The 57,671-nt window shown below is 41.0% G+C and carries 42 protein-coding genes (1 of these 42 running past the window's edge); 23 read left to right on the top strand and 19 right to left on the bottom strand.

Going from position 1 to position 57,671, the window contains the following annotated elements:
* Positions 1 to 13 carry the 5' end (the start) of a nitrate ABC transporter permease gene (ntrB, locus tag AC504W_RS25320; RefSeq protein ID WP_096581038.1) on the bottom strand. Its footprint begins 827 nt before the window's first position, so the window shows 13 of its 840 coding nt (coding positions 1-13); the start codon lies at positions 11 to 13; its stop codon lies off the left edge, out of view.
* Positions 14 to 85: 72 nt separating this feature from the next.
* The gene (locus AC504W_RS25315) at positions 86 to 1,465 is read right to left on the bottom strand and encodes a CmpA/NrtA family ABC transporter substrate-binding protein (protein ID WP_494874986.1); all 1,380 of its coding nucleotides are present in this window, start codon (positions 1,463 to 1,465) and stop codon (positions 86 to 88) included.
* A 639-nt stretch (positions 1,466 to 2,104) separates the two neighbouring features.
* On the opposite strand from AC504W_RS25315, the gene AC504W_RS25310 reads away from it, so the two are divergent.
* The 4 genes from AC504W_RS25310 (at position 2,105) to AC504W_RS25295 (ending at position 10,936) form a co-directional block, all read left to right on the top strand.
* Positions 2,105 to 3,562 carry a protein adenylyltransferase SelO gene (locus AC504W_RS25310; RefSeq protein ID WP_494874985.1) on the top strand — a complete coding sequence of 486 codons (1,458 nt, stop codon included), beginning with the start codon at positions 2,105 to 2,107 and terminating at the stop codon, positions 3,560 to 3,562.
* Positions 3,563 to 4,502: 940 nt separating this feature from the next.
* The gene (locus tag AC504W_RS25305) at positions 4,503 to 9,206 is read left to right on the top strand and encodes a PAS domain S-box protein (protein WP_494874984.1); all 4,704 of its coding nucleotides are present in this window, start codon (positions 4,503 to 4,505) and stop codon (positions 9,204 to 9,206) included.
* Complete coding sequence (locus AC504W_RS25300; RefSeq protein WP_494874983.1) at positions 9,203 to 10,186, top strand: diguanylate cyclase domain-containing protein; 984 nt, start codon at positions 9,203 to 9,205, stop codon at positions 10,184 to 10,186. The genes AC504W_RS25305 and AC504W_RS25300 overlap by 4 nt, the downstream gene beginning before the upstream one ends.
* 36 nt (positions 10,187 to 10,222) lie before the next feature.
* Positions 10,223 to 10,936 carry a Uma2 family endonuclease gene (locus tag AC504W_RS25295; RefSeq protein WP_494874982.1) on the top strand — a complete coding sequence of 238 codons (714 nt, stop codon included), beginning with the start codon at positions 10,223 to 10,225 and terminating at the stop codon, positions 10,934 to 10,936.
* Here the strand turns inward: AC504W_RS25295 and AC504W_RS25290 are convergent.
* Together AC504W_RS25290 and AC504W_RS25285 are read right to left on the bottom strand one after the other, a co-directional pair.
* Positions 10,931 to 11,968 (bottom strand): glycerate kinase, encoded by a 1,038-nt coding sequence (locus AC504W_RS25290; RefSeq protein ID WP_494874981.1) that lies wholly within the window; start codon positions 11,966 to 11,968, stop codon positions 10,931 to 10,933. The two genes, AC504W_RS25295 and AC504W_RS25290, sit on opposite strands and share 6 nt — an antisense overlap.
* A gap of 37 nt (positions 11,969 to 12,005) precedes the next feature.
* Complete coding sequence (locus AC504W_RS25285; protein WP_096581026.1) at positions 12,006 to 12,338, bottom strand: DUF565 domain-containing protein; 333 nt, start codon at positions 12,336 to 12,338, stop codon at positions 12,006 to 12,008.
* A 703-nt stretch (positions 12,339 to 13,041) separates the two neighbouring features.
* Between AC504W_RS25285 and AC504W_RS25280 the strand changes: the two genes are divergently transcribed.
* Positions 13,042 to 13,674 carry a hypothetical protein gene (locus AC504W_RS25280; RefSeq protein WP_494874980.1) on the top strand — a complete coding sequence of 211 codons (633 nt, stop codon included), beginning with the start codon at positions 13,042 to 13,044 and terminating at the stop codon, positions 13,672 to 13,674.
* Positions 13,675 to 13,832: 158 nt separating this feature from the next.
* Positions 13,833 to 15,746 (top strand): ArnT family glycosyltransferase, encoded by a 1,914-nt coding sequence (locus tag AC504W_RS25275; protein WP_494878759.1) that lies wholly within the window; start codon positions 13,833 to 13,835, stop codon positions 15,744 to 15,746.
* A gap of 39 nt (positions 15,747 to 15,785) precedes the next feature.
* Here AC504W_RS25275 and AC504W_RS25270 read toward each other — a convergent pair whose 3' ends face one another.
* Entirely contained in the window at positions 15,786 to 19,124 is a 3,339-nt protein-coding gene (locus tag AC504W_RS25270) for an ATP-binding response regulator (RefSeq protein WP_494874979.1), read from the bottom strand.
* A gap of 676 nt (positions 19,125 to 19,800) precedes the next feature.
* Here AC504W_RS25270 and AC504W_RS25265 point away from each other — a divergent pair.
* From AC504W_RS25265 to AC504W_RS25235, 7 genes are all read left to right on the top strand, one after another.
* Positions 19,801 to 20,382, top strand: coding sequence for a KaiA family protein (locus tag AC504W_RS25265; RefSeq protein ID WP_494874978.1), 582 nt, complete (start codon positions 19,801 to 19,803; stop codon positions 20,380 to 20,382).
* A gap of 120 nt (positions 20,383 to 20,502) precedes the next feature.
* Positions 20,503 to 20,829: a circadian clock protein KaiB gene (gene kaiB, locus AC504W_RS25260; RefSeq protein WP_096581018.1), complete on the top strand. Its 327-nt coding sequence runs from the start codon at positions 20,503 to 20,505 to the stop codon at positions 20,827 to 20,829.
* A gap of 76 nt (positions 20,830 to 20,905) precedes the next feature.
* The gene (gene kaiC / locus AC504W_RS25255; RefSeq protein ID WP_096581016.1) at positions 20,906 to 22,465 is read left to right on the top strand and encodes a circadian clock protein KaiC; all 1,560 of its coding nucleotides are present in this window, start codon (positions 20,906 to 20,908) and stop codon (positions 22,463 to 22,465) included.
* A gap of 104 nt (positions 22,466 to 22,569) precedes the next feature.
* The gene (locus AC504W_RS25250; RefSeq protein WP_494874977.1) at positions 22,570 to 24,813 is read left to right on the top strand and encodes a TolC family protein; all 2,244 of its coding nucleotides are present in this window, start codon (positions 22,570 to 22,572) and stop codon (positions 24,811 to 24,813) included.
* A 128-nt stretch (positions 24,814 to 24,941) separates the two neighbouring features.
* The gene (locus tag AC504W_RS25245) at positions 24,942 to 25,340 is read left to right on the top strand and encodes a hypothetical protein (RefSeq protein ID WP_103124017.1); all 399 of its coding nucleotides are present in this window, start codon (positions 24,942 to 24,944) and stop codon (positions 25,338 to 25,340) included.
* Positions 25,341 to 25,489: 149 nt separating this feature from the next.
* Positions 25,490 to 25,990 (top strand): hypothetical protein, encoded by a 501-nt coding sequence (locus tag AC504W_RS25240; RefSeq protein ID WP_494874976.1) that lies wholly within the window; start codon positions 25,490 to 25,492, stop codon positions 25,988 to 25,990.
* Positions 25,991 to 26,027: 37 nt separating this feature from the next.
* Positions 26,028 to 26,807: a photosystem II electron transport protein, Sll1252 family gene (locus AC504W_RS25235; RefSeq protein ID WP_494874975.1), complete on the top strand. Its 780-nt coding sequence runs from the start codon at positions 26,028 to 26,030 to the stop codon at positions 26,805 to 26,807.
* A gap of 29 nt (positions 26,808 to 26,836) precedes the next feature.
* Here AC504W_RS25235 and AC504W_RS25230 read toward each other — a convergent pair whose 3' ends face one another.
* From AC504W_RS25230 to AC504W_RS25220, 3 genes are all read right to left on the bottom strand, one after another.
* On the bottom strand, positions 26,837 to 27,040 hold the full coding sequence (locus AC504W_RS25230; protein WP_494874974.1) for a hypothetical protein: 204 nt from the start codon (positions 27,038 to 27,040) through the stop codon (positions 26,837 to 26,839).
* Positions 27,037 to 27,237 carry a hypothetical protein gene (locus tag AC504W_RS25225; RefSeq protein ID WP_494874973.1) on the bottom strand — a complete coding sequence of 67 codons (201 nt, stop codon included), beginning with the start codon at positions 27,235 to 27,237 and terminating at the stop codon, positions 27,037 to 27,039. Before AC504W_RS25225 ends, AC504W_RS25230 begins: the two co-directional genes overlap by 4 nt.
* Before the next feature lie 143 nt (positions 27,238 to 27,380).
* Positions 27,381 to 27,977: a glyoxalase-like domain protein gene (locus tag AC504W_RS25220; protein WP_494874972.1), complete on the bottom strand. Its 597-nt coding sequence runs from the start codon at positions 27,975 to 27,977 to the stop codon at positions 27,381 to 27,383.
* Positions 27,978 to 28,201: 224 nt separating this feature from the next.
* Between AC504W_RS25220 and AC504W_RS25215 the strand changes: the two genes are divergently transcribed.
* From AC504W_RS25215 to AC504W_RS25195, 5 genes are all read left to right on the top strand, one after another.
* Positions 28,202 to 28,840: a hypothetical protein gene (locus AC504W_RS25215; protein WP_015112924.1), complete on the top strand. Its 639-nt coding sequence runs from the start codon at positions 28,202 to 28,204 to the stop codon at positions 28,838 to 28,840.
* Positions 28,841 to 28,930: 90 nt separating this feature from the next.
* Complete coding sequence (locus AC504W_RS25210) at positions 28,931 to 30,070, top strand: tetratricopeptide repeat protein (RefSeq protein WP_494874971.1); 1,140 nt, start codon at positions 28,931 to 28,933, stop codon at positions 30,068 to 30,070.
* A 368-nt stretch (positions 30,071 to 30,438) separates the two neighbouring features.
* Positions 30,439 to 31,773, top strand: a complete 1,335-nt coding sequence (locus tag AC504W_RS25205) for a P-loop NTPase fold protein (protein ID WP_494874970.1) — start codon at positions 30,439 to 30,441, stop codon at positions 31,771 to 31,773.
* Positions 31,746 to 36,830 carry a WD40 domain-containing protein gene (locus AC504W_RS25200; RefSeq protein WP_494874969.1) on the top strand — a complete coding sequence of 1,695 codons (5,085 nt, stop codon included), beginning with the start codon at positions 31,746 to 31,748 and terminating at the stop codon, positions 36,828 to 36,830. The genes AC504W_RS25205 and AC504W_RS25200 overlap by 28 nt, the downstream gene beginning before the upstream one ends.
* A 159-nt stretch (positions 36,831 to 36,989) precedes the next feature.
* Positions 36,990 to 37,619, top strand: a complete 630-nt coding sequence (locus tag AC504W_RS25195) for a PEP-CTERM sorting domain-containing protein (protein ID WP_494874968.1) — start codon at positions 36,990 to 36,992, stop codon at positions 37,617 to 37,619.
* A 98-nt stretch (positions 37,620 to 37,717) separates the two neighbouring features.
* Here AC504W_RS25195 and AC504W_RS25190 read toward each other — a convergent pair whose 3' ends face one another.
* A complete protein-coding gene (locus AC504W_RS25190) occupies positions 37,718 to 39,919 on the bottom strand; it encodes a lytic transglycosylase domain-containing protein (protein WP_494879469.1) in 2,202 nt (733 codons plus the stop codon).
* 795 nt (positions 39,920 to 40,714) lie between these two features.
* On the opposite strand from AC504W_RS25190, the gene AC504W_RS25185 reads away from it, so the two are divergent.
* From AC504W_RS25185 to AC504W_RS25175, 3 genes are all read left to right on the top strand, one after another.
* Entirely contained in the window at positions 40,715 to 42,358 is a 1,644-nt protein-coding gene (locus AC504W_RS25185) for a B12-binding domain-containing radical SAM protein (protein WP_494874966.1), read from the top strand.
* Positions 42,359 to 42,911: 553 nt separating this feature from the next.
* A complete protein-coding gene (locus AC504W_RS25180) occupies positions 42,912 to 43,316 on the top strand; it encodes a four-helix bundle copper-binding protein (RefSeq protein WP_494874965.1) in 405 nt (134 codons plus the stop codon).
* 101 nt (positions 43,317 to 43,417) lie between these two features.
* Positions 43,418 to 44,295, top strand: a protein-coding gene (locus tag AC504W_RS25175) for an IS630 family transposase (RefSeq protein WP_494873200.1) whose coding sequence is annotated in 2 segments (ribosomal slippage) — positions 43,418 to 43,747 and positions 43,750 to 44,295 — 876 coding nt in all. Because the reading frame shifts where the segments join, the coding sequence is not laid out codon by codon here.
* 84 nt (positions 44,296 to 44,379) lie between these two features.
* On the opposite strand, the gene AC504W_RS25170 is transcribed toward AC504W_RS25175, so the two are convergent.
* A complete protein-coding gene (locus tag AC504W_RS25170) occupies positions 44,380 to 44,997 on the bottom strand; it encodes a hypothetical protein (RefSeq protein WP_494874964.1) in 618 nt (205 codons plus the stop codon).
* Positions 44,998 to 45,202: 205 nt separating this feature from the next.
* A complete protein-coding gene (locus AC504W_RS25165) occupies positions 45,203 to 46,807 on the bottom strand; it encodes an ArnT family glycosyltransferase (RefSeq protein ID WP_494874963.1) in 1,605 nt (534 codons plus the stop codon).
* A 147-nt stretch (positions 46,808 to 46,954) separates the two neighbouring features.
* On the opposite strand from AC504W_RS25165, the gene AC504W_RS25160 reads away from it, so the two are divergent.
* Positions 46,955 to 47,608 (top strand): class I SAM-dependent methyltransferase, encoded by a 654-nt coding sequence (locus AC504W_RS25160; RefSeq protein ID WP_494874962.1) that lies wholly within the window; start codon positions 46,955 to 46,957, stop codon positions 47,606 to 47,608.
* 321 nt (positions 47,609 to 47,929) lie between these two features.
* Here the strand turns inward: AC504W_RS25160 and AC504W_RS25155 are convergent, their stop codons facing one another.
* Positions 47,930 to 48,145 (bottom strand): high light inducible protein, encoded by a 216-nt coding sequence (locus tag AC504W_RS25155; protein WP_494874961.1) that lies wholly within the window; start codon positions 48,143 to 48,145, stop codon positions 47,930 to 47,932.
* A 163-nt stretch (positions 48,146 to 48,308) separates the two neighbouring features.
* On the opposite strand from AC504W_RS25155, the gene thyX reads away from it, so the two are divergent.
* On the top strand, positions 48,309 to 49,031 hold the full coding sequence (thyX, locus tag AC504W_RS25150; RefSeq protein ID WP_494874960.1) for an FAD-dependent thymidylate synthase: 723 nt from the start codon (positions 48,309 to 48,311) through the stop codon (positions 49,029 to 49,031).
* A 91-nt stretch (positions 49,032 to 49,122) separates the two neighbouring features.
* Here the strand turns inward: thyX and AC504W_RS25145 are convergent, their stop codons facing one another.
* The 7 genes from AC504W_RS25145 to AC504W_RS25115 form a co-directional block, all read right to left on the bottom strand.
* The gene (locus tag AC504W_RS25145; RefSeq protein ID WP_494874959.1) at positions 49,123 to 51,795 is read right to left on the bottom strand and encodes a DEAD/DEAH box helicase; all 2,673 of its coding nucleotides are present in this window, start codon (positions 51,793 to 51,795) and stop codon (positions 49,123 to 49,125) included.
* 210 nt (positions 51,796 to 52,005) lie between these two features.
* Complete coding sequence (proC, locus tag AC504W_RS25140) at positions 52,006 to 52,818, bottom strand: pyrroline-5-carboxylate reductase (protein ID WP_494879466.1); 813 nt, start codon at positions 52,816 to 52,818, stop codon at positions 52,006 to 52,008.
* Positions 52,819 to 52,909: 91 nt separating this feature from the next.
* Complete coding sequence (locus AC504W_RS25135; RefSeq protein ID WP_096580981.1) at positions 52,910 to 53,506, bottom strand: cell division protein SepF; 597 nt, start codon at positions 53,504 to 53,506, stop codon at positions 52,910 to 52,912.
* Between the two features lie 362 nt (positions 53,507 to 53,868).
* Positions 53,869 to 54,537 carry a YggS family pyridoxal phosphate-dependent enzyme gene (locus AC504W_RS25130; protein WP_494874957.1) on the bottom strand — a complete coding sequence of 223 codons (669 nt, stop codon included), beginning with the start codon at positions 54,535 to 54,537 and terminating at the stop codon, positions 53,869 to 53,871.
* A complete protein-coding gene (gene pipX / locus AC504W_RS25125) occupies positions 54,534 to 54,812 on the bottom strand; it encodes a transcriptional coactivator PipX (protein WP_096580977.1) in 279 nt (92 codons plus the stop codon). Before pipX ends, AC504W_RS25130 begins: the two co-directional genes overlap by 4 nt.
* A gap of 408 nt (positions 54,813 to 55,220) precedes the next feature.
* Positions 55,221 to 56,723 carry an anthranilate synthase component I gene (locus AC504W_RS25120; RefSeq protein ID WP_494878758.1) on the bottom strand — a complete coding sequence of 501 codons (1,503 nt, stop codon included), beginning with the start codon at positions 56,721 to 56,723 and terminating at the stop codon, positions 55,221 to 55,223.
* 14 nt (positions 56,724 to 56,737) lie between these two features.
* Entirely contained in the window at positions 56,738 to 57,670 is a 933-nt protein-coding gene (locus tag AC504W_RS25115) for an energy-coupling factor transporter transmembrane component T family protein (protein WP_494879465.1), read from the bottom strand.
* Position 57,671 lies beyond the last annotated feature (1 nt).

Here is a 57,671-nt window from a genome sequence, read left to right as displayed (position 1 = left end):
GGGCTAAAGTCATAAATTCCGTTTCCCTTGAATGAATAATAAACTGCTGATTAATATCTATTGACCATTGACTAATGACCAATGACTAAACACTCATTTTCTTAATCTTCAGACTCTTGAGATATGCTTCTGGTTTTTCGGGATCAAATTTAACTCCATCAAAAAATTCTTCTACACCGCGAGATGTACTTGTGGGAATATCCGCCGTAGCAATTCCCGCTTCTTTTGCAGCTTCTTTCCAAATATCTTCGCGGTTAACTTTATTAATGAGTTCTTTCGCTTTAGCTGCATTATTGGTGATGTAATCTTTTGGCAAGAAACCCCAGCGAACACTCTCAGTTATGAACCACAAATCATGACTCTTATAGGGATAAGACACGCTACCTTTTCCATCTTTCCAGTAATAAGCAGCCATTGATTTATCGTCTATTTTGCGACCATCACCCATGTCATATTTACCTTGGAAGGGATCTGCCAGAATTTCTGCTGAAGGTAAGTTGAAATAATTTCTAGCAGCGAGAATTTGGGCGGCTTCTTTGCGGTTGTCAAAGTTATCCAACCATTGCTGCGCTTCCATAATGCCTTTTAACAATGCTTTGGTGGCTTTGGGATTTTTATCAACCCAGTCAGCCCGCATCGCCAAGTATTCTTCAGGGTGATTCTTCCAAATCTCTGCGGTTAATGCAGCTACAAAGCCGATTTTATCTGTGACAATTCTGTAAGGCCAAGGATCTCCGGTGCTGAACGCATCCATTGTCCCGGTTTTCATGTTGGCGACAGTTTGCGCCGAAGGTACAGTCAGTAGTTTGACATCTGCATCTGGGTCTAAACCACCAGCTGCTAACCAGTAGCGAATCCAAAAATCTTGGTTAACGTGGGGGAAAGTGAATGCAGCAGTAAAAGGTGTGGAGGATTTGAGTTCTTTGAATAAAGCCTTAGCATTAGCAACTTCCAGGCTAATTTTACCGTTATGTTTATTGGCGATCGCAATTCCGTTACCATGTGTCACTAACTGCGCCAACACATACATCGGGATTTTTTGATTCCCTTTAGTAATTAAACCTTCTGTAATTAAATGTGGCATTGGCATTTGCCATTGTCCGCCATCAATACCACCACCAGCCGAACCAATTTCTACGTTATCTCGCGCTGAACCCCAAGAAGCTTGTTTTGCCAAATCTACCTTGGTCATACCATATTTAGCAAAAAAGCCTTTTTCTTGAGCAATAATTAACGGTGCAGCTTCAACAATCGGAATATATCCCAATTTGACTGTATTAGTTTCTGGCGCTTGTTCTGGACTGATATTGGCAACAGTTTGAGCAGTTGGCGCAGCTGAGGAATTACCACCAGTCAGATTTTCTGGAGGGTTGCCTAAACAGCCTTTGAGAAACACCGCACTTGCCGATGCTCCAGCTGTTAAGATAAATTTACGGCGAGAAAATTGGTTAAACAAATCTGACACAATATATCTCCTCAAAGGTGAATTTAAATTTTTTTAGGCATGAAAATTAACGCAAGTCGAATATAATTTCGCTTGTGCAATCACAAAATAATTTCGAGCTATATTCAAACAAGTCAAGCCGAGCCGATTACATAGAGCAAAAGGCTAAAATGACGTACTGGAGAGACAATTAATTAAAGCTGATAGATTTGTTTGGGGATCACTTAATTCGTTGAAACTTAGTTTACAGGTTTTAACGTCAAATTGGTTAAGTCCTAACCCATAATTATTAAAAAAATATTAGATTGATCATATAAGTAAAAATTTATTGTGGGCGGCAAAAAGAACGAAGATTCGTAATATATCGGCAGTTATTGATGATAACAATCAATCTTTCATAATGATTAAGCCTGAAAAATGCCCTTTATCCTAAAATCTATCAATAATTACCTATGCAAACTATTACTGAAATCATATATTTTGCTTCTACAATAAAATGTACTTAAAATAATAGGTAATTATTGATGCTAATTATTGCTCTTAGCCTATATATAACTTTTTAATACACACTTTGAGTCAGTGTGATCAACTTTGTAATTGACGCGCTCTGCTGATGTCAGAGGTACGATGAAGGGAATAATCCTTTGAGCTTTGCGCGTAATGACTCTGGCTGAAACTCCCAACCACGACAACTCTCTTAATCCTTTGCTCACCCTCAACTACGAACCAGCCTTAGAATCTTTGGGTGATGATTACTACGACGAAGTAGCCGCAGAGGAATTTCCCCAACATATTTTGCGCTGGCGTAATGACGCACTGTTATCTGATTTAGGACTCAATGCTCAAGCCGTTACAGATGAGCATTTCATCAACGCTTTTGGCAAATTTCAAGGACGCAAGCCTTTATTAGCACTGCGCTATCACGGTTATCAATTTGGTAACTATAACCCTTACTTAGGTGATGGTAGAGGTTTTCTCTACGGTCAAGTCCGCGCTACTAATGGCGAATTATACGATTTCGGGACTAAAGGTTCTGGTAGAACACCTTACTCCCGTGGTGGCGATGGGATGCTGACACTCAAAGGTGGGGTGCGGGAAGTTTTGGCCGCTGAAGCACTACACCAAATGGGAGTCCGCACCTCTCGCTGTTTCAGCATGATTGAAACTGGTTTATCTCTGTGGCGCGGTGATGAACCTTCTCCTACTCGTTCATCAGTCATGGTGAGAATGAGCAGTTCTCATATTCGTTTTGGCAATTTTGAGCGTTTTCATTATTTACAGCGTCCAGATCTAACTAAAAAGCTGTTAGACCATGTAATTGCATATTATTACCGTCATTTAGTCAGCCAAAAAGATAAATATGCCTTATTCTATGCAGAGTTAGTCCAGCGAGTTGCCGAACTAGTTGCACAGTGGATGGCGGCCGGTTTTTGTCATGGTGTTTTGAACACTGACAATATGTCAATTACTGGGGAAAGCTTTGATTATGGCCCCTACGCGTTTATCCCCACCTATGACCCATATTTTACAGCCGCATATTTTGACTATTACAAACGCTATTGTTATGGTCATCAACCCAATATTTGCCAATGGAATTTAGAAATGCTGCAAGAACCATTAAAGGCAATTATTGAGCCAACTGACATGGAAGCGGGACTCGCCAGCTTTAATGAATATTATGGGACAGAATATCGCCGCTTAATGTTGAGAAAGTTAGGTTTTGAGCAGTTGAACCATCCAGAAGCCGATGAGCTTTTAGAGCTAACCATAACATTTTTAAAAGATAGCCAAGTTGGTTATCATCTTTTTTTCTCAGAAATGGCTCGAACTTTTTCTTCTAAATGGCGTGATGACCCAGCTTGTGTACTACACAATTCAGAGATTGTACCAGCCGCGGATACTTCGGCAACTTTTGATAATTGGTGCATAATTTACCATAAAATCTTAAATCATTTTGATTTAGATGCGATAGAAGTTATTGCCCAAACCTTAGCTCAACATAATCCTAAAACCGTACTGCTTAGACCTGTAATTGAATCAATTTGGCAACCAATTGCTGAGGTAAATGATTGGCAATATTTTACAGATTTAATTCATCAAATTCAGTCTAAACAGTAAATCTAAGAATTCAGAAGTCATATCAAGTCTGACTAAATACTTGTCATTACGAGCGTTAACCTTCGCGTCTCGCCCAGAAGCGAAGTAATTGCCAAGTCTAGGCGATTGCGTCGTTCCACTTCGTTAAACTCGCAATGACATATTATGAGTAATTTGTCAGACATGATATCAAAATTAAAAAACTAGAATCAATTAGTGGTGTGTCGAAATTGTCCTGAATTCTTTTGATAAAACAGCGATATTTATAAAAATATTGCTGTTTATTTTTTAGTTGAGAGTTCAACATTTAGAGTTTATAAGTCTTGGCTTCTGCGTTTTATCTCAAAACTTTAAGTAAATTATGTATATTGTTATTAAAGTTACAGTATTTTGCTGATCAATGAGGTAAAAGCTAAGAATTCACAACAGTAATTATACTTCTGCTACCTACCTCACTAGCCATAAATTTAGGTATTATAAAAACAAACACTTTGATAAATGTTCTTGGGAATCAATGCTGGGCATCAAGACCCTTTTATTTGGAGATTTTGATTCTTTATTTGAGAATTTACTGCTCGTAGCTTTTGCTTAAATCGATAGCAAATATCAGGTTAACAATTTCCAATTTATCAATTTAATTTTGAAACATCATCAAACATTAGGTTAATAACAGGACAGATTTAATAGATGAAAAGCTAAATTTAACAAATATAAAAAATCTCCGTTGACAAAAATAAACTTTTATTAATATTTCTTTTAAAAAGATTAATTACTTTCTTTGAAATACAAGTAATAGATACTAAAAAAATAAAAATTATAAGGAAAATTTAACTATTTTCTTAAAAAAGATACAATAAAAAATAATTTCTGAAAATGTGGATATTGTAAAATAAATATTCATAATTTTAATTAATAGTAATAATCATTCAGACACATGCTGAAAGTGCTAGAGGATGAATAAGTGGTTAGGCGGCACAGATATCATCAGTTTCAAGCAAGAGAAGTTTTCAGCAAACGAGAGTTGCTGCCCTTAGTGGTGGGTATTGTTGTTGCAATAGCAGTATTTCTGGTTTGGCAGAAGCTAGTAATTGAAGAGCAACACGATATTAAACAACTGATTCAACAACAAGCGATCGCCATTAAAACCGAATTAACAGCCCAAGTAAATATGCGGATTCTAGCACTAGAGCGTATGGGCAAAAACTGGCAACTGCATGATAATTTGGATCAGAAAAAATTGCGAACTGAAGCAGCCGCCTACATCCAAGATTTTGGAGGATATCAAACTCTGGGATGGATTGACCCATCATTGCGGGTGAGATGGACTGTACCCGAAGTTAACTATCAAATCACCCAGACTTTAGAACTAACTCAAAAACCTCAACTACGCACAGCACTAGAAGCAGCACGTAACCGCCGTCAAACCAATTTTACGCCCACATTTGAGCTTCTTCAAGGCAAGAAAGGATTGTTCGCATATCTGCCACTATGGATTGGCGAACAGTTTGATGGCTTTATTTTAGGAGTTTTTCAAGTTAAATCCTTATTAGATTCTCTGGTGCATTTGCCACCAGGTTATCAAATTAGAGTCTTTGAGAATGGAAAATTAATTTATGGACAGAACTCATTACCAACGCAGCTATTAAATTGGCAACAACAAGTCAGCCTTAACTTATATGGAAGCAACTGGCAAATTGCAGTCTATCCTTCTCTAGAATTATTAACCGACTTGCGATCACCTCTGCCATTAATTGTTTTAATCTCTGGGTTACTCATCGCCAGCACCTTGGCATTTTCTATTTATTTTGCTCAAAGTAGTGAACTGCAAAACAAACGTATAGCCGCCATTAATCAAGAACTAACAGACCGAATTTGGGAGCAGCAAAAAACTGAAATTGCTTTACGTGCCAGTGAAACTCACCTGCGAGAATTATTAGAAACGGTAAAAGTAATTCCTTGGGAATTCGATGTCAAAACTTGGCGCTTTACATATATTGGGCCACAAGCAGAAGCTTTATTGAACTATCCCCTAGCAGAATGGTATCAGGAAAATTTTTGGATGAATCGTCTGCATCCCCATGATCGGGAACAGGCGATGCAGGTTTACCAAGACGCAATGGCGAAAGGCGAAAACCAGGAATTTGCATACCGAATGCTAACCGCAAGCGGGCGAGTTGTGTGGTTACGAGATATTGTCAATGTTGTCAAAAATGCTGGAACCCCCATAATGCTCAGGGGGTTTATGTTTGAGATTACAGATTTGAAACTAGTAGAAGAAACTCTCCGATTGCGGGAACGCGCCCTAGCAGCTGCTAGTGATGGAATTATAATTGCTGATGCTAGACTCCCTAATCAACCAATTATTTACGTTAATCCTGCCTTTGAACTAATTACAGGCTATAGTGCCGCGGAGATTATTGGCTATAACTGTGCTTTTTTGCCGGGTACAGATCCTCTACAACCAGCAATTCAACAACTGCAAGCATCTATGAAAGTTGGGAAGAGTTGCCAAGTATTGTTGCGTAACTACCGCAAAGATGGCAGTTTATTTTGGAATGAATTGAGCATTTCTCCTATTCATGATGACACTGGTCGGTTAAGCCATTTTATTGGTATTCATACCGATATTAGCGATCGCAAACAAGCAGAATTAACTTTGCAACGCCAAGCCCTAATCTTTGAAAACATGTACGATGGCGTAATCATCACTGATTTAAGCGGAAAAATTATTGACTGGAATGGTGCGGCTGAGTGGATGTTTGGCTATAGCAAAGCCGAAATCTTGGGCAGAAGCACAAGTATTTTATATAAACCGGAAGTAACTAATCAACTCATACCCCAAATTTTGCCAGATATTCAGCAGCAGGGACGTTGGTCTGGGGAACTTGAATTTATTCGCAAAGATGGCAGTCAAGGAATTTGTGAAACTACAGTCATTCTCTTACAAGATGAACAAGGACAAGCGATCGCCAGTGTCAGTTTTAATCATGACATTACAGAAAGAGTATTAGCACAACAAGCATTGCAACGACAATTACATCAAACACTGCTGTTAAAACAAATTACCCAACAAATTCGCCAAAGTCTCGATAGCAAAGAAATCTTTGCCACCGCCGCCGTCCAAATTGGTCAAGCATTTCAAGCCGAACGCTGCCTCATTCATTCTTATATTAATGACCCCATACCACGAATTCCCTTAGTAGCAGAGTATAATAATTTTCCCACCTACACTTGTCAGGAAACAGTGGAAATTCCGGTAATCGGTAATCCTCATGCCGAGCAAATGATGACCGAGGATAAAGCGATCACTTCTGATGATGTATATGCTGACCCGTTACTCCAAAAAGCGCAAACAATTTGTCAAAACATTGGCTTGAAGTCCATGTTAGCAGTCCGTACATCTTATCAAGGAGAACCTAACGGTGCGATCGGCTTACATCAGTGCAGCTATTTTCGCCAATGGACAACAGAAGAAATTGAATTATTAGAAGCAGTAGCCGCACAAGTCGGCATTGCCCTCGCCCAAGCCAATTTATTAGAACAAGAAACCCGCCAACGCGAAGAACTTACCTTAAAAAACTTTGCCCTAGAACAAGCAAAACGCCAAGCAGAAGCAGCCAACCGCGCCAAAAGTGAATTCTTGGCTATGATGAGCCATGAAATTCGCACCCCAATGAATGCTGTAATTGGGATGACAGAACTGTTATTAGATACAGATTTAACTCCCCAACAGCGCGACTTTGTAGAAACCGTCCATACCAGCGGCAATGCCTTACTTACCATCATTAATGACATTCTCGACTTCTCTAAAATTGAGTCTGGCAAATTGGAACTAGAAGAAAAACCCTTTGATTTAAAAGCTTGTGTAGAACAAGTAATCGACCTTTTAGCCCCAAAAGCTGCCCAAAAACAGATTGAACTAATCTACCTGATCCATCCCCAAGTACCAACCCAAATAATTGGCGACATCACACGCTTGCGCCAAATTTTAATGAACTTGCTCAACAATGCCATTAAATTCACCCAACAAGGAGAAGTTGTCCTTTCTGTATACGCCAACCAACTAGAAACTCAAAATCTCGACACTACCTGCAAAATTCTGTTTAGCATCCAAGATACAGGTATTGGCATCACCCCAGAGAAAATGGCACGGTTATTTCAACCCTTCGCCCAAGCAGATGCCTCCATGACCAGACTCTACGGTGGTACGGGACTAGGACTAGTGATTAGCCAACGCCTGAGTGAGATGATGAATGGTAGTTTATGGGTTGAAAGTCGTGGCTGTATTGGTGGTAATCCTGATCCTGGATGGCAAAATAGCAAGCCTGTTTTAGCCACTGTCTCCCATCATGGTACTACTTTCTACTTCACAATTACCAGCGCAATCCTGACTAATCCCCCATCAAGTGAAGTGACTACTTCTGTGAGTCAGTTGGCTGGTAAGCGGTTATTAATCGTGGATGATAATCCTACCAACAGCAAAATTCTCAGTTTGCAAGTGCAGTTCTGGCAAATGCAAACATACATTGCTGAATCAAGTGAAGCAGCTTTAGCTTTGCTGGCTCAAGGAATGGAATTTGATATTGCCATCCTCGATCTGCCAAGTCCAAAAATTGATGGACTGGAACTAGCGCAGGCCATTCGTCAACAGCCTGGTGGTCAAAATCTCCCCTTAGTACTGTTAACTGCTTTGGGTACTCCAGAAATATGTAGAGACTTTAATGATGTGGGGTTAGTTGTCTGTTTAAATAAACCAATCAAACAATCTCAACTTCACTACGTCCTCACCCATACCTGCGGACATCATTTGCTATCAGTCAACATTTCTCGTGCATATATTTCTCCCTTTGATGTTCATTTAGCTGAGAAAATGCCCCTACGCATTCTTGTGGCAGAAGACAGCTTGGTGAACCAGAAAGTAGCACTACTAATGTTGCAAAAAATTGGCTACCAAGCAGATGTGGTAGCTGATGGGCAAGAAGTGATTCAAGCATTGCAGCGTCAACCCTATGATGTAGTGTTGATGGATATTCACATGCCCGAAATGGATGGACTAGAAACGAGTCAAATCATCTCTCAGCAATGGGAAGCTAGTACTCGCCCTTATATCATTGCCATCACAGCCAACGCTATGCGGGGCGATCGCGAAGCTTGTTTAGCCGCGGGGATGGATGATTATATTAGCAAACCCATCCAAATGGCAGAGTTAGTTAAAGCACTACGTAAATGTCAGCCTTTTATCTCCACAAAAGATCCACCAATACAAACATTTTTGCCAATCCAAAACCAAACCAACACGCCAAATTTAGTAATATCTGCAATTGATCACAAAGTTTTGCAATCTTTGCGTCAGATGTTAGCAGGGGATCAGGTAGCATTTACAGAACTACTGCACTGTTATTTTTTAGAAGCACCTAAACTCATCCAAGAAATTCAGTCATCTGTGGTAAGAGAAGATGCCGAAACTTTATGGAAGACTGCTCACAAACTCAAGTCCAGTAGTGCTTCTGTTGGGGCAACCAGCCTGGCTCAAATTTGTAAGCAGTTAGAAGCTAAAGGCAGAAGTAATGATCCTTTGGGATGTGCAGACATCTTGTCACAACTTCAACAAGAGTATGAGCAAGTCAAAACAGGATTGCAATTAGAACTGGAGGCGGGATCATGAAAACCAACTTTTACAAAAATCAATCTCTAGTTTTGATTGTTGACGATGAACCTTTTATTCGTACCCAACTGCGACTTGCTTTAGAGCGAGACGGATATCAAATAGCAGAAGCAAGAGACGGTATAGAAGCGTTAATTTTATTTCAGCAACTGCATCCCCAGATTGTCCTCATGGATGCCATCATGCCGGGGATGGATGGATTTGAATGTTGTATAAAGTTGCAATCTTTAGATCAAGGCAAGTATACGCCAGTGTTAATGATTACTGGCTTGGAAGATCAAGAGTCAGTTGATCAGGCCTTTGATGCGGGTGCAATTGATTATGTGACTAAACCGATTCACTGGCCAGTATTACGCCAGCGGGTAAAACGCTTGATTCAGCAATCTCAGCTACAAAAACAGCTAGAAGCTGCTAACCAAGAATTACAACGGTTGGTAACTATTGATGGTTTAACTCAAGTAGCTAGTCGCAGACGCTTTGAAGAGTATTTTTCCCAAGAATGGCAACGGATGGCGCGAGACCAGTTACCTTTGTCTTTAATTTTATGTGATGTGGATTACTTTAAATCTTACAACGATACTTATGGACATCGGGCAGGCGATCGCTGTCTGCAAAAAGTAGCCCAAGCCATCAAAGATAGTGTCAAACGTCCGGCCGATTTAGTGGCGCGTTATGGCGGTGAAGAGTTTGCCGTGATTTTACCCAAAACAGAGATGCAGGGAGCCGCGATATTAGCAGAAAAAATTTGCTCGGTGGTGCGAAAATTGGCAATTCCCCATAGCAATTCCCAAGTCAGTGGTTATGTGACAATTAGTGCCGGGGTTGCAGCGGATATTCCTCAACCTGGTTCTGACTTTCAAGATATGATTTCTGCCGCAGACCGCGCATTATATCAGGCAAAAATTGAAGGGCGCGATCGCTTTCAGCTGTCTAACAAACAATCAACTTACAATTTCTCTATTCCTCGTTGGGGTGCATGATATCTTTGTACTGTCAGGCATCAGGGAGAGAACACGATGACTAGTGAAGTTGTCCGCCTTGTCCTACCAGACCATACCCAGCTACCAGAGTCCGATGGCAGTTTTGTGAAAAATTTTCAGGAGCATCCTCAAAGTATTTTATTGACTGATTCAATTCAACCACGGCTACAACAAATTCATCCTGATGCTCAATACTGCATTGGGCAAGATTGCGGTATCTACTGGCGAATGACAGAGCCACCAGAACGAGGTGCAGAGGCTCCCGATTGGTTTTATGTTCCTAATGTTCCGCCTACTCTCAACGGTCAATTGCGCCGTTCTTACGTTTTATGGCAAGAATTGATTGCGCCTTTAATTGTTTTAGAATTTGTTTCTGGGGATGGGCAAGAAGAACGAGACAACACACCATTCACAGGTAAGTTTTGGATTTATGAGCAGGTAATTCGTCCCGCCTACTATGGTATTTATGAAGTTAAACAGGCAAGGGTCGAATTATATCAACTAGTGGCTGGTCGCTATGAAATGATGCTTCCCAATGAACGAGGACATTATCCTATTTATCCTTTGGGTGTAGAGTTAGGCATTTGGCAAGGCTATTATTTGAATGCCGCCTTACCGTGGCTACGTTGGTGGGATGAGCAAGGCAATCTCTTGCTGACTGGCGATGAACGTGCCGAACAAGCTGAACAAGAAAATGCCCGTTTACGGGAAAAATTACGAGCTTTAGGCGTAGATCCGGATGCTCTATAAACTGTAGATGGCACCAAAAGTCCGATCTGGGCAAATTTCAATTACCAAATCAGCAACCGATGGCGATCGCAGCATAGGTTTGAGGAACAATTCTGGATGGAGCGATCGCCAAAAATAGTTGACAAAATCTTCAATTTGTAAATCACTCATTCCGGCTTTACCAGCAGCCACCATCTGTTGCTCTGCTTGCTTGCGCCATTCTAGGGAACTGCGATAATCTCTGGGGTAAAGCAAAATCAGGCTATCTAAGCGTTCCCACAATGGCAGATAATTGCTCAATTGACGATTCATCTCCCGCGCAAATGCTTTGTCTGCGTCGGTAATAATCGGTGGCGGTGCTAAATCAAAAGCTGTTGGATCAATTGGTCGCACACCCACAAACCAGCCTTCAAATAAGACAATATCTATATCTGTAACAATTTCTGGAGTGGTGCGATCGCCTGCACCTGCATGAAGAGATTTATCAAACCTGGGAACAGTTACAGCCTTTTCTCCTTGGCGAATTTGCTCTAACACATTTAAACCCAAATCTAGATCATGGGTTCCTGGTGGCCCCCGCCAAATTAAGCGGGGGTCTTGCTGTAATAAAATTAAGCGATCGCTGTAGGTTTTATATAAGTCATCTAATGACCAACTCAGCGTGCGATATCCCAACTGCTGAAGAATCAAGGATAAAACTTGGCACACTGTAGTTTTACCTGTACCTTGTACTCCTAAAATTCCTTGAATTAGAGGACGGTTGAGGCTTCGACGCTGTGCGGCTAATTTCATTCCCAGAGGTAGCCATAAATCCCACAACACCTCTAACATTTCTTCAAAGTTAGCACGCAAGCTAGTTTGACAAAATTGCCGAAAAGCAGGCAACACAGATTTGAGTAATTGCGATCGCTCTTGGAGCATTTCATCAACATTTGTTGGTGTAATATCAAAAGCCTTTGCTTTTGCAGGATTAGCCAAGGTTGCAACTCGTACTTGCTGCCAAGTTAACTCTGAAACATCCTCTGCTATCATCTCTTGGAGCCAAGGATACATCGATAAGTTGCCTCAAAACTACCATTTAGCAATTTTTCTAGGAGCCTAACTTAAAGGCTTCTACAAACAGACTGTAAGTAAATCCCACTTTCAAAATATTCAGACATTCCAGCCACAGTGGTCTTTTGGCAAACAATTTACGATTATAAAATATCCTACTTGTCAACTCAGTTAATAATACTAAAAATGCGGCTACAACAATATCTAATTCGGCTTTTTGTCCTGCAATTGTTGAAATAGCTGTGCCTAGAAAAAAACCAAACAAGAAACTAATAATTAAGATTGACAGTCGCCGCCAAGGATTACGAAACAATTGTCCTAAGCTACTAGCAATAGCATCTAATAAATTGTTGATTCTAGTGTTTTGCATCAATCAAAGATACTCGGTTGTTCAAATTAATTTTGTCAAAATACTATATTTGAATATTATGATAAATTTTGTGGGTTTTAAAATCAGGTATCAGCTATTTTGTATTTAATTTGTATATGTTTGCTGGAGCGATGATTTATCCAGTAGATAGGCTTTTAGGCAAAAAAGCTTAATCAACCCCGCGACTTAAATGTAAAAATTGAATGTATAACAGTTTACGTTGTAGCAACCTAGGCAAAATGCTGTTACATTAAATGTATATTTTGTTCTAGCGCCTCATGATCAGCCGAATTTTGGTGTGAGGAATCATCAATTGTTAATAAATGTAAATATTTTATTGCTTATATCTCTCAGGGTTGAGCAATAGGTATCTTGTTATTCAGATTACGCCAAGGCGAAAAAAATTTAGATGTAATTATACGGTTGAATGTTTATTTTTATGTAATATTATTTGCTTAACCTTGCTACCCTACTGTAAAACCCAATGGAACAATAACCGATAGAAAGCTTCTTTAAGTAAAATTAAGGTAACTAATCATGCAAAGAGTGATTTCCGAAAAATGATAAGTATGATACATCCTATAGCTTAATTTTACGAGAGTCTATTGTAGACAAGTGAGTAAATTTCTGTCATCCTGACGGCAGAGAATAGGCTAATATTTGGCCAAGACTAAACAAAAAATTATTTCTAACCAATATCAAAATGAAATCTCAGGTGTATCGTAAGGCTGCTGTTACAGCTTGTTGCTTGGGGCTGCTTGGATTGCTGGTGGGATGTTTAGATTTAAGTGTGTCATTTGAGACCACTAATCCTGATACCTCTGATACAGCATCTACTAATATGCCTCAGTCAAAAAGTAATTCTGAATTACCTATTTTAGATGCTACCGCCACTTCGACAAATGTTTCCAGTACAACAACAATACCAGTTAACCAAGTAGAACAAAGCACTAGCAAAGTTCAGTCTGTTTTGGTAAATCGTCCCAATGTCGCTGGTAGTGCCAAAGCCCAAGGGACTTTGCGGATGAGTAATCAAACTGATCAACCTGTGCGTCTAGCTTTACTAGCACGGCAATTAAAAGGTAAAGGCTCGGCTAGTAGCAAGATTACCTCAGATATTCCAGCCCATTGGGATTTTGCACCTCAAGAGGGTAGCAGTAAAGGTTTGCTGCTTTCGTTACCTAATGGCAATTTAAAGCTAGAAAAAGGAGATATTTTAGTCGCCTTCGCCCAAGATGGTTCTCGACGCTACTGGGGGCCGTATGTTGTTGGGGAAACTTCCCTACCAACTTGGAACGCTCAAACTAAAGAATGGCTGTTGGTGCTTAGTCAATAGTCAAAGGTCAAAGGTCAAAAGTCAAAAGTCCATAGTCCATAGATAATAGTCTTTAGTTGATGACTATTACAAAGCAAAAATCATCAAAGAACAAAATCTCACTCGTTAACGACTAATAACTATTGACTGTTGACTGATAACCATTGACTAAAAACCAAATGAGGATGAAATTGAGTATTTTCCACACTGTTGACCGATGGTTCAACAAGATAGCACAGCGTCCATCTCTAGTGGTGACTTTATCAATTTTGTGGTTGATGCTGATTGGTTGGATTGGCTACGGGTGGAATTTAGGCAGTGTTGGCTTAGTTGATGAAACAGAGCCATTGTTTGCGGAAGCATCCCGACAAATGTTTGTCACAGGTGATTGGATTACGCCGTTTTTCAATGGTGTGACTCGGTTTGATAAACCCGCCTTAATTTACTGGTGTCAAGCGATCGCCTACTCAATTATGGGGGTGAATGAATGGGCGGTGCGTCTCCCATCGGCGATCGCAGCAATTGCCGTCATTAGTTTGGCTTTTTATACTGTACAGTGGCATCTGGCGAAGGGGGACATAGTAGCACAAGTTGAACGCCCCACCCGACGTTACTTAACAGCTGCGATCGCCGCCGCCGTTATGGCTCTCAACCCCGAAATGATTGTCTGGGGAAGAACAGGTGTATCGGATATGCTACTAACTGGGTGCATAGCCTCTGCTTTGTTATGTTTTTTTCTCGGCTACGCAAATGAGCAGGGAGAAAGAGAGCATTTTTCACCCTTATCCCCTACTCCCCGCCCCGTTTCTTCTTCCTATTCCCTACTCCCGAATAAATGGTATTTAGCTTGTTATGTATTAATTGCTGGGGCAATTTTAACTAAAGGCCCTGTGGGTATAGTCTTACCTGGGATAGTAATTTTGGCTTTTTTGCTGTACTTAGGCAAGTTAGGCGAAGTTTTGCGAGAAATGCGACCACTGCTAGGATTACTGATAATTCTGGCTTTATCAGTTCCTTGGTATGCCTTAGTAATTTGGCGTAATGGGTGGAATTATATTAATTCGTTTTTTGGTTATCACAACCTAGACCGTTTTACCGAAGTCGTAAATGGTCACTCAGCGCCTTGGTATTTTTACTTTTTGGTAGTACTTTTAGGTTTTGCACCATACTCTGTATATTTACCCGCCGCCTTCGCACGACTTAAATTTTGGCAGCGATCGCAATGGTTAGTTCAAGAGCGATCGCAGCAATTAGGGTTATTTGCCTGCATTTGGTTTTTGGGAGTGTTTGGTTTTTTCACAATTGCTGTTACCAAACTGCCTAGCTATGTTTTACCTTTAATGCCAGCCGCTGCTATTTTAGTAGCTTTATTATGGAGCGATTATTTTCCAGGCTCATCTGTATCTAGTTCTCGATCGCCACACAAATTGTTTTGGGTTAGTGGCTGGGCAAATGTAGTTTTTTTATCTACATTGTCTGTGGCAATATTTCAAATATCCCAGTTATTAGGTAGTGATCAAGCTGCACCAAACTTCCGCCAAACCCTACAAAATTCGGGTTTAACCGAACTAGGCGGTTCTATTTGGTTTTTGGGTGCTATGAGTGTAGCATTTTTATTAATAACTCGTCGTTGGTCAGGTATTATTGCTGCAAATTTGTTGGGGTTTGTGGCATTTTTAATTGTGGTTTTGATGCCAGCAATGTTTTTGATGGATCAAGAACGACAGATGCCTTTACGGGAAATTTCTGCTGTTGTCGCCCAGGTGAAGCAACCGAATGAAGAATTAGTCATGGTTGGCTTTAAAAAACCCACTGTAGTTTTTTACAGCCATCAACAAGTCAATTTTATTAAACTGACAAGCGATGCTATTGTTTATCTGCAAAATAAAATAAATATGCCAGTAAAAGCACCATCTTTAATGGTTTTGGCAGAACATAAAAACCTAGTCAAAATGGATTTACCTCCTGACAATTATGAAAATTTAGCCTCAAAAGGTGCTTATCAATTGATTAGAATTTCTTTCAAGAAAATGAAACACCAAAAGCAGGATATTTCTCTAATTATTCACCCAAGAGATACTAAACTACTTTAAGCAGTTAGGTATCTGAGCTTCTTGATTGTCCAATAAAAATTAACTCTTTTCCTGTCGATGGTGCAGTAAAGCCTGATTAATATGATGCAATAAATCTTCCATTGAGATTGAGCGCGGTAAAATCTCTGTGGCGATCGCACTGAATGATTGATCTACATGATCTCGGCTACTATTTTTGTGTGGCTCGATTGCTGCTGAAGAATTACGTTCATAATCATGGGAACGTTGATCAAGCACCAAAATTGGGGGCAAATTCACAGTGGAATCCTGTAATGCTTTTAGTGCTTTTAACACATCTTGATGAATGGGAGATTCTCCCAAGCAAATGAGCAACAAATCCACACTATTGTGACGAATTTGTTGGTTTACTTCTGCCCAACAGCGCCCAATTGCGGCTTTCAACCCTGCGGTTTGGAGATACTGAATTAAAGCTTGAAACCACTCAGATCCTCTTTCGGCAGTAATATTATTCAGGGCAGCATTTTTCAGAGTGCGATAATTTCTTACCTGTTTACGTCTGATTTGGGGTAAATCATGCAGTGTTGTCAAATCTACAACTAAAATACTCGGTGGGCAACAAATACCAGAGGCAATTTGTAAAACTGACAGCAGCGGATCTACTTTATCAGTACGACTGTGATTGTTTCTGCCAAAAGGTGTTAAGCAGGGAAAGACTGAAAGTCCAGGAATCTGAGAAGCCGCCAAGCTAGTAGCAACATCACATGTCACCAATGGGAGAGCTACCAAACGCGGGTGCTGAATTAATTGTTCTAAATAAGTTTGGGCTAAGGAAGTTTCTACATCTAATAAAATGACATCAAATTGCCAAACCCTGGCTAAAAGTTCTGCTTGATCTAGGTTATCCACTTCTATCACCCGATGCTCACGCAGTGAGGGATGGGGGTTAATTGATGCTATCTCTGGATTAACCAATCTCAGAATTCGCAATGGTTGGTTTTTGACAATAGTTTGACTAGTCTCCATTTCTGAAGCTGAAATTGTGGGTTTAGCACACAACTTTTCCAACAGCGGTGCTAAAGCCTGATTTTCTATGGGTAAGCTCAAAAAACCATCGGCTTGGTTAGCAAATGCTTGGTCTTTTTCTGCCCCTGTAGCAGTGACAATCACGGGTATATGGCGTGTAGCCGCATCAGACTTCAACAATGTCAGGACATCCCACCCTGAAAGCAATGGTAATAAAGGATTTAAAAATACAGCTTGTGGTTGCAAGCGTCGGGCTTTTTCCACAGCTTCTGTACCTGAGCGAGCGATGATCACTCGATAGCCTAAACCTTTGAGTTGTTCAGCCAAGTCTTCAATGTATCGAGCCACGGCTTCAACTATCAGTACTAATCTTTGAGAAGAGCCAGGGAGATGCTGAGGATGATTAACTTGGGAATTGGCAGAAGTCGGAGCTTTTTGGATACCCAGATTCTGCTGGGTTCTATCTTCTTTGTTACTTGTTTCGGAATCAGTAAAACCTGTAGTTGGCGGACTGGGTGGTAGTAAGAGTGTAAATTGGCTACCTTTACCTTCTTGGGACAAAAAGCTGACATCGCCTCCGTGGAGGCGGGCTAAAGCTCTGGTTAAAACTAGCCCTAAGCCAGTTCCTTCAAATTGTCTGGTGAGGGGGTTTTCTAATTGTTGGAATTTTTGAAAAATTAAATGTTGCTGATGTTCCGGGATACCAATTCCTGTATCCCAAATGGTAAAAGCAATCCAACCTTCCCAACGACTAACGCGCAAACCAATTTCGCCGGATGTTTCTGTGAATTTGAATGCGTTGGACAATAAATGTACCAACATTTGCCGCAAGCGCAGTTCATCTGCCACCATTTGCTCTAACCCTGGTTCCATCGTCAAGGTGAATTTCGGGACTGAGGGGCTGTTGGGTAAGGTTTTGCTGCTGTGAGTATGGATAGCGGTAACTTCTGCTTGAGCGCGATCGCACACAGCTTGAATGTTCAAGGGTGCGAGTGCTAATTCCATCTGTCCCGTTTCCATCCGGGTCAAATCTAAAATGTCGTTGACCACACTCATTAAGTGACGGCCGCTTTGATGAATCAGTCCGGCGTAGCGGGCTTGGCGTTCGTTCAATTCCCCTAATTGTTGGTCGATGAGCAACCGCGATAATCCTAAAACTGCGGTAAGGGGAGTTTTAAGTTCATGACTAATACAAGCTAAAAATTCATCTTTTAAGCGATTGAGTTGAATCAAGTCCGCATTTTTCGCCGCTAGTTCTTTACACAACTGTTGCTGTTCGGTGACATCAGTTCCCAACACCAACCACAGGTGTTGATTTTCGGTTTGCTGGCTATCCAAAGCCTTGAATTCTGGACTATCTAAGGGAATTTTGGCAAATTGCCAGATGCGTTCCTGACCATTTTGTTCTTCAACAACGCAGGTACAAGTCCCCATCTGATGATCTAAAAAGCAGCGATTAAAGGTTTTGGGTGGAGCAACTGGTGATTCTTGTAGGTGATTAAAAGTGGCATTTTGGGGCAAGGCTTCGTGCTTCACAGCCCAAGTATGCTCTGCTGAATGTAGGTTCAGTTGGGATAATGTGCCATCTTCACACTGCGGAAATCTCCCGGCTGTTTGACTAACATACTCTGGTTGTTTGTCTAGATCTGGAGACAGGATAGTTGCTACTTGTTGTCGCACATCTTCAGGATCTTTCAAACCTCCCAACTGCTGCCACCAAGCGGGATTTTGGCTAACTATCTCACCCGTGCTGGTTTGCAGCATCAATGGCCAGGGCAGTTGTTCGAGTAATTTGATCAGGGGTTTGTGGAGTAATGGCTGAAGTTGATGACCTTTGCGCGATCGCCAGGGAGTTTTTACCTTGGATGTATGACTCCTGGAAGTGCCTGATGGTTCTAGGGAAACATGGCCAGACGACCGCAAAGAATGAGAGGATTTTTTGTCGGCTGTAGTTATCCCAGCTTTTTCTTGGGCTAACAATCTTAATAAACGACCACTATCTAACAATCCTAAAAATCTGCCGTCAGCATCAACCAGTGTCCAATTGATATTGTTGTGAGATTGGGCAGAAAAATAGCGTAAAAACTGCAAAAATTGCTCAACGCGATCGCTTGCTGCTAATATTTGTAAAGGCTCAAAAATGCTTTGCTGCCAGATTGCCAATGGCTGTTGTAACAAATCTAAGTATTGCTCTTCTGGCGATTCTGCCAACAGTTTTTGGGTTAATTTGGCTGATTTTAACAACCCAATTGGTTCTTGCAGTTGATTGACTACTACCAAGCGATCGCACCGCTGTTGCTCAAAAACTTCTAAAGCCCCTACTAACGTACTTGTTTCACCGCATTTGGGTACGGTTGCGAGAAAGTTATAAAGTGGGTACTGTAGCATTGACATAAGGCTTTGGGGTTGATTCTTCCTCTAGCGGCGTTTAGCTTGAGCATTGGCGATCGGGTAAGTAGTATTCACGCTTACAGTCATATCCTTAGCAGAAGACTCATTTCCACAATGCTTGTTTTAGCTGTAAGACCATTGCCGTGGTAGGTTTTATTGTTCAAGACATAGCCTTGCTGGTTGACTTTGGTTTTGCCATTGTCAGTATTTGCCTTTGCCACTTTATAACTTTGGGGAAATAACCTTACAGTGTTTTACTGGTATTGTCACTTCTCATCAAGAGTGACAGCTAAAACAATTATGGCTCCAAAGATTCGCTTTAGAACCTTGAGGAATTATAATGATTTAGAATCCGCGCATACTTTAAGTTAGTTTAAGTATCCTATCAAGGGGTGAAATCAAAAAATCTACATTCTGATAGATCTACATACGCGAATCTCAATCAACTAATGTATCTAGGGTAACGAACACCTCATCAGCCGCTCAATAAGTCTTCCTGCTCACTTGTTGTATTTGGTTGTTGAGCCACTGTAGAAATTTGTTTATCTAGAGAGGTAATTGAGAATTGATTAGCAACTTGACTTACATTATTAGTCAGGTTATCTAAAGTTTTTCTCAAACTTCGTTCAACTTAACCAACTTTGGTTGGAGTGATTAAGCAAGATGTTTAAATATATAAATGCTACTACCTATACTATTTTTCCAACCAAATGTTAAAAAAATTTTAGATAATCTAGATGAGCTAGGCATCCAAATACCGTTGAACCCAAACAATGGTTACCTACTTCAGTCTAATTTTGCTCAATTTAGCACATCGACTTTAGTAGCCGCCACCACAGCTAGACTTTACTACTTACTAAATTGGTTGCCAGCGAATCTTAATCAAAATTTTATAGACCAATATTTTTACGTGTTTGCGTGCCAGCAGCAAAAACCACAACAGGTTTTTCAGCAAATGACTCAAGTGGATCAGCGGGTATTGTTACAACAAATTAAATCTGATTATCGCCAGATTCTTATAGATTACTTTACTACAGACAAAACCTTGAAAGAAAAAATTGATAAATTTATCAACACAGTATTTTGTGCTAATATTCCTGTGCCTCAAATTATAGAAATTCACATGGAACTCATTGATGAATTTTCTCAACAGCTAAAATTAGAAGGAAGGAGTAATGAGACATTACTTGATTACCGTTTGACTCTCATAGATGTCCTAGCACACCTATGTGAAGCATATAGATGTGCAATTTCTAAATAATACATTTTACCCATCAACTAAAATATACTCAACAATCACAAAAGCCAAAAAAGTGTGTATTTCTCTAATATCATTAAAATCAGATTTTATTTTAGTTTGTATGTTTAAGTTTGTATTTTTATGAATAAAGCCAGAAAAACTTATGTTCTCAAGCTTTACGTAGCGGGGAACACTCCTAACTCAGTTCGGGCATTAAAAACACTAAAAAACATATTAGACCAAGAGTTTCAAGGTGTTTATGCACTGAAAGTCATCGATGTCATGAAAAATCCCCAACTAGCTGAAGAAGATAAAATCTTAGCCACACCAACATTATCGAAAATTTTGCCCCCACCTGTGCGGAAAATTATTGGTGATCTGTCAGACAGAGAAAGAGTATTAATTGGATTAGATTTACTGTATGAAGAACTGAGTGAAGAAGACTGGGAAGAGTCGCATAACCTTTAATCTAAATTTTTTGATAACAAATTAGTACCTTTAGTAAGAGAAAACCTGGGTTAACAGCCCTATTTACGATCCAGCAATGAGCGAAAACGAGCAAAAAGAGCAAAATCAGCCACCGATTGGGGGTGTAGAAAAAATTCGGACAATGATCGAGGGCTTTGACGATATTAGTCATGGTGGTTTACCTGTAGGTAGAACCACCTTAGTCAGCGGCACCTCTGGTACAGGTAAAACCTTATTCTCTCTTCAATTCTTGTATAACGGCATCACCTACTTTGATGAGCCAGGCGTATTTGTGACTTTTGAAGAATCGCCTAGCGACATTATCAAAAATGCTTATATTTTTGGTTGGAACCTACAACGTTTAATCGATGAAGGCAAGTTATTTATTCTAGATGCTTCCCCAGATCCCGAAGGTCAAGATATTGTCGGTAATTTTGACCTTTCGGCATTAATAGAGCGCTTGCAATATGCAATTCGCAAATATAAAGCCAAGCGAGTTTCTATTGACTCGATTACCGCAGTATTTCAACAGTATGAAGCTGTGGGAGTCGTCAGACGAGAAATTTTTCGCCTTGTAGCCCGCCTTAAACAATTGAATGTCACCACCATCATTACCACTGAACGTGGGGAAGAATATGGCCCAGTGGCATCTTTTGGAGTTGAAGAATTTGTTTCGGATAACGTGGTAATTGTGCGGAATGTATTAGAAGGAGAACGCCGTCGGCGGACGAGCGAAATCCTGAAGTTACGCGGGACAACTCACATGAAAGGTGAGTATCCTTTCACAATTACCAATGCCGGAGTCAACATCTTCCCGCTGGGAGCAATGCGCTTGACTCAAAGGTCTTCTAACGTCCGCGTTTCTTCGGGTGTCAAAACACTAGATGAGATGTGTGGTGGTGGTTTCTTTAAAGATTCGATTATTTTAGCAACAGGAGCTACTGGTACTGGGAAAACACTACTTGTAAGTAAATTTTTACAAAATGGTTGTGTCAACGGTGAACGCGCAATTTTATTTGCTTATGAAGAATCACGCGCTCAACTGTCACGCAATGCTTCTTCTTGGGGCATTGATTTTGAAGAATTAGAACATCAAGGGTTACTCAAAATTATTTGTACCTATCCTGAGTCAACTGGTTTAGAAGATCACTTGCAAATTATTAAGTCAGAAATTGCTAATTTTAAACCAGCAAGAATTGCCATTGACTCACTCTCAGCCCTAGCAAGAGGCGTGAGTAATAATGCTTTTCGTCAGTTTGTAATTGGTGTAACTGGTTATGCCAAACAAGAAGAAATTACTGGTTTTTTTACCAATACAACTGACCAATTTATGGGTTCTCATTCTATTACTGACTCACATATTTCGACGATTACTGACACAATTTTGATGTTGCAGTACGTAGAAATTCGTGGGGAAATGTCGCGGGCAATTAACGTATTTAAAATGCGAGGTTCGTGGCACGATAAGGGAATTCGTGAGTATAATATTACGGCTGACGGCCCAGAAATTAAAGATTCTTTCAGGAACTACGAAAGAATTGTCAGCGGTGCGCCTACCCGCGTTAGCATCGACGAAAAAGCAGAACTTTCTCGCATAGTCAAAAGTTTTGAAGACAAAAGGAGTACCGATTCCTAAATTTGGTATCGTGCTATATCCCTTCTTCAATTTAGTATCGTGCTATATTCTGTGGTGAAGAAAAGGTTTCTGCCGCTAGATTGATTTTCGTGTGAGGGGATGCGGTGAAAGGACAGCAATTATTTCATAAAAGACAGCAATTATTTCATACTTTCTTACCTGGCGTAACAGCAGCGGTATTAACAACCCAGCCCGCCTGGGCTGGGACAGTAAAGGTAAGTAGCATACAACAAAAATCCTCTCCTAGTGTTGTGACTTTTAGTGAAAGTCATAACTTAGTGGCGGATAATACAAATACGCAACTGCCTAAAACTGCAACCCAGATTTTTCCAGATGCAGTTTCTAATTCTGAGTTGACTACATTCAATGTGCCAAATTTAAGTAATCACATTAACCCAGGCACATTGGCAGAAAATACTGGTGTAGCGCTTGCACAAATATCTCAGAAAAATCAAGGTGGTGTTGTCGATACGACTCCTACTTTAAATTTTTCTCAAAATAATTTAGAGCAGCGTAATTCACGCAAAGTTCAGAAACAAAAAAAATTAGTTACTGCTACAAGAGAGAAATTAAATAATACATCTGTCAATTCAGCTACTTCCCAACCTTCTGCTAGTCAAAAAAACACAGTTTTCTTATCTGCAATTCAACAACCAGCAGCGTCAAGACCAAATTTAAAAACTCAATTGCCAATAGTTCTACCAACAGCAGTTAAGGGAGCAGGAGCAGCGCAACTGTTGGCAGCACGAAGTTGCTCACAGCAAATAGGGATATCCACTACCTTGTCTTTGTACTCTCAAGGTTGTGAGCAGCAGAAATTGACTGGAGGACTGACTGCACAAAATAACACTGCAACACCCGCAGCGGCTGAGGTGGCACCAGATGCCACTACTGTGCCAAGTAATGCTGGTTCTGCGCCAACGGAGATAGCACCAGCAGCGACTCCGACTGTAACTGAAGCAGCCCCAAATGCTCCAGTTCCCCCTAATGTGAGTCCAGCTTCTAGTGGTGCTGTACAAGTTCCTGAAAATCTGATTCCTAGTGCCAATTCTCTGCAATTTCCCACAAAGGCAGAGGAAGTCACAGTTCAAGGCAATCAACCGATTACTTTAGAACAGGCTTTGGAATTAGCAAAACGGAATAATCGGGAACTACGGGTATATGTATTGCAGCTAGAACGCAGCCGCGCAGCTTTACGAGAAGCCCAAGCAGCTTTGTATCCTAGTGTAGACCTCAGTGCGGATGTGACTCGTAGTCAGTCGGCTTCTAGTCAGCTACAAGATACTTTAAGCGGCCGCGCCGGGGTAAGATCTAACAATGATGAACCTAGTACAGGTTTCAATGGTCAAGCCCAGTTGACATATAACATATACACTTCAGGAAGACGGCAAGCCGCTATCAAAGAGGCTGAGGAACAGGTACGTTTCAATGAATTGGATGTGGAGCGCCAATCTGAGGAAATCCGCCTGAACGTTAGTACCCAATATTACGACTTGCAGGGAGCCGATGAGCAAGTGCGGATTAATCAGTCAGCCGTGGAAAATGCCCAAGCGAGTTTGCGTGATGCTGAAGCTTTAGAGCGTGCGGGGGTTGGTACTCGCTTCGATGTTTTGCGATCGCAAGTTAATTTAGCTAATGCTCAACAAGATTTAACTAATGCGATTTCCAATCAGCTGATAGCACGACGGCAGTTAGTCACTACCTTAAGTTTGCCGCAAAATATCTCTATTAGTGCAGCAGATACAGTGCAATTAGCTGGTTTGTGGGACAGATCATTAGAAGACAGTATTGTCCTGGCTTTTCAAAATCGTCCAGAACTAAGACAGCAGTTGGCTCAACGGAATATTAGTGAACAACAGCGCCGACAAGCGTTAGCAGCTAATTTACCACAATTGAGTTTTGTGGCTAACTACAACCTGTTGGATCAGTTCGATGATAGTGTCAGCATTACTGATGGTTATTCAGTTGGCGTGAGAGCTAGTTGGAATTTATTTGATGGTGGAGCAGCACGCGCCAGAGCATCTCAGGCAAGAGCTAATATTGCGATCGCGGAAACAAACTTTTCCGAGCAGCGCAACCAAATCCGCTTTCAAGTCGAACAGGCTTTTTCTACCCAACGAGCTAACTTAGACAACGTGCAAACAGCTAATACTGCTTTAGAACAAGCTAGAGAAGCTCTGCGGTTAGCACGGTTGCGCTTTCAAGCTGGGGTGGGTACGCAAACTGATGTAATCAACTCAGAAACTGACTTAACAAGAGCAGAAGGTAATCGAGTCACGGCTATATTAAATTACAACCGTGCTTTAGCTCAATTACAGCGTGCAGTTACTATCAGGTCAGTTCGTTAATTAGTTAATGGTCAAGAGTCAATTGTCAATTGTCAATAGTTATGAGCCTTTTTAACTCTGGACTTTAGACTATGGACTATTGACTCTAGACTGTTGACTATGGACTATTGACTTTTGACTACGTATATATGACTCAAGTTACATCACAAGAAATTGCCTTATTTCGTTCTCAGTTAATAGATGATCCTGTAGCGATGGAAGCGCTGGATTTGATTGAAGACTGTGAAGGAGATTTAGAAGATGCAGCCATGACACTTGCTATCAAAGCCGGACAAGAACCAGAAAGGGCAAATTCTGAATGGTTAGATGCTTTGGCGAAAAAATGGCGGGCGGTGATTTGTGAATCAGAATTTAGAGAAGAATTACTGAATAACACTATCTTGGGGATGATGGCACACCTCAAAACAATGCCAACTTTCCCCAAAATTTTGGCAACACCAGTTTTAATCTATGTCCTCAAGCAAGGTGTGAGCAATTTTTGTGAACCATTGGATGCGATTAAATCGGGAATAGACAGTGGGGAGTAGGGAGAGACAAGGGGAGAATAATAAATCAACACTCAGCACTCAGCACTCATTACTCAGCACGGGCTTTCGCCCCGCTACGCTAACAGCACTTTTTTACTGATACCCTGTTAATTAAGGCGAACTTTTCTGAGACAACTGTTGTTAGATAAATGAATTACCTTGTTGCCGTATTATCAGATCGTATCCAAGCTGAAGCTGCTTATCTAGCATTAGAAAAAGACAGCATTAATAGCATAATCCTCGGTAGGGGATATAAAACTGCTGATGAGTTTGGTTTGATTGATCCCCAAGAGCAAGCTAAAAAGCAAGCAAAGCTGATGGCATTTTGGTTAGTACCATTTGGCTTTTTTGCGGGTTTTACCTTCAGTTTCATCACTGGGTTAGATACTTTTGCCTGGGCGGGTGAAATTGGCAATCACGTTGTTGGGGGACTGCTGGGGGCTGGTAGCGCCGCTATGGGTGCTGTGTTTGTTGGCGGTGGAGTAGGGCTACTTGTGGGGAGTGGTGATGCTTTGCCCTATCGCAATCGTTTGGATGCAGGAAAGTACTTAATTGTAGTTCAGGGTTCAGACACTCTAACTCGCCAAGCAACCAGAATATTACGTCAGTTTGAACCAGAAAATATTCAAGGTTACGCTGACGCTAAATAGCCAAAGACAAATGACCAATGACTATTGACTTTTAATAATGTTGCCACGAGAAGAACTGTTAAAGGGTGTAGAAAATCGAGATAGTGTTGCGCGTGTGATTGATCAGGCGGAGCAAGCTATCAAAACGTGGGAAGTCATTTTGACGGATTTTTTATCTCCGCCAGAATTAGCGGAAATTCAACGCGTTTTCAATCGATTAACCGAGGTGCAACTGTTGGCGTGGGGTGGCTATCCTCAAGCAGAACGCCAAAGAATGGCGATCGCCCGTGGAGAACTCCCCTTAGATCAATCACAAGTTGGGCTTGTTGTTCTAGAAATTGCTGGTAATTTTTTGTTTGATACCGCTACTCACCGTGACTTTTTAGGTGCAATGTTAGGCACAGGAATTGTGCGGGAAAAGACAGGAGATATTATTGTTTTGGGCGAACGCGGGGCGCAGGTAATTGTTGTGCCAGAAATGGCAGAATTCTTAGAGATGAATCTGCAACAGGTGCGCTCGGTTCCTGTAAAAACCCAGCGGATTGAGCTTAGTGAGTTAAAAATCCGCGAACCGAAGAAAAAAGAATTAACAACTGTAGAGGCTTCTTTAAGATTAGATGCGATCGCCAGTGCTGGTTTTGGTATGTCTCGCAGCAAAATGGTAGATTTAATCGATGCTGGCGATGTGCGCGTTAATTGGAAGGATATTACCCAAGCAAGTTTTCAAGTTAAATCTGGCGATTTAGTGGCGATTCGTGGTAAAGGACGTTTAGAAGTTGGAGAGGTGGCGATTACGAAAAAAGACCGTTACCGCGTTCAACTAACGCGATATATGTAACCCAAATTCCGCACTCCATTTTTATCTGCCTATGCAGTGCGGTCAATTTCTTCCGTTCTTTTCAATTCTTGTATTAATACTTGGCAGCGTTTCATAGCATCTCTGGCTTCTTGCCTAAACTGTTTAGCTTGTTCTTGGTTAGTTTGGGACACTTCGGAACCTTTTCGCCTTAGCTCAACGGCTTGTTGACTGAGTTCTTGAATCCGAATCTTTAATTCTTCAACCGTTTTCATCTGTCCTCCAGTTCTGTAATCAAAATTTCTAGATTTTCTGCCTCTTGATAAAGTTTATCTGCTCTACTAGCCAGTAAACTAGCATCATCAAAATCATTATTTGTGATGGCTTTGTCATGAGCTTCGTATAATTCATCAATAATTTCTTGTAGTTGTGCGTAAGCTTTTAATAAAATATTGATGGTTTCAGGTTTCATATTCTAAATTAAATATTTTTATACTGCCTCAATGATTACGTGGTAATCATTGAATAAATTATTTTTTAAACTTACCCAAAACCAATGTAGAGACTTAGCAATGCTAAGTCTCTACATTTTTTCTCAGCTTTTCGGTTTTTTGACTAATTAGCTACTTCAGCCAATTCTATAATCCGTCCTTCATAGTCTTTAACTAAGAAATTTAAAGGCTTTTGGTTGCGAATTTTGAATTTTAAACCACGGGTTTCCACCCGTAATAAAATCATTTCTAGGCATTCGCGGTCAAAACAAACATGACGCTGCTGATTTTTACTGCCTAAACTAGCTCCGGTAATCACATGAAGCTGAGTATTTTTTTTCAGCTGATACCAAAGTCCTTCGTTAGCATTATTCATTGTTTTGCTAGACCAACTGGGACTTGTGGACATATATAACGGATCAATCGCAGTTGTGCCAATGGTTTGTTCATAGTTGTAGTAGTAGTGCAGAGGCACTTCAGCGGCTGGCAAATCTAGCAGCCCTTCATACAACTGTCGCGCAATTTCCAAATCTGACACCATAACGGTGTGGACTTTGGGCGCACTGGTGAGGAACATCCACATAGCGCCAGCATAAGCTGCAAGCAGCATCACCATAATGCCTTGGGTAGAAAACAAACTATCCAAAGGTAGGGATGGTAAAAATGAGCCTAAAGTCAACGGGGCAAGGAAAAACTGCATTACATTAGCTGCTATAACCATGAACAAATAAAGATTGTATAAGGGAGCCGCTTTTATTTTTATTGATAAAGACTAAGATTAAGTCTTTGTTTCTAGTGTATCAATACTAAAGTAGTCTGAGCTTCGACGGCAAACTGACCCTGAATAAAATTTTATGGGCAAAATTTTACGAGCAGAATTTTACGGGTTGCACTCTGGGGCTGTTGTTATAAACATTATCTTAACAACTCTTAGCTAAAAGGCTTATGCAAATTCCTCATTTTCCCGAAACTAATCATCCGCTAGTTAAGTCGCTGTTTCATCACAATGATCAGGAACTGCTGAGTTTATTTCAGCGCTATCCAGAGGCTGGCAAGTACTTTACGGTAATTTTTTGCCGTTATAGCCCCATCGTCTATACCTTAATTCAACATTCAGCGCGATCGCCTGTCCAGGCAGATTATCTGTTTGCTTTGACTTGGCGACATATTTATTACGAACTGGGCGGATTGGATTTAGACAACCCTCAGCCAGGACAAGAGGGCTTAACTTTACAAAATTGGCTAATTAACATCACAGCTTTTTGTATTAACGAGATTGAACTTCCCCCAACGGAAGCCATTCATTATTCTTTACCAGCTACTTCTCCGCCTTTATGGTGCTATGTAGAAAAAGCCTTAGACCAACTACCAGCAATATTGCGTTTGATGGTGCTGATGGCACAAACTTTTCATTGGAGCGAAACCAGAATAGCTGCTTATTTGCAAGCTGAAGGCGAAAGAATTGCCCCTGCCGAAGTAGCCAATTTTCTCCAGGAAGGCTATCGTATGCTAGAGGACAAATTACCTGCTGATATCCGCGCTATCTACTTGGGAGAGAATTTACTTCAAGCCTCAACTACGTAATATTGCTGATTGATTAGGTGATTATGCCGCAGACAATAAAACTTTTACTTTAACTTTATACTTTAAGCCGAAATTTCACGGGCAAGTTTTATGCAGCAACGGCGTTTATTCCCAAAGCAGAATATTTTGGATTCCGCCAATACTTTTAACTCTAGAAGTTATGGGTTTTGGCTTCTCAAGGGTATCACTACCGGACGACGGGTTGATAAATCCCAGTTTTTTACTTTTTACTTTTTACTTTTTACTTTTTTATTGAGTCCTATCGCTGCAAAGGCGAGTGATATTACCCAACAACTGCATCGTCCGTTAAGCAGTTCTAATTGGCAATATTCCAGAGATGAAGCTGATAGTTTGCTACGAATTGGTGAACAGCAATATCGCTCTGGAAATGGTGCAAAAACTATTGATTCTTGCTTACAAGCTTTAGATATTTATCATTCAATTGGTGACGTTAGATCTACAGGTTTAACTTATGAATTATTAGCTAAGGCTTATATTCAACAGGATCGTTTTAAAGAAGGGGAAGACGCTTTACGCCGCCGATTAGCGATCGCGCGGGATACCAAAGATTTTCAAGCGCAAATTTTTGCCCTAAATAATATCGCTGCGATTCTCCTGCAAGAAGGTGAAACAGCAGCCGCAGGTCGCACAGTCCAAGAAGCATTAACAATTGCTCAAGGTGTAAACAATATCGAAGGTCAAGGACTTTCTTTAAGCAATTTAGGTTTAGTATCTGCGAGATTAGGTGATTATAATCAGGCGATTAAACTTTATGAAACTGCTTTAACTTATCGTCGCCAAAAAAATGACCCGATTGGGGAAGCCAATACGCTCAATAATTTAGGTGATGCTTATCTGGCTGCGGGAAATTATCCAGATACCATTGGTACTTATGGGTTAGCAATGCGGTTGGCGAGAATTAATGGCGATCGCACTATTCAATTACGTGCTATTGATGGTTTAGTGAAGGCGCACACTTCCGTCGGACGTAATGAACGCGCTTTTGAATTACTCCAAGAGCGTTTAGTGATCGCGCAAGAATTACAAAATTTACCAGAACAATTGAAAACTTTTGAATCTTATGCTGAGTTCTATGAGCAGTTAGGTAATTATTCTACTGCTAAGAATTTTTACGAAAGAGCAATTGCGATCGCCAACACTCTACAAGATAACAAACGCGAACTTGTGTTGAAAGATAGATTAACAAAGTTACAGAAAAAGCGTAATTGATGTTTACAGTATTGGTTTTACCCAACTGTTGATGAAAATATGCGATGAAAAACCAGAACCCCGACTTCTTGAAGAAGTCGGGGTTCTATTTTTATTTGAGAAAAAATATATAACAGTCATCGACTCAGTGAAGTACAGGAAAAAATAATTAACCGCAGATGCACGCAGATGGAACTTGTGTGATTGCCCTCAATTGCCTGCTACGATGTGATATAAAAAAATAAATATAAATTAACTTCAAAAATCCTAATTCCAGTCGGAATCCTCAGTAATTTTTATTGTATAAATACCTAAATTAATCAAAATAAATATATTTATTGAGCAGGTTGCACTATCCCTGATTGTTTACAAAGTAAATAAGATTAATTATGCCTTTAGATTTAGAAAGATTTTATCAGGCTTGCAATCCTAGTCGCCCTCTCATGATGGGAGATGCAAGCGATCGCCGCTATTATATCGATTTTGCGGCGGTGCGGGGGGGCAAAATTATTGAGGCTTTGCTGCGGACAATTACACGAATTTCACCAGATACTCCCACTTGTCAATTGTTTACTGGACATTTGGGTTGTGGAAAATCTACAGAATTATTGCGTTTGAAAGCCGAATTAGAAGAACAAAAATTTCATGTAGTTTATTTTGAGTCTACCCATGTCTTAGAAATGGCTGACGTGGATGTGACAGATATTTTACTAGCGATCGCGGGACAAGTGAGCGAAAGTCTCGAAGCTAGAAAAATCCGACTCAAGCCGAGTTACTTCACAAAATTATTTACAGAAGTTGTTGATTTTCTCCAAACACCCATTGACTTGGGTGTAGAAGCCGAATTATCTGTGGGGATAGCCAAAATCACCGCCAAAACCAAAGAAAGTCCCCAACTGCGGCGGCGGTTAAGAGACTATCTCGAACCGCGTACCCAAAATATTTTGCAGTCCATCAATAAAGAACTTCTAGAACGCGCCAACAATGAACTGAAAAATCAAGGTAAAAAAGGTCTAGTAGTGATTGTTGATAATTTAGATCGGGTAGCGATTCGTTCTTTACCATCAGGGCGATCGCTGCCAGAATATTTATTTATTGAACGTGGTGAGCAATTACGTAAACTCGCCTGTCATTTAGTTTACACAATTCCCTTATCTTTAATTTTCTCTAACGATAGCGCCGAACTTCAGCATCGTTTAGGTGGTGGTGTCGCGCCAAAAGTTTTACCCATGATACCTGTACGATTGCGTTCTGGGGAAATATTTAACCAAGGGTTAGGATTGATGCGACAAATGGTGTTAGCGAGAGCCTTCCCTGACATCGAACCAGGCGATCGGTTAGGCTTAACTACAGAGGTATTTGATAACCTGGAAACTTTAGATCGATTGTGCTTAATTAGCGGTGGTCATGTAAGGGATTTACTAGGGCTGTTATTTGATTGTTTAAGAGAACAAGATCCACCATTTGAGCGCGACTGCGTAGAACTAGTAATTCAACGCCAAAGAGACTATCGCGCTCACGCCATTGACCCAGATGAATGGGAACTCATTTTTCAGGTGGTAGAACAACAACGAGTCGGTGGTGATATCGCCTATCACACCCTGTTACGTAGCTTGTTTGTCTTTGAATATCGTGATCATCGAGGTGCTTGGTTTGCTGTCAACCCAGTCATAGCAGAGACGCAAAAATTTACAACATGGTTGAACACACACAAGCGGACATAAAATCTGCTAACCAGCGGGCGTTGCGGAGTTTAAGCAGAGCAATTTCTCTGTCACGGGGACAATTCTCGGTAGTTTTGGTGTGTTGCAACTATCGCGTCTTGCAAGCACAAATACTGCAACAATTAGAAGCGACTTCTCCAGGCTCAATCAAACAACTCGTTTTACCTCACAATGCGAGAAGTCTTTACAGCACCATTCATGTTCAACTGCGTCTTGATGAGCAGCAACCAGCTGCATTAAATATCTTGGGTTTAGAGTCAGTAGAACGGATTGATGACTTGCTGAGTTCGATTAATCAAATCCGCGATGAATTTCCTAAACGTCATTCATTCCCGATGATTTTTTGGGTGAATGATCAAGTATTGCAAAAAGTAGTGCGGTTAGCCCCAGATTTTGCGAGTTGGGCGGCGACACCAATTCGTTTTGAAATGACGACAACTCAGTTACAAGAATTTTTGCGTCAGGAAACAGATTCGCTATTTGCTACAGTTTTACCTACCCAGCATCAAGATAGCCAAGGTACAGAACAATATTCTACTTTAGAGCAAGTCTGGGAACATAACGATGAACTCCACTTTGCCATTCAGGAATTGCGCCAGCGAGGAGTTACCTTAGAACCGCAACTATACGCCAGTTTAGAATTTGTTTTTGGGTTAGATAATTATGTTGGCGATCGCATTCAGCGAGCCTTAACTCATTTTCAGCAAAGCTTAAGAATCTGGCAACAATTAGCATTAGAAAATGAGTCAGATAATTTTAACCAAAGTATTCCCAATACCTGGAATACAGAATTAGATATTCTCAGCAATCATACTTCGCCTTTAGTGCGTCAAGGAGTATTACTTTATTATTTAGGCTTATGTTATTCTCGCCTTGCAGAACAAAATCAAATTGAAAACCGCCGCTGTTGGGATGAATCTAAATCTTATTTACAGCAATCATGTAATGTTTTGCAGTTAGCACAACGACCAGATATAGTTGCTGAATTTATTAGCCAACTAGCAGAAGTTTTGGAACATTTGCAAGAGTGGTCAGAGTTACAAACTGTAGCGCAAAAATCTTTAGAACTGCATCAAATTTATGGGAGTCAAATTCAACTTGCTTGTGATTATGGGTTTTTGGCGCAAGTGGCTTTGCAGCAGTCGCGGTGGATGCAGGCGAGTATTTTAGCTCATGTATCTTTATTAAAATTAGGAGAAGCTCAAAGACAAGGCGCTTCTCATCAATATTTATTTCCCTTATTGTTGGCGCAAATTTATTATTTAGTTTTAGCCGAAGCCCAACAAAGTTTAGGCGATGATAAAATCGCCAACGAATATTTAGATAAAGCCGCAAAAGAATTACCGAATGCGTTAGAAAATAGCGCCCATCAATATAATGCCCATCGTTATATTCGCTTATTGCGGACGCTGCGATCGCTTTATTTTGCCGCTGGGCGATATTTAGAAGCTTATACTATCAGACAAAAACGGCGTTCTATTGAGCAGCAATACGGCTTCCGCGCTTTTATTGGGGCGGGACGCTTGCAACCCCAAAGACAAGCAACTAACCCCGCTTTAATGTCACCCTCTGGTACTAGTAGCGTCGCTTTAGAAATTGCGGCTTCTGGGCGAGAAGGCGATATTAATAACTTAATTGGCAAAATTAGCCGCGCTGACCAAAAGCTGATGGTGATTCACGGTCAGTCAGGTGTCGGTAAAAGTTCCACCGTCAGCGCTGGATTAGTACCAGCATTACAAAATCGTACAGTAGGCGATCAAATTGCCGTACCTGTCGTCATCCAAGTTTACACAGATTGGGTACGAGAATTTGGGAAAGCTTTAACTACGGCGATGTCTCAAGTTAACGGCGAAGAAGTCTTAGAAATAGCCGCATCTAACCTCAACATCCCCACAACTACCGCCGATATTTTGGCAAAATTAACCGCAAATGCGAATAATCATTTAATTACAGTGTTAATTTTTGACCAATTTGAAGAATTTTTCTTTACTTGTATTCAATTAGCTCAAAGACAAGAATTTGATAGATTTTTGCGAGATTGCTTGAATATTTCCTTCGTTAAAATTGTCTTTTCCCTTAGAGAAGATTATTTATATCGGTTGTTAGAATTTAAAAATCTATCAGCTTTAGAAGCCATTGATTATAATATCCTCGATAAAAATATTCGTTATCAATTAAATAATTTCTCCCCCGAATATGCCAAAGTCATCATTCAAAAATTAACCGAGCGATCGCAGATGAATTTAGAACCTGCATTAATTGAGGCTTTGGTAGAAGATTTATCAGCAGATCTGGGCGAAGTTAGACCAATTGAGTTGCAAGTTGTCGGCGCACAACTCCAAGATGAGAGAATTAATACTTTAGCCCAATATCAACCATATCGACCGAATAAACTAATTGAGCGTTATATTAAAGAATTAATCAAAGATTGTGGGCCAGAAAATGAACGAGTCGCTTTGCTAGTTTTATATTTACTCACCGATGAAACTAATCAAAGACCTTTTAAAACTCGTGCAGAATTAGCCACGGAAATTGCTGAATTAGAAGATGCTAGTAAGTTAGAGTTAGTTTTAAATATTTTAGTCAGTTCTGGGTTAGTCGTTTTATTTCCTGATGTGCCAGAGCGCTATCAATTAATTCATGATTACTTAGTAGATTTGATTCGCTACTTGCAAGAACAAGAATCTAGTTTACAAGTCAAACTTGATCAGTTACGCCGCAAAGTTGACCAAAGTGAATCAGAAATTGAGCGACTCAAAATCGAACTTCGCCAAAAAAAGCAACAAGTTAGACTCCCAGATGCTCAACCACAGCAAAGTTTAGATTTAGTCACAGAACTGCGAGAATTACGCAAGCGGGAAGAATTAAGTCAGTTAGAAATTGAACAATTACGGTCGGTGCTGAAAGAAAAAGAATTAACAGCACAACTAGCAGAAGCTCAAGAAAAACAACGAATTAACGAAACGCGATTAAATCGTTCTTTGAAAGTTGCTTTATCTGTAGCATTTTTAGCTATCTTTGGTTTATCAGTTTCTATCATCACAGTTTTAGATAGCGAAATTAAAACCCTGAGTGTTTCTAGTGAAGCTTTGTTTGCTTCCCAAAAAGGTATCGATGCTTTAAAAGAAGGAATAAAAGCTGGTAGAAAATTACAACAAGCTTTGTGGGTAGATTCTTCAACTAGACAGCAGGTGCAGACGGCGCTTTATCAAGCAGTTTCGGGGGTAAGGGAGTTTAATCGGTTAGAGAGTCACACAGGTGGTGTGAATAGTGCTGTATTTAGTGGCGATCGCGCTTTAATTGTTTCCGGTAGCGCCGATAATAGTATTAAACTCTGGCGTGCCGATGGTACTTTGCTCAAAACCCTTTGGGGACATCACGATATCGTCAATAGTGTAAGTTTTAGTCCCGATGGGCAAATTATTGCTTCTGGTAGTCAAGATATGACCGTCAGATTATGGAGTCGGGATGGTAAACCACTCAAAACTCTCCCAGGTCATACAGCTGTAGTTAATAGTGTAAGTTTTAGTCCTGATGGGCAAATTATTGCCTCAGCCAGTACCGACAACACCGTAAAATTGTGGAGTCGTGACGGCAAATTACTCCGCACCTTAACTGGACACCAAAGTTCTGTTTTAGATGTAGCTTGGTCGCCAGATAGTCAAACTATTGCCTCTGCTAGTGCTGATAAAACTATCAAGCAGTGGAACAGAGAAGGTGAATTACTCAAAAGCTGGCAAGCTCATGATGATGCTGTTAAAAGCCTAGCTTGGTCTGGTGATGGCAAAATTATTGTTTCCGGCAGTTTAGACCAAACAATCAAACTGTGGAATATCCAAGGTAAACTCATCAAAACTTTCTCTGGACATACTGCCGGAATCACCAGCGTCAGTTTCAGCCCCGATAATCATACAATTGCTTCAGCCAGTATTGATGAAACCGTGAAGCTATGGAGTCCGCAAGGTTTACTATTAGGGACTCTCAGAGGACATAACAATTGGGTTAATAGTGTGAGTTTTAGTTCTGACAGCCGAACTTTAATTTCCGCTGGTCGTGACAAAAGTGTAAAACTGTGGCACTGGGATAATGTGCTGCTACGTAACCCCAAAAATGACCAAGCAGACTGGATTACAAGTATCAGTTTTAGCCCTGATAGCCGCAATATCGCCGCAGCTAGTCGTGATTCTACTGTCAAAATCTTGAATAGCAAAGGGGAACTTTTACGCACATTACAAGGCCATCAAGGTCAAGTTTGGGGTGTAGCTTGGTCGCCTGATGGACAAAACATTGCCTCAGCCAGTAAAGATAAAACAGTCAAAATTTGGCAGCGTGATGGCAAACTACTGCATACATTAACAGGACATCGAGATACAGTATTGGGTGTAGCTTGGTCTGGTGATGGTCAAATCATCGCTTCTGCTAGTAAAGATGCAACAGTCAAGCTGTGGAGTCGGGATGGCAAACTGCTGCACACCTTAAAAGGACATCGAGATGCTGTCAATTGGGTGGATTTTAGTCCTGACGGTAAATTGTTAGCCTCAGCCAGCGATGATAAAACCGTCATAATTTGGAGTCGCAATGGGAAACGACAAAAAACCTTAAACCGTCACAACCGTCCGGTGAATGGTGTGGCTTGGTCAACCGATGGTCAAATCTTAGCTTCCGCTAGTATTGATAGCACGATTAAAATTTGGAGCCGAGACGGTCAACTACTCAATGATATTCCTGGAGATGGGGATAGTTTCATTAGTGTGAATTTTAGTCCCGATAGCAAAACAATAGTAGCTGCCAGCGATGATAAACTCAAGCTATGGAACCGCGATGGCATATTACTAATTGCGCTCAAAGGCGATAAGGATGAATTAACCAGTGTGACTTTTAGTCCAGATGGTAAAACTTTGGCCGCAGGTAGCGGTAAAGGTATGGTAATTTTTCGGCCGTTAGCAGATATCAAACTAGAGCATTTACTAACAAGGGGTTGCGATTTGCTACATGATTATTTACAGACTAACCCTAAAGTTAGTCAGAGCGATCGCGCTTTATGTTTTAGGTATTGATATACCAGGGATTTTGCTAAAACTTACGTAATTTGGATTCTCCATTAAATTTTTATAAAAACTTTACCTATATATTGCTAAGGGACAAGAAAACACGGTAAAAGAAACCTAGCTGAAAAAAGCTACAGCAAATAAACATCAAAAACATTGACCCTCTATATGAGCCAACAATTTCTCGCTGTTGCCACGGCCTCATTCGTACTTATAAGCAGTGGTTTCATCAATAAGGCTGAAGCTTTTAGCATTACTCCTGACAAAAATGGGCCAACATTTATTCTTAATGCAGAAAATAATTCTTTAAAAGCTATTAGAAAGTTAGAAATTTTAGACAAAAAGTATGATGTAAATTTTATCACGGGAACTTTTGAAGATTTATCACTCACACATCGGGGAATTGCCACTTTTTATACAAATGCTAATGATGCGCGAAGGGCTAGTACAACTATTTGGCAAAGCTTAATTAATGTATATGACTTATCAGATCATGGATTTTCACAAATAGAAGATATTGAGGGAAATTTATCTCATCGATGGAATGTTCCCTTTGTTTTTAGTAATGGTCTTGGAGCAGGTTGGTGGGGTGGATTAATTAATGATAATTATATTAGTTTAAGTAGCAGCAAGCGAGTCAATGCTTCAACCTTATACTTTACCGAAGTAACTTACGCCAACTTTACACCGTCAACAGGATCATCTGTACCTGAACCTCTGACTATTCTTGGTAGCTTGACTGCGGCTGGCTTTGGTATTGCTATCAAAAGAAAATTTGTCTCTCAGCACCAAGATTAACAGCAAAAATCCCCTTGTACCAAAGCTTGATAAAACTCTTGAATTTACCGAAAAAGTTGAAGATAACTTTATGACTTTTTCGGTAACTGTTAGCAAAATCACTGGGTGGGTAATTTTGGGTGTTCTGTTGAATATTTTGCCACTACACCAGAAATTTCAGGGTTGTAAAGTCGCAGATAATTCCAATAATTGCCAAAAACTTGACGCACATAATTTTTGGTTTCATCAAAGGGAATTTCTTCGACAAATTCGTCGGGGTCTTCTTTGGGAAGAGTTTGCAGCCATTTAGAAACATTGCCAGGGCCAGCATTATAACTAGCTATAGCTAACAACGAATTATTACCATACTGCTGATGGGTATAATCCAAATACAATGTACCCAAGAGAATATTGTCGCTGGGAATGGTTAAATCAAGTTTGCTACCGTCCAAATTATTTTTTGAGGCTATCCATTTCCCTGTACTGGGTAGTACCTGCATTAACCCTGTAGCACCAGCAACGGATTTAATCTTAGCCTCAAACCGCGATTCTTGACGGATTAAAGCAGTAACTAGTAGAGGATTAAGTTGCTGTTCGGCAGACCATTTTTCAATTTCTTTGAGATAGGGAAATGGATAACGAGCTTGCCAGTAAATGATTTGTTTACTTAAGGCTTGATATTGAGCTTGTTCTGCGGGTATTTCTCGATCTTCCAATTTCGAAATAATGTCTATTCCCGAAAGATTTTCTCCCCTAGCTAGACGCATTAATCCTTCAGTGAATTGTTCGGCAACTGTGGGCTGTTTTTTATTGAGAAATTCGGTTTCCCATTGCAACCAAGCATCACGGTCTTGTCCTAACAAATACAATTCTTTGAAGGTGTCGGAACCAGCAGTGGGAACTGGACGCAGGTGCGGAACAACTTCAGGAGTGAGTTGGCGTACATTGTTAAAGTTGCCAACATTTAGCCCTAAAATATTCGCTGATCGCCAGGCATAATAAGATTGAGGAAACTGGCTAATTACATACTCAAAAGCGGTTTTAGCTTCTTGTTGCTTGCCCAGTTTTATCGCCCATTTACCTACCCAAAATCCGGCTCTGGGAGCCAAAATGCTATTAGGGTTATTTGTGGTAATTGGTTGCGCCCATTCCCAAGCAGTGACGTAATCGTTAGCTTTGGCTTTATCTAGGGCAATTTTCCAGCGATATTCTGCGGCTTCATCGGAGTTACCATACTTACTCAACAATAAATCCCAGGCTTGTTGCGCCGATTTTTGATCATTTAGACCGGGAAGAATCTTGGCTTTGGTGGCTAGGGCTGTGGCTGCTTGTTCTGGGAATTGCTCTATGACTTGGTTGAGATAGGGTATGGCATCTTTACGGGTTTTGGCCGTGTCTGCTAAACGTAATAATGCAGTTCCCGTTTCTTGAGCATCGGGGAATTGTTGTACTAGTTGCTTGTATGTGGCGATCGCTTTTTCTCGGTCTTGGCTTTGATCACCTATCTGCAACCCCCGTCCTAGGCGGTAGAGATTTTGAGGTGTTTTTGGTGCTTGAGTATAAGCGATCGCTGCTTTGCGAAATTGGGTATTTTCCCAATACGCTGTGCCAATTGTCTCCCAGTCTGTGGGTTTGAGATTGGGCTGTTTCACCAGCTGATCTAATATCCCAACTATTCCTGGTTGATTGTAAGCATATTTGGCCAAGATTAATTTTAGCTGGGGCTGATTGGGATTTTTTTGCAAGCGTTGACGAATAATTTCCCAGGTGAGAGGGTGGGACGGAAATTGAGCGATCGCCGTATCTTGAGTTTCTGGTTGACCAATTAAGTACAGCGCTTTCGCCGCCGCCGCTGCTTTGGGGTAAGATTTCAGCACTTTTTGCCGCAGATCGGAAGCCTTGCCTTGTTCGCCTAAAAGATCCTGTGCTTGGGCTTGTTTCAGCAATATGTAGGGCGCTAACACAGGATAGTCTTTTTCCAAGTCTGCCAGTAAATCTAGGGCTTGTTGAGCATCTCTAGTTTCAATTAAATCACTAGCTAAAAGATAGCGGGCGCGATTGCGGTCGGCTGAAGCAAATCCTTTGGCGATCGCTTCTAATTTTCCTGCTCTTTCCACTGGAGATTGCGCTACCAGTGGGAATACAGCAGATTTGACTTTATTCGCTTCTGATAGCTGTTCTGGCTGATTTTTACCTATTTTGAGCCATTGACCCACTGTTTTGCCAATCTCAGGTGCGGACACCATTGCCCCAGCTGAAAAGGCAAATACTGCCGCGCCAATAATTAAAGGAACCTGGTTTTTTTTAAGTTGCTTCAGCATTGATACCCGCTGAAAATTTTTGATGAATTTTTGAAACTCTAGCACTGTTAGCCAGAAGTGTTAGCAATTTTTAATTTTTGCGACTTTCTAATTTTACATAAGGATTTTCCATAATACATCTATTTTATTTATTCAGCTATAACCGATACAGAGTCAGCCTTTGAGCAAATTTTATCGGTAGTTTATTCGCTAAACCCTTTAATTGTCACAAGGGTTTTCCAAAATGCGATCGCCGATAATTCCCCTCGCTCACTATACACTTAGAGGGATGATCCCGCGTTGATGTTGCACTTTCTACATATATAATTTCTAATTTAATTTTGAGAAAAAATAAATAGACCTTTATTCCTTCTTTCCTATTTTCCTTTCCCCGTTCTCTTTTTCCTATCTTTACAAGTAATTTATTAATCAAATCCAATTACTATAATTACTGTCGCCATATCTATCAAAAGTATAAGATATGTAAATTTTAATTATTTCATTAGTAGGAATATTAGGTTAATCAAAAAAGCCTGATTTTTATCCGCACCTCTAAAATTTAAGCTTTTATAGCGGTAGTCAGATATTTTAGGAGAATTTGAAAGGTTGAATGCCAGGAATAATCAGACTTTTCCTTCTGCCTCCTGCCTCCTACCTTCTGCAATAACATAATCAATCATCTCCAACTTCTATAAAAAGGTGTATATCTAGACAGGTACAAATTCTTTAACTGTCACGGTAAGCTATTTAAAATTACAGTTAATTTGACAATTTATTGCCAAATTAACTGCTCATTTTTCGGGTGAGAAATTAGCAATGACTGTGCAACTAAATTCTTTTGAGAAACAAATCCCTGTGGCTGCTAATTTAGCAACTACTCCTATCACTAAAAAAGCCCGTTACGTTCCCGTACATCATCGGCGGATTCTCTGCATCTTCCCCAAGTACAGTCGCTCTTTTGGCACGTTTCATTATGCTTATCCATTGATGGGTAATGTTCGGGCTTTTATGCCACCCCAAGGTATTTTGATTGTGGCTGCCTATTTACCCCAAGAATGGGAAGTACGCTTTATTGATGAAAATTTGCACCCAGCCAAAAAAGCTGATTATCAATGGGCGGATGTGGTTATTGTGAGTGGAATGCACATCCAAAAACCGCAGATTAATCAAATTAATCAACTGGCTCACCGTGAAGGCAAAATCACAGTTTTGGGAGGCCCTTCGGTGTCTGGTTGTCCAGAATATTATCCTGACTTTGATATTTTACATTTAGGTGAATTGGGAGATGCCAGCGATCGCCTGATTGAGTATCTCGACCAAAATCATGAACGTCCGCCACAACAAATTCGGTTTGAAACTCAAGAACGTTTGCCCTTAACTGAGTTCCCCACTCCGGCTTATCATTTGGTGAATCTCAATCATTATTTTCTCGCAAATGTCCAGTTCTCTAGCGGTTGTCCTTATCGCTGCGAGTTTTGTGATATTCCCGAACTCTATGGCAGAAATCCACGGATGAAAACCCCAGAGCAAGTTTTAGCGGAACTTGATGCGATGCGGAAATCTGGGAATTTAGGCGCAGTGTATTTTGTTGATGATAACTTTGTTGGCGATCGCCGTGCGGCAATGCAGTTGCTACCTCACTTAATTGACTGGCAAAAGCGCAATGGTTATCCGATTCAATTTGCCTGTGAAGCAACTCTCAACCTCGCGCAAAGTCCAAAATTATTGGCGATGATGCGCGAAGCCTATTTTTGTACAGTATTTTGTGGGATAGAAACCCCAGAAACAGAGGCGTTGCACTCTATTTCTAAAGACCAAAATCTCAGTATGCCCATCTTAGAAGCTATTAAGGTTTTAAATAGCTATGGTATGGAAGTTGTATCAGGTATCATCATCGGCTTAGATACAGATACACCAGAAACCGCAGACCGAATTCTCGAATTTATTCGGCTGTCACAAATTCCTATGTTGACAATTAACCTGCTTCATGCACTACCGAGAACTCCTTTATGGCGGAGATTAGAAGCAGAAGGGCGGCTCGTCTTTGATGAAAGTCGGGAATCAAATGTCGAGTTTTTGCTACCTTATCAGCAAGTTGTGGAAATGTGGCGGCGTTGTATCACGCAAGCATATCAGCCTGAATTTTTATATCAGCGGTTTGCCTACAATATGGAGCATACTTACCCCAACCGCATCGCTGTACCTAATAGCCCGGCTCGGACTTCTTGGGCAAATATTCGCAAAGGCTTAACTTATTTAACTAATATTTTGTTGCGTGTCGGTGTATTTGCTAACTATCGCCAAGTTTTTTGGCAAATGGCTAAACCAGCACTGAAATCAGGGAATATTGAGAACTTAATTCATGTGGGACTAGTTGGACATCATCTGATTAAGTTTGCTCAAGACTGTGCCGAAAACGCAGAATCAGCTTCGTTTTATTCCCAAAAAATTCGTTCTTAGGCTTACACCCAGACAATTGTCGGGTGGGCAATGTCTACAACGTAAAAATTAGGTAGGAAACAGATTAAGTGCCTCATAAACGTAACATTTTGCAATAAAGTCAGGAATTTTTGACATTGGGTTACTTCGAGTAAATGTACTCATTGCATATTTTCTGGCAACATTTTGCTGTTGATAAAAATACCTGAAACCTTGACTGAATAATGATTGTATGGATGAGGATGGCGGGTGTGTTCACTCGGCTAATGTTGTGTTGTAAAGATGAAATAGAGAGCCAAAGTCATCGTGAATCTCCCATGTTTGAGTGGGAAATCAGTTCTCATAATTAATGCTTGACAAAAAATGGCAGATTTTTCCGCCTTAATTAATCAGGATTTTGGCTAATTCCCTTCTGCACTAGTCTCGCCAAACAGCTAAATTTACAGCAAGTTCATAGATTTAGTGATCTTCGAGTTTGAGGAATTTAGCAAACTATTGAATTCTCCAAAGTAAACCTTTACCTTGCTAATTAAGAGCTATCTCACAGCATTTAAGTTTTTAGGAAATTACTCTTATGATGACTGAATCTATACTTAACGCAGTAGAAACCACCAAAGAAACCTGCATCGAATGTCACACTATTTGTATTGATACCCTCAAATACAGCAAAAATCATGGAGGTCAACATCTGGATATGACTATGATGTCCATGATGCGTGACTGCGCCGAAATGTGCATGATGTGCGTCAATATGATGAACGACGGTTCTGAGTTTATGGGTAATGCTTGTAGCTTGTGTGCAGAAATGTGCGATCGCACAGCAATGGCTTGTGAGCAGATGAGTAACGATGCCACAATGAGATATTGCGCGGCTATTTGCCGTAAATGTGCAGAACACTGCAAAGCAATGGCGCTCAATTCTGCTTCTTATTTCCGCAGAGCCAGTTTAGTTACAGAAGATGCACTTTTATCTCGCTAATTTAAGATTAGTAAATAGATAGCGATCGCTACATTTATAGCCATAGCCAGAAAGATTAGGACGTAAACTATAAGAGTTAGCATTGCATCTACCTCATCCCAATGGCAAAAGCTTATAGTGATGATTTCCGGCGAAAAGTTATGCAAGCGATTGAATTAGATGGTCTCAAAAAGTGCGAGGCAAGCCTTCTGTTCAATATCAGTCGCAACACAATTAACTTGTGGTTTCAACGCAAAGCCGAAACAGGTGATGTCAAGCCTAAACAGAGGAAAGTATCGCCGCACAATGGCAAAATCGGTGATTGGGAGAAGTTTCGCACCTTTGTTAAAGAGCATGGGGATAAAACTCAGACTGAGATGGCACAGGTATGGGAGGGAGAGATTAGCCAGCGCACGATTTCCAGAGCGTTAGGAAAGATAGGAAATTCGCGTAAAAAAAAACTTACGGATATAGTCAACGAGACGAAGCCAAACGGGCAGCGTTCTTAGCACAACTGGAAAATCCGAAAGCATCGCATCTAGTATATGTTGATGAGTCTGGCATGGATGAACGCGACAACTACGGCTACGGATACTCCCCAATAGGGGAGCGATTCTATGACCTCAAATCAGGTAGACGGCAGGGTCGCATTAATATGATTGCTGGGTATCGACAAGGAAAAGTGATTGCGCCATTTACTGTCGAGGGGGCTTGTAACCGTACCGTGTTTGAGACTTGGTTAGAAAATTGCTTGATTCCGGTGTTATGTTCAGGCCAGTGGGTGATTGTAGATAATGCCACGTTTCATCGGGGCGGTAGGATTGCTCAATTAATTGAAGCCGCAGGCTGTCAGTTAATCTATCTGCCACCCTATTCGCCAGACCTCAATCGTATTGAAAAGTGTTGGGCAACTTTGAAGAGTAAGGTTCGCAAGCTATTACCTCATTCTAATAATTTACGTGATGCAATGGAAACTGTTCTCAAACAAGCAGCGTCCTAACGAAGTTGGCTACAGCTATACAAAACACAACCTCATAAAAAAGTGGCGATATCATAACTGATATCGCCACTTTTTTATTTAATTTCAATCATTTGGAGCATTAGGAGTTTGGATATCAATATCTGCTTGAGCTAAATTAGGAACTGGCCAAGTTACTTGCTCAGGTTTGAGAACTTCTACTAATGCAGGTGGAACATCAAATTGCATTTGTTGGGTAGTAGGATTAATTCTCGCCACAAGTCGTGCGCCATCCACAAGCTTCAAAATAGCTGGTTCTCCTACTGGTAAATTTAAACCTGCTACTTGAGCATCATTCGGTAAGTAGACAGCATCACAGTCCCAATCTTCATCGGTAGTTTGTCTATTTCCTAAATAGTAGAGGCTGTTGGGAATTGCGTCTTCAGGTTTACGACTATAAATAGCTAGTGGCCTTCCCGTTTCATTTTGACAACTAGCCCAATCTTCGGAAGTTTCTAGAGTTTGTTTTTGTAATTGTAGCGCTGCAATTTTTTGCTGGAGTTCTTCTGGGGTATAACCAGACTGTTCAGGGTTATTTCTCGCCATTAAGAGACTATTAAGATTCTGCACAACTAGCGGATAATCTGGGCTAATTTTAGACATTTTATCTGCCCAAGAAGGTTGTGCTACTGCAAAATTTAATAACAATAACAAAACAAACAACATCATTTTCCAGGCTTTCATTAACTTCCTCCTGTTTAAAAGCATTCTGCTTTTTCTATAAAAATTTGCTTTTAATGCCAGCAACGCCAGCACACCTTCAAAATATTCATTTTATTCAGTAAAATCAAACACTCTTTTTTTTCAATTCCATAAACAAAAGTAATTAAATGTAGAAAAATCATCAATATTTTAATTACTGTCTTAATTCTGATTCCTCAATTCTTTTTCACAAAACTTGAATTAACTGATAGCCTTCCACTGTCCCAACAATGCGGTAAGGACGAGATAAATCAGGAGAACTTTGTAAATATATCCAAGCGTAGCTAGAAGCTGGTAGTTGAGAAATTGTATCTAGACTTTTTCCGTGAATAGGTGTGTAAAAATTTAAGAGAACAGCATTTTTCCCATCAAGCTTGACAAAGTAAATAGGCTGACTTTGCAGAATTGAGGCGATCGCAGGTTCTTGAAAAAACTTTCTAAACGCTGGGTTATAATCACCAATTAATCCCAAACTACCCGCCACAGCTAAACCTAACCAACAGGGAATCAACCAACCAGCTAACCAATAACGCGCCGTGAGAAACGTGTAACCAAAGTGGTGACGACAAATCCACACGACAGGTAAAATTAACCAACCTAACCCGACAATTAAGCCAAAGGCTGCATACTTACTAATATCTGCATTACCCCAAATTAAAAGGTATATCCCTGCTAACAAAAGTAAAATACCTAATCCGCCAAAGCCATAACTCAAGTTACGAGGAAGGTTTTTGGGTGGTTGTGTCTTCTCATAAGCTTTGCCTAACCAATTTAAACCCAAAGCTGCTAACAAAGCAATAAAGGGATAAAGACTAAGACTATAGTGCGATAAACGGGTTGAGAAAATACTTAATTCTGTAAATAAAACTATCGGAAAGCCAACTAATAATAAATGATAATTAGGGATTGGACGACGGAATGCTACAACCAAACCTAAAAGACTAAAAAATGTCCAAGGAAATGCTTTTAAAGGCACATTCCAAAAATAAAATATGATACCGTTTCCTTTTCTTTCCTCAGAACCGAGTTGAAAAACAAACTGTAATAAAGCTTCTAAACTATTACTGCCATAACGCAGCCAACTCAACCATAGCCAAATCAAAGTCGGGATAAAACCTAATATTAAACCTAAATAAAAAATGGGGCTACTAAGATGACGGTGGCGGCGATGTTCACCAATGAGATAAGGCAATAATGCTATTGCTGGCAAAAAAATCATAAAGCTTCTGACTAAAAAGCCTAACCCTAAACATAAACCCGCTATAAATTGCCAAAATTTAGCATATTTTGGTTGTGATTCAGCTTTAAGTAAAGAAAAAATTGCTAATAAAACTAAAAAAATCATCGGTACATCAGGTGCGCCTAAACGGCAATATTGCAACCAAAGAAACTCTAAACTCAAAATTCCAGCAGCTAACCAAGCTAATTTTTGATTGAGGATAATTTTCCCAATTTCATATATTAAGAATAAGCAGAATATTCCAGCGATCGCACTGGGAATTCTTGTACTAACTTCACTCATACCAAATAATGTATAAGCACTGGCAATCAGCCAATAAAAACCAGGGGTTTTATGATGCACAGTCCCCCACGGGGCTATCCAGTCACCAGAATCAAACATCCGCCGCGCCCGCCAAGCATAAAGCCCTTCATCATGCGCCATCAGGCTATTTTGTCCAGAAGTAAATAATAATAAAGGCAGTAGCCAAATTAACAAGCTGATATAAGGAAATGCGGCTGATAAGCGAAATTGTCGCCAAATAGATTGCAACAAATGTGATTTGTATAACATGTAATTAAAAATTTTCTAGCTTGATTCAGTTGAGTGCTGTTAAATTTATTGATACTGATTTTATTAAAATATGTAACAGAATCCTTGTGCAGAAGAATACCGAAATTTGCACCAAGTTTGTCAAAAACTTTTCCAAAATAGACATTTATGCCACTTAGTCCAAATCAACGCGAAAAATTAGATAATACCGATGATCAGCTATTTTATGCCTATCCCCGGTTTGTGACTCATGTTGATGATGGGTTTATTCAACAGTTAACAGATTTATACCGCGATCGCCTCCAACCCAACACCCGCATCCTTGATATGATGAGCAGTTGGGTATCTCATTTACCAGAAGAAATAAAGTTTGCCCATATTGAAGGACACGGACTCAACGCTGAGGAACTAGCAAGAAATCCCCGTTTAAATCATTACTTTGTCCAAAATCTCAACGAAAATCCCCAAATACCCCTACCAGATCAAGATTTTGATGCGGTTCTCATCTGTGTTTCTGTGCAGTACATCCAGTATCCCGAAGCCATATTTTCGGAAATTCACCGCATTCTCAAACCCGGTGGTATTGCAATTATCAGCTTTTCTAACCGGATGTTTTTTCAGAAAGCAATTCAAGCTTGGCGTGATGCTTCCGAAACCACCAGAGTCGAACTAGTCCAGCACTACTTCACCTCAGTACCTGGATTTACCACTCCTGAAGTGATTGTTCGCCAATCAACAACGCCTTATTTCTTACAGTTGATGGGTATTGGTGCTGGAGATCCCTTTTATGCTGTGATTGCTCATCGCAATTCCAACTCATAATTTGACATCAAAAACAAAGAGACGGGAAATTTCCCGCCTCTTTAAATAAATGTATGAAAAATTGCGTTTTAAAAATTTAGTGATGCCAATAGCCTAGTACAACAAGGCAAAAGTAAAAGGTCAAAAGGAAAAATGAAGAATTGTGATAACACAAGCCTTTTAGCAATTCCCGATGGTCACTGAGCATACTTGTACTGAGCGGAGCCGAAGTAGTCGAAGTGTGGTCTGTTTATTTACGCCGACCTGTACTAGTTAGTTAGGACATCGATAGATAATCACAATTAGACATCAAAAAGGCTCTTAACTCTTTAACCTAATCTATTACAGGCTAGATAACAGTCCCAAAATACCCTGTCCTGTGAATACTTCTAACGCTATCAGCGCGATAAAACCAATCATTGCTAAACGACCATTGAGTAATTCTGAATATGGTGTAAAGCCGGTGCGCTCGCCTTGTTCATCTACATAAATTTTTGGCTCAACCGCAAAGTTGTTCATTTTGCCCTGATCATCCACAATCGAACCACTACTACGCATGAACTTTTCCTCAATTACTTGATAATGTAAAGAAGTGTAACTTTTAAATTAACTTTTGTAAAGTATCTGAGTCTGCCCAAAGTTATATGATGGTGGATTGAGTTTTTAGCCATGTTTCATACACAGGCTTTCATCCTCCTTTTTACCCAGTCTGAGAAAACCCATGCAGCGATTCCGAGTAGAGGTTATTACCAAAACACCAAATCCGCAGCAAGTGATTTATGCTGCGATGCACCAAGACTATACCGACGCATTTGTGGTTGATGAACGAGACTCATGGCCTTCGGAATCACAATGCGGCGAAGTGATTGTTAAACGATTGTTAGCAGGGGAACGAGGACACTACGGGCCGCTAGAACATCCCCAAATTGTCTTCAACTGCGGCTATTTTCCGCACAGCGTCATGCAACAGGCGCGTACTCATCGCGTGAGCGTGAGTTTTGATGTCCAATCTTTTAGATATACCGGGAATCAATTTATACAAGTTATAGAAGGTAAGAAAGATATAGAAGATGTATTCTATCTGCGTCCTGTGGGTTATTACACAGATAGACAAGGCAAGAAATATTACTACTCACCAGAGCAACGTGCCGCAGATTTAGATTGGTGTATGGAAGCGGCGAAACGATATGCAGCGAGTTTTGCGGCAGGAATGTCTGAAGAACACGCTAGAGGGATAGTACCGTTTGATTATCGCCAACATTTTGTAGTGAGCTTTAATCTCAGGTCATTTCTGCATTTTTGTGACTTGAGAAATAAAAAAGATGCTCAACTGGAAATTCAGAAATTGTGCGAATTAATGTGGCCGCATTTTGCCGAGTGGACACCAGTGATCGCACAATGGTATGAAAAGCAGCGTTTAGGTAAAGCTCGATTAGCACCTTAGTAGGTATTGGGGCAGGGAGCAGGGCGCAGAGGGGTAATATATTTTCCCGTATGTGTATCAGCTATTCCCACTCCCTACTTTCTAGTTCAAACTACTCAACTACCTCATTCACCGGGAATCTATCAATTAATTGCATCGCGCGGTAAGCATTCCGCTGCAAAATTTCTGGTAAATGGGGAACGTGGGGAATTTGGGATAATAAATCCAAAGTGCGGCGTAAAATTCTTACCACATCGCCTTCGTCTAAGGTTGTGTGGCTGCATAGTTCTGTCCACTCCATACCTAATGCCCACTTTTCGACAATGGCAATTAGCTCAAATTCTAACCAGATTGGTAACGCCACATTGTATCGCCGTTGCAGTTGGAACATTTGACGGCGGATACCCCGCAGTTTTGCTAAAGCCTCGGCTACTTCCTCACTCAAATCAAAGTTGACTCGACTATCAGGACGTGGGGTTTCTGTGACTAAAGCGGCTATGGCTGCGGCTAAATGGTGGGGATCTAATTGATTAAGTTCACCACTGGCGAATACTAAACCTAGCCATAGTTCATTTTCTCCCCGAATAGCTGCGGCGATTCGCCCTAATTCTGTGGGTACTAGGTTATCCAAACAGCCGAATTGTTGCAAAATCGTAATTAAATTGAGAAATTCTTCCCAATGACGTTGTGATTGTTGTTCGACTTGCTCTTGCAATTGTTCAAGTTCGGCTTCGAGTTCAACATAACGCGCTCGACGTTTAAAAATTGTTGAGGCATTACCTGATTGTCGCAGAGGATGATTTTCTATTTGTTCTTCAATGGCGCTAACGCGGCTGAGTTGTTCTGTTACTTCTGGTGACAGGTGCAGAGGTTCTCCAGGTTGGGGAATGCTTTGGGCGATCGCAGCTGTTTGTTCATTCCCACGGTAAGATTGTCCTGGCTTGAACAGCAACTCTGGGGGCGGTAACATATCTGCTGGCACATCTAGCCGGGGCATTTCCGCGTGTAAATTCATCACATCTTCCGTTGTTGCCACATACCAACGGTTATCTTGCCCTAAACAGACAAAATAAGGTGCTTGTGCTAAACCAGGACTTTTGCCAACTAAAACTGCCGTTATGGGTGTAGATACTGTAATATTTTTTCCTTTGAGACTTAACAGTGTTCCAGAAACAGCAAAGCCCAACATCATTACCAATTCTTCTTGGCGATCGTCTTGGGCTTGTTGTTGTAGAGTTTTTAATAACTGGCGTTCTACTTTCAGACGTTGCCGCAATTTCTCATAAACGGCGATTTCATTTTCATCTACTGCGGCGATTTGTTCCTGGAGTTGGGCTAGTTGGTCTTGCAGTTCGGCAATCTCGTCGTATTCTGGTTTGAGGTGCAAGTTAGCTATATACTGCCCAAAACTGCGTTCTACTAGTTCTCTGGCTTGCTCTATGGTGTGAGTTTGCAGTAAGTTCAGCACCATACCATAACTAGGTGTAAATTGGCTAACTAAGGGGTCTGCCTTAGAGGTAGCCAGATACGCTGCTTCTTTAGCTCCTTCAAAGGGCGTTTGGACTGTCACCACATAACCTTGTTTATCCATACCTCGACGACCCGCCCGGCCTGCCATTTGCAGAAATTCCGAAGCATTTAATAAGCGGTGTCCGGTATCGGTACGCTTAGACAGGGTGGAAATAACTGTGGTACGGGCAGGCATATTAATCCCTGCGGCTAAAGTTTCAGTCGCAAATACCACCTTAATCAATCCCTGCTGGAATAGTTCTTCCACTAGCACTTTCCAAGCAGGTAAAATCCCTGCATGGTGGGCTGCAACCCCGCGATAAAGGGGGGCAATTTGTCCCGAACGTCCAGCTTCAGGGTTACGGTTTAAAAAATCGTCGATTTGCTCGCGTAATATTTGTGACTCTTGGCCATTAACTAACCATAAATCACCTACTTCTGCTACGGCTTTATCGCATCCCCGGCGACTGAAGATAAAGTAAATGGCAGGAAGCATATCTCGTTGTTGTAGCTGGCTCAAAGTATAGATGATGCCAGGGGCTTCTGGTCTGCCGTTTTTACCTCTATCCCCTTGTCCTTTGCGGTGTTTTTTAACTAGGCGGGGATTAATTTTGTTTTTACTCTCATTCAATAAAGGAAACAGACCTTTGGGATTACAAAAGTGAAATTCCAAGGGTACTGGGCGAAAATCAGAATAAATCAGGTCGGTGGGGCCGTGGACGTGATTTAACCAATCTGTTAGTTGTTCGCTGTTGGCAACTGTAGCGGAGAGGGCTACTAGTTGGACTTCACGAGGACAGTAGATAATTGATTCTTCCCACACTGTACCGCGTTGGCGATCGTTCATGTAGTGGCATTCGTCTAATACCACTGCTTCTACGTCTACCAAGGAAATGCCAACTTGCCCGATGGGTGTGCCATAGAGCATATTGCGAAAGATTTCTGTGGTCATCACCAGAATCGGTGCATCTCTGTTAATTGACGCATCGCCAGTTAACAGTCCCACCAAATCGGCACCAAATTTTTCACGGAAATCGCGTAATTTTTGATTCGACAGCGCTTTCAGGGGCGTGGTGTAGAATACACGTTTTCTTCGCGCTAGGGCGCGATAAATAGCGTATTCTCCGACTAAGGTTTTGCCCGACCCTGTGGGCGCACATACAACTACGGAGCGTCCAGCGTTAAGGGACGCGATCGCATCTTTCTGAAACTGATCCAGATCAAAGGGAAATATCGACCCTAAGTTAATTTCTGGAGACGGTGCGGGATAATTCACTCAATCACATTTGCAACCAGACTGTTTACTATATTAACGGGTCTTTTGTCAACTTCGGCAATAATCATTATAGACAATAGGCAGAAGGCAGGAGGCAGAAGGCAGAAGGCAGGAGGTGAAGCAGTCGCAGTCTTGGCGCTTTGCGTCGATTGCGAACTGCTGAACCTGGAGGGCAGGAGGATGAAATTTCATACTTCACACTTCATACTTTTATTTCCCCAATTCTTGCGATCGCACTGTGGCGGCTTTGACTGCTTCAATTAAAGCCGAACGAAATCCAGCTTTTTCTAATTGGCAAATCCCCGCAATTGTTGTCCCGCCAGGACTTGTAACTCGGATCTTCAATTCTGCTGGGTGCATTTTACTGTTGTGCAGTAATTGTGCAGTTCCCAAAACAGTTTGTAGGGCGAGTTGATTGGCAATACCTCTGGGTAAGCCTGCGGCGACTCCACCATCGGCTAAGGCTTCTACTAAAATAGAGACGTAAGCGGGGCCGCTACCAGATAATCCCGTGACTGCATCCATTAAGCTTTCAGAAACTTCCACCACTTCTCCCACTGCGGAAAATATTTGCAAAGCTTTTTGGTGGTGTTTGGCGTTGGTGTATGCGCCTAAACAAATTGCTGTGATCCCTGCTCCCACTGTGGCTGGGGTATTAGGCATGGCTCTAATAACTGGGAGTTGGGGAAATGCTGCTTCTAGGTGATGTAAAGGCACTCCGGCCAAAATCGAAATCACCAAAGGTGAGTGTTCTACCGAAATAATATCTGCTAATTCTTGGGCGATCGCGCTAAATACTTGCGGTTTTACAGCTAAAAATATGACTTCTTGAGCTTGTCGAAACACCAAGCTGTTATCTGCCGTCACAGTTACATCATATTGCTGTTGTAGAAAATTTTGCCGCGCCCCTTGGGGTTCACTAACGATTACTTCTGAAGGTTGGTAGATGCCATCTGCAATGAGGCGGGATAACAGCGCTTCTCCCATTACCCCACCACCAATTAAGCCAAATTTTTTAGTCATTAGTTCATGGTCAATAGTCCATAGTCAATAGTCTAGAGTCAAAAACTGTGGACTCTGAACTTTTGACTCTGGACTATTAACTAATTTAAACTTATTGTGCCATGCGGTTAGGTTCATTTCCCCAGTTGGGAGTGGCAGTTGGGGCAGTACGTACAGGACGCGCCGGTGGTTGTGGTACTTCATGAATAACTCCACCTTGGGTGCTGACTTGCACACAGCTTGGCGTAAACAAAAAGATGCTTTCTCCAATCCGTTCTTGATGTCCATCTAATGCGTAAGTTCCACCAGCAACAAAATCAACGGCACGTTGTGCTTGATCTGGATCCATGATTGTCAGGTTGAGTACGACTGACTTCCGCTCACGCAAGGCTTGAATTGCCTGGGGCATTTCTTCAAATGTACGAGGCTCAAGTACTAATACTTCCGAAATCCCGTTCACTGCTCCTGGCATACCAATTACGTTCCCCATCGTAGACTTTGATCCTGTTGCTACATCATTACCCATTGTAGACATGGGTTCCCGCCAACGTCGATTTTGTGTAGTAGCTTCTGCGGGCGCAGGTTGAGGATTTTCCTCTTGATACAGATTTTGGTAGTTATCCGTTTCTGCTTCTTCTTCGTAATATTCGTATTCTACCTGCTCGTTTAGCCCTACGAAGTCTCGAAGTTTAGAAAAAATATTGTTCATTTGGTACGCTCCTGATGCAAATTACCTTTATCGATTTGGCTGTTAGTTGATGTAGCCACTAAAGATCACTACAAGGGACGGACAATCTAGTAATCTTATCGTTGTTTGTAGCTTCTATTACAACTATGGATAATGAACTGACGCTTTTGTAAACGCCTGTACCTTAACCTAGATACAATAATGAGTCAAGATTATATCCCAAAGATTTTAGGATATAAAGCTTAATTACAGGTTTTTTTGATTATTCGTTACTTTTTTTAATATTTTTTTAGTGTTTTATTGTACCAGTAGTCTAGGAAAATTATCTGTATTTTCTACCTAGAGCTACTGCTACAAATGGTGAAGAATGGCTGTCCGAGAAATTAATGGCGATCGCCAAATAAAATAGTTCCCAATCTTACCATCGTTGCGCCAGCTTGTACTGCCAGTTGATAATCGCCAGACATACCCATTGAAAGATGCTTTATGTGAATATTTGGCAAGTTTTGTAACTGGATCTCTTTAGCTAACTGGTAAGTGCTATTAAATACATTCATGATTTCCGCTTCCGTCAACTCTAGAGGCGGAATTGTCATCAATCCCTGAATTTGTAAAAACTGGCACTGGTTGAGTTCCCCTAAGTCAGCCAGTAATTCTGGAACGCTCCAACCAGACTTTTGCGGATCGGGAAGTATTTTCACTTGCAGACACACTTTTGGGCTGATACCTAGCTGCTGCGCTAATTGATTTAAGCGCTGTGCCAGCTTCAAATTATCGACAGAGTGAATCCACTCAAATAATTCCAGTGCCTTTTTGGCTTTATTACTTTGTAAATGTCCAATAAAATGCCAAGTAATATCTGATAAGTCTTGCAACTGAGTTTGTTTACTGGCTGCTTCTTGGATGCGACTTTCGGCAAAATCACGAATTCCGGCGTTGTAAGCTAAACGAATTACCTCCGCCGGAACCTGCTTACTGACAGCAATTAACCTGACAGATGTGGGCAGTGAGGAGCGAATATAGGCAATACGTTCGTCAATCGAACTACTCATTGGAAGGTGCGTTGGAAAACACTCTGAAGCTGATCGTACTCCTGAGATTGACCATTGCGTCGCAGGGTACGCAAACGATTTTCCAACATCATGCGCGCCTCTGTGCGTCCAATGGGTTGAAATTTAATTCCTTTTACGTCGTTTGTGACCAGAAAAAATAATCTTTGGGCATAAAGTGTAGTGAACATATCTTGGTTATCGTCAACCATACAGATTCGATAAAGTAAGCCCCAAGTTGGATGATTTATGTAAATTTCGGAGGTTTCTGAAGTCATTTAGGAATCAAGGTAGGAGTATGAATATTTATTCGTAGTTCTAGATAAACATTCAGACGATGATCATACTATTCGTCAGAATATTTAGTTAAAACTACTCCAATTGAGTAACTTCTGCCATTACATAGCAGTTATGAAATCATTAATTTGATGCCTACTAGGCAAATGAAGCTAATAGTTAGGAGAAGGTAAAGGCACACAAGGGTTGATGAGACTTGGATAACTCGGACTTATTGGCGATGGATAACACAAAAAATATCTGCCTTTTTGTTTGGTTTTGCCGATCGCCAAAAGATTTACCCTCTAAAGTAATAGCCAAGGCTGACTTGCAAATTGATGTTAGCGTTGGCTTCTCTCCATGTTGCCATAATTATGATTTTGTGGCACAAAATAACCAACAATTGCCAACTACTGGTAATTTAGGATTTTTAGGGCTGCTAGTTGTGCCTGTGCTTTGTGCAGAGATTCATACCATTCTTTTTCAGGATCACTATCTGCCACAATACCTGCTCCCACTTGTCCCCAAACTGTGTTGAGTGCTGAGTGCTGAGTCAGAGATTCTTCCCCTGCCCCCTGCCCCTCAACTGAAGATGCGGGTGCTAATAGCAAGGTACGAATCAGGATATTTAAGTCTAAGTTGCCGCGCCAGTCGAGATAGCCGCAGGAACCGTAGAATAGGCTACGCCGAACAGGCTCTAGTTCTTCGATGATTTCCATGCACCGCACTTTTGGACACCCTGTGATTGTGCCACCAGGAAACATGGCACGAATTAAATCAACAGCGCTCTGGTCGGATTTTAAAGTACCTTTAACGTTGCTGACAAGGTGCATAACGTGGCTATAACGCTCAATTGTGAGCAATTCATCAACTTTTACTGTTCCCCATTCACAAACTCGCCCTAAATCATTGCGTTCTAAATCCAGCAGCATGATGTGTTCTGCCTGTTCTTTGGTGTTGCTGAGTAGTTCTTGTGCCAGTTGATGATCTTGTTCTGGGGTAGTACCACGCGATCGCGTTCCGGCAATTGGTCGAGTCTGGGCTTGCTGATTTTGTAACAGCACCAAGCGTTCTGGTGAACAGCTAACTACTTCACCCCAAGGAGTCTGCCAGTAGCTGGCAAAAGGTGAAGGATTGATTTTCTGTAATGTTTGGTAAATTGACCAGCCAGAAGCCGTTGTAGATGCGGCAAATCGTAAAGAAAGATTCGCCTGAAAGATATCTCCAGCCTGAATATATTTTTTGGCGCGGTTGACGGATGTTTCATAATCTGACTGCGATGTGAAGAACTCAGGGGCAAAACTGATGGGTTGATCTTGTGAGGCGGTAACTTGGTAGAGTGAATCCCCTGATTTTTTCTCTTCTAAAAGAATTTTTAACCTATCTACATCATTAATGTCACTACCTGCTATCCAAAGAATTTGTTCAACATGATCCAAGACGGCATAAGATTCTGGTTCATACCAAAAAGCTACGGGGAAGGGTAAGGTATCAGATTTAGCAAAAGGTAACTGTTCAATTTCCCAAGCCACATCATAACCAAGCCATCCTAACCAACCACCTGTGAAGGGGAGATGAAGAGGGAAGGGGGCAGGGGGGCAGGGGGGCAGGGGGGAAGAGGATGAGTTAAATATTTGTTCTCCTACACCCCTACTTTGTAGCAACTTTTCCAAAAATGGGAAAACCTTTCCTAATTGTGGTGTCCACATCTGCGGTACGCCATCCACTATCCTAGGAGCGCCTGCACAGATAGAATAGCGACTGAGTTGGGGTTGTTTCGTTGGGTTTGGGTAGGGACTTTCTAGAAGGGTAGCGATTCCTGATGGTGTTGTTGGGAGAAATAAGGCTGCGAAAATTTCCGCGCCAGTACGATTTTCTAAGGGGAGCGATCGCCAATGCCAAGGCTTGGTTATCATAAGTGAACAGCTTAAAATTTATTACCAGAAATTACCCGCACTCCCCAGAATAAAGTTAAAGTGGCGATCGCTAACCAATCCCATCTTTTGAGTCGTAATTCATGCCACTGAACTTTGTGTTCGTTAGGGCTAGTAAAACCACGCACCATCATGGCATTCGCCATTTGGTCTGCTCTTAATAGCAAATTTTCTAACAGTCTTTCTGCGACTATCATCCACACTTTGACTGCACCTTTCAACCCCAGTTTTTTCCAATTAATTGCCCTGATCATCACAGAACGAATCAAGTTCTGGACTTCTTCTAAAACTAGAGGAATAAATCGCAAGGATAAAGTTAAGGTCAAGGTAATTTCTGTTACAGGTATCTTGAGTCTGCGTAAGGGCTGCATAATGCTTTCAATCGCCGCCGTAATTTCTTCTGGTGCAGTTGTCAACAGATACAAGTTAGTACTATAAATTACCGTAAATAAAATTGTACTCAGACGTACTGCTAAATCTAAGGAATGTCTGGTGATTTTCACTGGCCCTTGGTGAAATAGGACGTATGAGTATTTTTTAGTGCTGAGTGGGGAGTGCTGAGTGCTGTTAGCAGGGCGTTCAGCCTGTGTTGAGTTAGGAGTTAAGATTTTTTCATTAGCTGGGAGACGAGGCTGATAACTTACGCCTAAGCCATCAGGGCTAACTGCGGCAATAAATAAAACTAAAACTGTGAGTGTTAATAACCAACCTAATTGTTGCTGCCAAACGCGGCGGGGAATTTTGGCAAATAAGGTAAAAATAATCAACAGCATGACTAGCAAGATGCGCCATTCATTAGTCGCAAAACTATAACTAGTTAAAAAACTCATCAACCAAGCAATTTTGACGCGGGGATCAAGTTTATGCAGCCAAGTTTGCGGTTGTTCTAAGTATAGGCCTAGTGGTAGCGATCGCAGTAAATCCATG

It is taken from the genome of Nostoc sp. C96 (assembly GCF_059384975.1).
Note: the sequence above shows the minus strand (reverse complement) of the source record. Positions and strands in the feature narration are given on the sequence as shown.

Coding starts and splice junctions, on each gene's coding strand:
- AC504W_RS25200 (WP_494874969.1), top strand. CDS start 31,746: ATGGTTGAACACACACAAGCGGACATAAAATCTGCTAACCAGCGGGCG.
- thyX (WP_494874960.1), top strand. CDS start 48,309: ATGCAGCGATTCCGAGTAGAGGTTATTACCAAAACACCAAATCCGCAG.
- AC504W_RS25205 (WP_494874970.1), top strand. CDS start 30,439: ATGCCTTTAGATTTAGAAAGATTTTATCAGGCTTGCAATCCTAGTCGC.
- AC504W_RS25295 (WP_494874982.1), top strand. CDS start 10,223: ATGACTAGTGAAGTTGTCCGCCTTGTCCTACCAGACCATACCCAGCTA.
- AC504W_RS25275 (WP_494878759.1), top strand. CDS start 13,833: ATGAGGATGAAATTGAGTATTTTCCACACTGTTGACCGATGGTTCAAC.
- AC504W_RS25185 (WP_494874966.1), top strand. CDS start 40,715: ATGACTGTGCAACTAAATTCTTTTGAGAAACAAATCCCTGTGGCTGCT.
- kaiC (WP_096581016.1), top strand. CDS start 20,906: ATGAGCGAAAACGAGCAAAAAGAGCAAAATCAGCCACCGATTGGGGGT.
- AC504W_RS25195 (WP_494874968.1), top strand. CDS start 36,990: ATGAGCCAACAATTTCTCGCTGTTGCCACGGCCTCATTCGTACTTATA.
- AC504W_RS25190 (WP_494879469.1), bottom strand. CDS start 39,919: ATGCTGAAGCAACTTAAAAAAAACCAGGTTCCTTTAATTATTGGCGCG.
- AC504W_RS25215 (WP_015112924.1), top strand. CDS start 28,202: ATGCAAATTCCTCATTTTCCCGAAACTAATCATCCGCTAGTTAAGTCG.
- AC504W_RS25235 (WP_494874975.1), top strand. CDS start 26,028: ATGTTGCCACGAGAAGAACTGTTAAAGGGTGTAGAAAATCGAGATAGT.
- AC504W_RS25265 (WP_494874978.1), top strand. CDS start 19,801: ATGCTACTACCTATACTATTTTTCCAACCAAATGTTAAAAAAATTTTA.
- AC504W_RS25160 (WP_494874962.1), top strand. CDS start 46,955: ATGCCACTTAGTCCAAATCAACGCGAAAAATTAGATAATACCGATGAT.
- AC504W_RS25180 (WP_494874965.1), top strand. CDS start 42,912: ATGATGACTGAATCTATACTTAACGCAGTAGAAACCACCAAAGAAACC.
- AC504W_RS25155 (WP_494874961.1), bottom strand. CDS start 48,145: ATGCGTAGTAGTGGTTCGATTGTGGATGATCAGGGCAAAATGAACAAC.
- AC504W_RS25300 (WP_494874983.1), top strand. CDS start 9,203: ATGAAAACCAACTTTTACAAAAATCAATCTCTAGTTTTGATTGTTGAC.
- kaiB (WP_096581018.1), top strand. CDS start 20,503: ATGAATAAAGCCAGAAAAACTTATGTTCTCAAGCTTTACGTAGCGGGG.
- proC (WP_494879466.1), bottom strand. CDS start 52,818: ATGACTAAAAAATTTGGCTTAATTGGTGGTGGGGTAATGGGAGAAGCG.
- AC504W_RS25240 (WP_494874976.1), top strand. CDS start 25,490: ATGAATTACCTTGTTGCCGTATTATCAGATCGTATCCAAGCTGAAGCT.
- AC504W_RS25115 (WP_494879465.1), bottom strand. CDS start 57,670: ATGGATTTACTGCGATCGCTACCACTAGGCCTATACTTAGAACAACCG.
- AC504W_RS25270 (WP_494874979.1), bottom strand. CDS start 19,124: ATGTCAATGCTACAGTACCCACTTTATAACTTTCTCGCAACCGTACCC.
- AC504W_RS25245 (WP_103124017.1), top strand. CDS start 24,942: ATGACTCAAGTTACATCACAAGAAATTGCCTTATTTCGTTCTCAGTTA.
- AC504W_RS25230 (WP_494874974.1), bottom strand. CDS start 27,040: ATGAAAACGGTTGAAGAATTAAAGATTCGGATTCAAGAACTCAGTCAA.
- AC504W_RS25170 (WP_494874964.1), bottom strand. CDS start 44,997: ATGAAAGCCTGGAAAATGATGTTGTTTGTTTTGTTATTGTTATTAAAT.
- AC504W_RS25225 (WP_494874973.1), bottom strand. CDS start 27,237: ATGAAACCTGAAACCATCAATATTTTATTAAAAGCTTACGCACAACTA.
- AC504W_RS25135 (WP_096580981.1), bottom strand. CDS start 53,506: ATGAACAATATTTTTTCTAAACTTCGAGACTTCGTAGGGCTAAACGAG.
- AC504W_RS25285 (WP_096581026.1), bottom strand. CDS start 12,338: ATGCAAAACACTAGAATCAACAATTTATTAGATGCTATTGCTAGTAGC.
- AC504W_RS25290 (WP_494874981.1), bottom strand. CDS start 11,968: ATGTATCCTTGGCTCCAAGAGATGATAGCAGAGGATGTTTCAGAGTTA.
- pipX (WP_096580977.1), bottom strand. CDS start 54,812: ATGACTTCAGAAACCTCCGAAATTTACATAAATCATCCAACTTGGGGC.
- AC504W_RS25130 (WP_494874957.1), bottom strand. CDS start 54,537: ATGAGTAGTTCGATTGACGAACGTATTGCCTATATTCGCTCCTCACTG.
- AC504W_RS25280 (WP_494874980.1), top strand. CDS start 13,042: ATGAAATCTCAGGTGTATCGTAAGGCTGCTGTTACAGCTTGTTGCTTG.
- AC504W_RS25210 (WP_494874971.1), top strand. CDS start 28,931: ATGCAGCAACGGCGTTTATTCCCAAAGCAGAATATTTTGGATTCCGCC.
- AC504W_RS25310 (WP_494874985.1), top strand. CDS start 2,105: ATGACTCTGGCTGAAACTCCCAACCACGACAACTCTCTTAATCCTTTG.
- AC504W_RS25220 (WP_494874972.1), bottom strand. CDS start 27,977: ATGGTTATAGCAGCTAATGTAATGCAGTTTTTCCTTGCCCCGTTGACT.
- AC504W_RS25165 (WP_494874963.1), bottom strand. CDS start 46,807: ATGTTATACAAATCACATTTGTTGCAATCTATTTGGCGACAATTTCGC.